Origin of the sequence: Nostoc sp., from assembly GCF_036917555.1 — a bacterium.
Lineage (GTDB): Bacteria > Cyanobacteriota > Cyanobacteriia > Cyanobacteriales > Nostocaceae > Nostoc.
The window spans coordinates 1-57,671 of the sequence record NZ_JBALDD010000092.1 but is presented as its reverse complement, the minus strand read 5'-3'; the positions used below and the strand labels follow the sequence as shown (position 1 = coordinate 57,671).

Here is a 57,671-nt window from a genome sequence, read left to right as displayed (position 1 = left end):
ATTAATATTTATTTATGTTTTTCTAATGCTCATGTTCAGACACATCCCAGTTGAGTAGTAATAAAAATGGTTGTAGGATAGGTATTTAAACTCTGCAAAAATGATCGGCGATAAGTTTATTTCTCACCATTTACTTTCAAAAAAGTAACTGAAATAGTTTATTTATGGTTATTAACTTCTGACCTTACAGCAATTTTCATGTATTTGAACCACATCTGTCGTAAGGGCACAGCAATGCTCATTGGTGTCAACTTAACGTGAAACCCGCTTGGTGAGAACGTTTTGCCCTTACCCCCAGCCCCTCTCACGCATGGGAGAGGGGAGCCAGAGATTTAATTCTCCTTCACCCAAGGGAGAAGGGGTTAGAGGATGAGGGCGTGAGGTGATGTGTAAAACACCTGCCCAATATAGTTTTCAGTTTAAGTTGACACGTATGAGTAATGCTGTGCCCCTACCGCGTCGTCTATTTACCTGAAAATAGCTGTAAGAAACTAGCAGAGATTAATAACAGCGATGCCTACGGCGGCAAGCTACACTCACTAATTGTAAAATTCTGCCAAAAATTACCCTTGATAACTTTCATTATTGGGTATCCATTGCAGATTTACCTAATCAAACCCGTCGATACTGAATATTGAGAGGGACAGTTTATTGGACATCTTCAATATCGACAAAGACAAATTAGCAAAAGAAAAACAACGCTTCTGGCAACCGAATGAATTTACTATCTACTTTGACAATGCAGGCTTTCATGTCTCTGTCTGTATCGAAGAGAAGCGTTTACAGATTGTTAATACATCACATACAGCTACACGATCGCTCCCTATTGGCAGGAACTACAAACTGCACTGCAAAGAAAGGCTGGATTGATAGCAGGTATTTACATTACCAAAGATACCAAGCCAGGGACGCTCCCCTTCTTTGCTGTAGAGGATGGCGCGATCGCAACTACAATAAACATTCCCCCGGATACCGACCTAGAATATAGCGCCGCCTTCAATCTCTTTTCGCCGAACAACGTTTTATTCTATGACGGGTATTTGGGGATTTTGCAAGCGGATGAACGCTACCTTTGGATAATCAACGAATCAGACAACGAGTAAACATCCAGCCGATGTGGACGGAGGTTTGCAACGCACTTAAAGCCATGCCACCAGGTGTTTATGAAGATCCGCTTTATCCCAATGCCCCTTTTCGCACGATGATGATTGGTAAAGATGGGCTAGAAAGCCGGGTGAAAGCACCACCTAAGTCTGCGGTGTTGTTTCAATACAAATGTGAGTTATCAGATATTAGCCGTGTGGCCATTCTTCCCCTTGGCGATCGCTGTGCCGTCCGCATGATGCTATATAAAATGGAGTATGACGGCCCCGCCTTTCTGTTTGATTTAACGCGTACCACTAATATTGCAGATGTTGCGGATGCGCTCGAACAGGGTTTTGATGATATGTGGAACCCTGCTTATTTGCACTACAGTCCCGATGCAGGCAGAATTTACCAGTGGTCAGGTTTATCCTTTGCCCATAAAGTAGAGGAGACAGACGACCCCACGAGCGATATGTCTCCCGTCCATGAACCGAATGGGCGTTCGGTACACGGCACGCTCTGAAAGGTTTTGGTACGCACTGCGGCATTGTGACAAAGTGCTTTTTGTCCGTACAGGAATTAGCGATCGCGGTGGTGTGATAGATTTAGTCAACAAGCTGCAAAAACAATGCCAGGGAAAGCCATTTCATCTCTTGCTTCTTTCTCCCCAAAGCGATGATGAGTTTTTAGACCTTCCCAATGTGCTGCATTACAATGTCGAGTTTAATCCCGATCGCATGTATGACGATTTGGGACATTGGATGTACTGCACAGAAGTGATGGGGGGAATTCTAGAATTTCTTGGTGTATCCAGCAAAAACCTCTTCTGGTATCCGGCCAAACTTCCAAAGGGGTAGGAAACTAGGTAGGAACGATGCCTGCGGCGGGCTACGCCAACACATTTGTTATTTCGGCGAACTCATTTGTTATTTTGGCGAACTCATTTGTTATTTCGGCGAACTCATTTGTTATTTCGGTGAACTCATTTGTTATTTCGGCGAACTCATTTGTTATTTCGGTGAACGCATTTGTTATTTCGGTGAACGCATTTGTTATTTCGGTGAACGCATTTGTTATTTCAGCGAACTCATTTGTTATTTCAGCGAACTCATTTGTTATTTCGGCGACTTGTTGTTTGAGTTTTTCAATTTACCGTGAGTTGGTTATAACGCAATACGCTTGGGTTAGCCCCAAAAACCATAAACTGCGTAGGTTGGGTGGAGGAACGAAACCCAACATTTTCACAGGTTTGTTGGGTTTCACTACGTTCCGCTCAACCTACGATTATCCTTAACTAAAAACCAAGGAGCGCCTTCTGAACTTCCTCTGGTGAAACTTCAACTAATTCGACAGCAAGAACTCTTTTCTCTGCGGAACTTTGTTCAACCATGCCACCAACAGCTTCAAAAAGCCTAAAAGACAAATATGCATTATGCTGACCTTCTGTCATGGAAACCGTACCTCCTTCGAGAACACCATAATTGCCTGTCTTGATATTTTTATAGTAAGGTTTGTGTCCTATTGTACTCACACGTTTAAGAAAGATTTTTTAGATGGATTTTAGTTCAATCTGATTCACTATTGTGCTTCCTGGAAAGCCTGAATTGCTAGTCCCTGCTGATCTACGGACAGGTAGTTAATAGATGTCAATAAAGCAGTCTCTAGCAAATTCTCTGCATACGTACTTTGATTGACTCCTCCCCATATTGGATTAAAGGTGAACTGCCCCTTGTTGTACGCGTCAAGAAAATGCCGATAGCTGGAAACAGCCCCTTGATAATTACCTGCTTCAATACATGTGCTGCTTATGGAAAGAAAAGCTTTTCCATAGTCGGGAAATTTCTGGACAATTTCTTCATATTGGTTGATCGCTTCTTGAAACCTACCGAGCCTCTTAAGCGTGACAGCACGATTGTTGTAGTACATTGGATTGGCGTCATCAAGAGTGATAGCTTGATCATAAAGAGACAGAGCATTTTCAAACATGCCCATTTTAGCGCTTACATTACCTTCGTTGAAAAAGAGTTCGGCTTTAGCTTGATCTGTGTAGCTTTTCATAGTTCACACTCCCTAGCTTGAGATTTGTGTTTAGCTACCAGATAGTATTCCCAAAAATCTTGTACGGTATAACATTCCCAATCACTCCAGATAAACCGCAACACCCAACAGATAACTTTTAGCTAGTTGCGTATTGCGATTTACTATGCAGACGATTGCATTGCTTGAGTGGCTGTGAAATGATCTGCCGATTACTTACAGCTTGCTTTTGTCGCAAATCATCACAAATTGCTTGTAAATCGTAGTTGAAAGCCTTTGCATGTTCTTCTCGAATTTTATAAATCTCTTCAAAAATTTCATCTTTCCACATATCTACTCTCCCATTAGTTCGTAGGGTGTATAAAGGGTCGGCAACTCATATCCGGCATCAAGACTGATTTGGGCTAGCTTTTTCTGGATTTGAGCATTGGCAATATGCTTACAGTTTTGCGTTAACGATCGCTATCAACAAAATAGCTCAACCACTGTTGACTTGGTCACTTTCCCCATCGCGTTGCGTGGTAATCTTCAACTATCAGAATTTGAGTTGGCACTTTATAAACAGCCAATCGCTCTTTTGCCCAACTCCTGTTTGTAACTTTATAGATACTACAACCAACGTTGTTTTTTAGCATAGACAATACTGCCAATCACAATTAATACCATCATGCCGATCACCGCAGGATAAGCCCAAGGTTGTTCTAATTCCGGCATATATTTGAAATTCATACCATAGAAGCCAGACATAAAAGTGATTGGTAAAAATATGGTTGAAAGGATAGTCAGGCGATTAATTCGTTCACCTGTTTTACTAGCAATATTATCACGTTGAATTTCCATTAATTCTGACATCCAGGCTCTTATAGCTTGATATTCTTGCCAGAGTTTATCAACGTGATGAACCAATTCTTGATTGAATAGTTCTTTTACTGGCTGGCCGATCCATTGGAAATCTTCATTATCCATAATCGCCATAAGTAACTTGATGCTTTGAAAATTACGGCGTCCAGAACGAGTAGATTGCCTCATTGTGGCAATTTTTTGGTAAGTTGATTCATCACCAGAATTGTCTAAAACTTCATCTTCTAAATCATCAAGTTTTCTAGAAATATAGGTAAATACAGTTTCGTAATTATTTAAAATATCTTTAAATATGAGATAAAAAAGATAGTCAATTCCCAATTTCTGAATATCTAGAGTTCGCTTTTGGAGATTATTAGCTAAAATACTTAAGATTTTTAGTTCGGTGATTTCAAAAGTTATGATAAAATTATTTCCAACCACAATATTGCCACGTACAACCTCAAACTCATTATTTTTTATTTGAGAACTTAGGATTTCATAGCTGTCAAATAAACAATCTTCTATGTCTTCATCAATTCCTACAGGGGAATGGTTGAAAATCATGTTAACACGAGATGGATTGAGTCCAAAGTGCTTGATAATCCTGGCTGTTCCGGTGCGATCGCGGAAGTGAATACAGCGCAACCAAATATTGTGAGAACTATCAATTCTTTTCAGTACCGTATCGACATCTCTATGGGTGAATATTTCCAGGTTATCTGGATAAAAAGTCAGGAGAATTAGCATATAACAATCCTAATTGAGTCGTGAAAAAACACGGAGACTCATATTGAGCAATAATTTATTTGACTACAACGACATATAAAATGTCAAAGCCTATAATTTATAACGCTAAGTAGTAAGCTCTAAAGAGCTTACTACCAACTCTCAAAGCTAGTTTGATAAAGTACTAATCGTAAATTTGTAAAATAAAACACATTTAAATAGCACAATCGCTCTCTAAGAGTTTTGACTGTTGACAGTCAACACTATATTGAGTGGTAGCTCAATTTTTTTCTATTTTCCCAGATTTCGGGCGAGTAGTTGGCGCTGGCGCTGACTTATTTTGCAGAATTGCAATTTCCCGCCGTGCATCTTGATAACTATCTTGTTCGCCTTGCTGTTGGAATAGTCTTGCAGCTTTTTTGAAGTCTGCGATCGCACCCAGTTTATTTTTCTGCTTGGTACGAATCACACCCCGGTTATAATAAGCTAAGGCGTTGTTAGCATTAATTGCGATCGCTTGTGAATAATCCTGGTTTGCAGCTTTTTTATTTCCCAGTTCAAGATAAGCGTTACCACGGTTGTTGTAAGCTGCTACATTATTAGTATCTAGTTTTAGCGCTGCGGTGTAATCTTCAATAGCGCCTTTATAATCTCCAAAAGAAAAGCGGTGAATACCTCTGTGAATATAAGCGGCAATAAATTTAGGATCTATCTGTAAAATAGTGTTGTAATCTTCAGTAGCTTCTACTTGATTTCCCAGATCGCTGTAAATATCGCCACGATTCAGATAAGCTTCTATGTATTTGGGATTGATGTTGATTGCATCTGTGTAATTTTTAATTGCTTCATCTTTTTGTTTATTAATAGATTGAGTTAAACCCCTTTGATAAAAAGCTTTAGCATCGCTAGGATTAATCTTAATTACTTTATCAAAATCTTGGATTGCTTCGAGTCTTTGTTTGAGGCGGCGGTGGAGAATACCTCGTTGCAAGTAAGCTTCAGTATACTGAGGTTTGAGAGCGATCGCTTTGCTAAAATCTCCAATTGCACCTTTATTATCCTTCGATTGAGCACGAGCTAATCCTCGTCCATAGTAAGGGTATGCATCTTTAGAATTTAACTTAATTGCTTGAGTATAATCTGCGATCGCTTCTTTGTATTTGCCTAATTCCGAAAAAGCAAATCCTCGGTCAAAATAGGCATTAGCATCTTCAGGATTCAGTAAAATAGCTTGGCTAGAATCTGTTTGCGCTTGCTCGTAATCTCCTAATCGATAATAAGCATCGCCTCGCCGATTATAAGCTAAAGCGTTTCGCGGATCTAATTTAATAGCCTGATTGAAATCTTCAACTGCTCCTTCATAATTTCCTGATTCATATTTATTTACTCCCTCTTGGTATAATGTCTGTTGGGCATCACTTACAAGTTTTGGCGATCTCAATTGCCACGCTGCAACACTAAGGGTAATACAGCCAGCTATCCCCGCTAGAACTAGTAATAATTTTTTCTGATGTTGTTTTTGTCGATCGTCATCAACATTTATTAACTTTTTCAGGTCGTCTAAAACTTCGGTTGCATACTGGTAGCGCTTACGATAGTCAAAACGCACCATTTTATTAATAATTTTTGCTAATTTTCTGTTAACTTTTAGATTTTTATCGCGCCAAACTATTTCACCTATCAGCTTATTTTTATGACTTTGTAAATTAGATATTTCATTTACAGGTAAACCTTTCAGTGCTGCGATCGCAATTATACCTAAAGCATATATATCACTGTTATATTTGAGGTTGCCGTTAATTTGCTCTATAGGCATATACTCAGAATTTTCAACAGTATTATTGATCGCTTCATTAAAAGTACCCAAATTAACCAAAACTAACTTTTTATCTGATTCCCGGCGAATAATATTTGCTGGTTTAATATTCCGATGAATTACACCATAGCTATGTACAACGACCAAAGTTTCTAATATCTCTGACAAAAGATTAATTACTTGGTCTTCTTTGAGAAGTTGTCCCTGAATGATTTCGTCAGTTAAAGGATTACCGGGTATAAATTCTTGAACTAGATAAAATTCTTCCTTTTCTTCAAAAGAAGCAATGAGCTTTTGAATTTTTTCGTGTTCTTGTCCGAGTTTTTCTAAAGTTGCTGCCTTATTCGTAAATAAGCGGCGTAGGATTGTTAAAGCTTGAGGATTGCTATTAGGAAGAGATAACTGCTTTACTATAAATTCTTTACCATTAAGATTAACATCTTCAACTAGATAGGTTTTCTCTTTTTCCCCATCATTGAGAACTTTTAGTATTTGATAATGTCCATCTAGTAAATGACTATTCATCAATATAAATAGAGTCTGATAAATTGTTCGATTATAGCTTACGTATTATTACTACTGATTTTAAAATATAAATATTTATTTATTAAGCAACTTCAAATGAGATCGATGCATAGGTTGCTACGGTGTGTATATTTCAAAGTCCCTCTTCCAAGCTTGGGAGAGGGATTTAGGGTGAGGGCTATTTGATTCAGATTTTATACTGGCACAAAAAACTTCTCGCTACCAGCTAGTTCAAAGGCTGCATGAATGGCTTGCAAAGCTTTAACACCTTGCTCTTGCGCCACAACACAACTAATTTTGATTTCTGAAGTGGCAATCATTTGAATATTGATTTGTTGTTGGGCTAAAGCTTCAAACATTTTAGCAGCAACACCTGGTTGTCCCAGCATCCCTGCACCGACAATACTCACCTTAGCGATCGCACTATCTAAAACAACTTCATCCCATCCTAATTCTGCTGCTACTTGGGTGAGCATTTCTCTGGCATTTTCCCCGTCTATCCGCGAGACTGTAAAGGCAATATCTCGTCTGGGAACACCATCAATCACCCGGCAGCGCTGAGATTGGATAATCATATCAACACTGATATTATGCTGCGCTAATAATCCAAACAACTTCGCCGCCATTCCTGGACGATCTGGCAATTGGCGAATAGCAAGACGCGCTTGATTCAAATCGAGAGCAACGCCGCGAACGGGAAAAGATGAAGAAGACAAAGCAGACAGGGGAGAGTGGGGAGACAAGGGAGAAGTTTTTTCAATGATTCTTCCTTGTCCCCCTTGTCCCCTTGTCCCCTTGTCCCCTACTTTGATCTCAAAGGCGGTACAGAGTGCTGTGACGGCGCGATCGCATTCGGCTGCATCGACTACACAACTTACTTTCACTTCGCTGGTGGAAATCATTTGAATATTCACGCCTGCTTCAGCTAAGGTAGCGAACATCTTTGCAGCTACACCAGGACGGCCAATCATTCCTGCACCTGCAATGCTGACTTTGGCAATGTTATGTTCTACCATTACTTCGGCTTCTTCCAACTTGGGGTTAGATTGACTCCTCAGTGCTGGGGCGATCGCTGTTGCTACTGCTTCTGCCCGTCTTAATACTGGTCTTGTCACTGTAAAGGCAATGTCATTACTGTTACCTTCATGAACTGACTGAATAATCAAATCTACGTCTACTCTTTGCCGAGAAATTTCGCCAAATAATCTGGCTGCAATGCCTGGTTTGTCGGGTACACGCAACAAAGCGACCTTTGCTTGGTCAGTGTCAAATTCTACAGCATCTACTGGACGGGCAATTTCTAGATTGATTAGCGATCGCCCTTGGGGTTTGGCTGATGTCACCCAAGTACCTGGTTGATCTGTCCAGCTAGACCTAACTACAAGGGGAACACCATAGTTACGGGCAATTTCCACAGCACGGGGATGCAGCACTTTTGCGCCCAAGCTAGCTAATTCCAACATTTCATCGCAGCTGATGGCATCCATCAACTGGGCTTCGGCAACTAAGCGGGGGTCTGTAGTGAGAATCCCTGGAACGTCTGTATAAATTTCGCAAAAATTCGCTTTTAATGCGGCTGCGATCGCCACTGCTGAGGTGTCGGAACCACCACGACCCAAAGTCGTAATTTCCATCTCTCCGACGCTGGATATACCTTGGAAGCCAGCTACTACAACTACTTTACCTGCATTTATGTGGCGAGTTAGGCGAGTAGTTTCAATATGCAAAATCCGAGCGCGGCTGTGTTCAGCCTCAGTAACAATTCCTACCTGAGCGCCAGTCATGGAAATTGCAGGTTGTCCGAGTTCCTGCAAAGCCATACTGAGTAAGGCAATGGTTACTTGTTCGCCAGTAGAAAGCAGCATATCCATTTCCCGGCGATTAGGATTTGGAGAAATTTCAGTAGCTAGTTTGACGAGTCCATCGGTGGTTTTGCCCATTGCCGAAACCACTACGACAATAGAGTTTCCAGCTTTAACAGTTTTATAAACACGCTGTGCAACAGCTTGAATACGTTCCACTGAACCGACAGATGTACCACCGTATTTCTGAACTATGAGCGCCATAACTTTTTATTTAATCAATTGTGCCTGCTTTTATCAACGCTTCCACCTGGTAAGGAAGCTTTCAAGGCTTATCAGTTATATAGTTTACTAAATATTGCGTCGAATACCCTATAATAATTGATTATTCAAAAACTACATCTTCGTAGAGTGCTGCCATTGTTTCCTCAAAATCCACGCTGTTGAGTCGAAATGATTGATGTTCTGCTGTGTAGGATTGTAAAACCCACAACCCTTGCTCATTGCGTCGAAAACACTCAACTCGCTGACGTTTTGTATTAATTAAAACATATTCTTGCAGACTTTCCAGGGTTTGATAATCGGCGAATTTGTCGCCCCGGTCAAAGGCTTCAGTAGAATTAGATAAAACTTCGACAATTAAACAGGGAAATCTTTTATAACCTGGCGTTTCTTGATCTCGTCGATCGCAAGTAACCATCACATCGGGATAATAAAAGCGATTCAGAGATTCAATTCTGGCTTTCATGTCAGTGATGTAAACACGCCTTCCAGAGCCGCGCAGATGATTACGGAGGAGAGATGCCAGATTAAGAGCAATGGTAACGTGTAGATCGAGCGCTCCAGGCATTGCGTAGATGTAGCCGTCTATATATTCATGCTTGATATTGCTCTGTTCCTCTATTTGGAGGTATTCTTCAACGGTGACGTAGTTTTGTTGGGGCGAGGCTATCATGGTTGAAACTTTAAGGTTTGAGTGATACTGATTTCTAGGGTAGCGTTTGCTGTGGATTGGAGTTGGTTTTTGAGAGAGATTTGGGAGAGATAATTTTATGTTAGGTCTAGATAGAATTACATTTGACCCTAGCATTATGGGTGGACAAGCTTGCATTCGTGGGATGCGAATTCCGGTTTCTTTATTAGTCAATTTGGTAGCTAATGGAAAACCTGTAGAAGAAATTTTAGAAGAATATCCTGATTTAGAAGCAGAGGATATTCGTCAATCTTTACTTTATGCAGCGTGGTTGACTCAAGAACGGGTTTATCCATTCAAAATTGCTTAACCAGTAAAATGAAGTTTTTGGTAGATATGGGAATTTCACTACGTACTGTATCTTGGTTGCGTAGCGATGGTTATGATGTTGTGCATTTACGTGATGAAGGTTTGCAAAGACTACCAGATAATGAAATTTTAATTAAAGCCTGTACAGAAGGGAGAATTTTATTAACTATAGATTTAGATTTTGCTCAACTTTTAGCTGTGAGTGGAGATAGTTTACCCAGTGTTATTTTGTTTAGATTAGGAAATGACAACTATGATGCAATTAATGAACGTTTGATAAATGTTTTGAGTGAATGTCAAGAATATTTAGAGGTAGGAGCAATTGTTTCTGTAAGTAATGAAACTTTCCGGGTGAGGCGATTGCCTATATAAGTAAGAAGTAGATTCCAATTTTAGGCGATCGCTTGTAAATTTACACTTTTTTTCTAGAGCATTAACCTTGATAACACTATAATTCAAGGCTTTGAGGCGAGATAATACAGTTATGAACTCCATTTAGGGTAAACCAATGCAACTAGAAGATTATTTTGACTTTTTATCAGCCGATGATATTCGCCTGAAAGGACACCGCATTGGTATTGACAATGTACTTGATTATTACTTTGAAGGATATACGCCGGAAGAAATTGCTGCTAATCTACCTAGTTTGAGTTTGGAGCAAATTCACGCTACTATTACTTACTATCTCCATAATCGCGCCGATATCGAAGCTTATCTGTCACGTCTGGCAATATGGCGCGAACAGCGTTACCAAGAATCAGTTGCAAATCCTTCATCTTTGGTACAGCGCCTCAGAATCTTAAAAACTCAAAGAAATGAACGTCAGGTAAGTGCTTAGTGAAGGTTCGTTTTTTGCTCGATGAAAATTTGTCACCGCGTCTGAAAGTAGCTGTTCTTCGTCTTAACCCTGCGATAGATATTTTACGTGTGGGTGAAAGTAATGCACCAACATTAGGAACTTTAGATCCTGATGTGTTGGGTTATCTACAATTATCTCAACGGCTGTTAATGACAGATAACCGCGCTAGTATGCCGGCTCATTTAGAAGCACATTGGGCAGCAGGTGGACATATTTGGGGCTTATTCTGGTTGCGTCTGAGAATACCAATAGGGCAATTAGCACAAGAACTATTGCTAGTTTGGGAGACTACTGAGGCACAAGAATGGATAGATCAGTTGGAATGGATTCCTTTTTAAGCGATCGCCTGTAGATTACACTTCTTTTATAGAGCGATGTGTCCGACGGGCTACGCTTACGCAAGCTTTCGGCTCAATATATATCAAAATGAATGCGTGAATTACTCAAATGAGAAAGCAAACTGGGGTTTGAGAAAATAAAAGCTGCTTTTGCTTGCGGAAAACACTAAAATGAGAAAGCAAAAGCTCCTTTTGAGAAAGTCAAAGCTTCTTTTGCTTGCGGAAAACACCAAAATGAGAAAGTCAAAGCTGCTTTTGAGAAAGTCAAAGCTGCTTTTGCTTGCGGAAAACACCAAAATGAGAAAGTCAAAGCTGCTTTTGAGAAAGTCAAAGCTGCTTTTGAGTAAATCAAAGCTCATTTTGAGTAAGTCGAATGGCATTTTTACTTAATTCAATATGAATTTTAGTCTAGGCGATCGCACTTTTCAGTTTTATCACGGTACGCTTTGCACAAAACTAGCTTATTCTGGATTTTGGGAGAGGCGATCGCGAATATATGCTAAATTATCACGAGAAGTAACAGTCTTGGGATGATCCATCCCTAACCGTCGCTCACAAATATTCAAAGCCTGGATGTAAAGGGGTTCGGCTTCGCTGTATCTGCCTTGGGATTTATAGAGTCCTGCTAGGTTGTAGAGGCTAACAGCGACAGATGGATGTTCTTCTCCCAGCAACTTGCGCTTGAGTGCCAAGGCTTGGCTGTAAAGGGTTTCGGCTTCGCTGCATCTTCCTTGGAAGTTATAGAGTCCTGCTAGGTTGTTGAGGCTAGCAGCGACAGATGGATGTTCTTCTCCTAGCAGTTTGCGGCAGAGTGCTAAAGCTTGGACGTAAAGAGGTTCGGCTTCGCTGTATCTGCCTTGGGATTCATAGAGTGCTGCTAGGTTATTAAGACTAGCAGCGACATCTGGATGTTCTTCTCCCAGCAGTTTGCGCCTGAGTGCTAAAGCTTGGACATAAAGAGGTTCGGCTTCGCTGTATCTGCCTTGGGATTCATAAAGTGCTGCTAGGTTATTAAGACTAGCAGCGACATCTGGATGTTCTTCTCCCAGCAGCTTGCGCCTGAGTGCTAAAGCTTGGACGTAAAGAGGTTCGGCTTCGCTGTATCTGCCTTGGGATTCATAGAGTGCTGCTAGGTTGTTGAGACTAGCAGCGACATCTGGATGTTCTTCTCCCAGCAGCTTGCGCCTGAGTGCTAAAGCTTGCATGGATAAAGGTTCGGCTTCTCTGTATTTGCCTTGGGAGTTGTAGAGTGTTGCTAGGTTGTTGAGACTAGTAGCGACATCTGGATGTTCTTCTCCCAGCAACTTGCGCCTGAGTGCTAAAGCTTGGACATAAAGAGGTTCGGCTTCGCTGTATCTACCTTGGGAGTTGTAGAGTGTTGCTAGGTTGTTGAGACTAGTAGCAACATCTGGATGTTCTTCTCCCAGCAGTTTACGCCTGAGTGCTAAAGCTTGGACATAAAGAGGTTCGGCTTCGCTGTATCTGCCTTGGGATTCGTAGAGTCCTGCTAGGTTGTTGAGAGTAGTAGCGAAATCTGGATGTTTTTTTCCCAGCCGCTTGCGCCTGAGTGTTAAAGCTTGGATTAAAAGGGATTCAGCTTCGCTGTATCTGCCTTGGGATTTGTAGAGTCCTGCTAGGTTGTTGAGGCTGCTGGCGACAGATGGATGTTTTTTTCCCAACCGCTTGCGGTTGAGTGCTAAAGCTTGGATGTAAATAGGTTCGGCTTTGCTGTATCTGCCTTGGGATTTGTAGAGTCCTGCTAGGTTGTTGAGACTAGCAGCGAAATCTGGATGTTGCTCACCCAACCGTTTTTTTGTGACTTCTATACACTGCTCATACCAGAGTTCTGCCTGATCATATAATCCCTGACCATCGTAAAAATTAGCGTTACCAGTAAATACCCAAAATAAATTTTCATCGCTGACCCATTGAATTAGATTATTCGCTACTTCGGCTATATGAGGTATGGTGATGGAGACGGCGGTGATTTGCTCAAGGGTGGGTGTTTTAGGAATCCCTTTGGCGATTGCTACCATTTCCTTACAAAGCGATCGCATAAATTTCTCTGCATCATCTAACCCTCTAAACTTGTATTGGAAAAACTCCCGCAACAGTGGATGCAGTTGATAGATTCCCTGACCTTTGCGCTGGAGTAAATGTAGATTTACTAAGCTATCGTCTCTGATTTTCTCTAAATTTTCTACATTTTTCTCTACAGACTTGCTCTCAAGCTTAAATCGTATGTTACATATCCAGTTGAGGCTTAACAATAGACATCTCCAGAAACTAAGTTGCAGCCTAGACACTGTAAAGCTTCCACCAGAGGATATGTCTAATAAGGCCAGTAGACGTGGGATTTTATTTTTATTTTTACCCAAGTTCTCCATTACACACTCTTCCACCAAATTCCAGGGTATTGGTGCGGCGGCAAATAAACTCAATAAACAACCTAATTGCTTCTCGTCATCCTCTAATTCTTGCCAACTCAACTCAAAGGCTGCTAACACACCTCGTTGTGCTGTCATGTCGGCTTCTGGTTCATTAAGAGCAGCTTGTTCTAATCGCTTGTTCTCCAACCGCCGCAACATTTCTGCTAAAGATAAATCCTGTTTCCGCGCCAAATATCGCCCAACTAATTCCACGCCCAAAGGTAAATATCCCAGCCATTCACACAACTGATTTGCTAAAGCTAATTCTTTTTCAATTCGCCCCGGTGTTTCTTTGAGTAAATACTTTAATAACTCCAGCGCCGCCTCTGGTTGCAGCACATCCAAAGATAACTGTGCAATGCGTCCCAAGTTCTGGCGCGTAGTTATCAACACTTTAAACCGAGAAGGTAGCGACTGTAAGTAAGGTTTGACTTGCTCGTAGTCACTTACATCATCCAAAACTAGCAGCACATCACCTTCACGCCAACGCCGCCAACAATATTGCACTTGGGCGAGTAAATCAAAATCTTCTGGCGGCTTTAAATCCAGCTGCGTTCTCGCAAACTGCACAACTTGAATGCCCACATCTCCAGTTTTTGCCAGCAACCAGCAAAGCCCACCGTTATATGTTTCGCGGCGCTGGATGGCATATTGCAGGGCAAGTTCTGTTTTACCAACTCCACCCATCCCAGCGATCGCAGCAATGGCAACTTGTTTATTATCCTGCAAAAGTTGGTGAAGATTTTTCAATTCTTCCTCACGTCCGACAAATTCCACCACCCCACTCAGGGGCAAATTTTGCGGTATTCCAGTAGAAAGTATCGATTCTTCTTGGGGCGACTTTAGTCAGAAGTTGAAGGTGTTACCAGAAATGGTATTAGTTCCACCTTTAATATTTATCCCCTGCCAATTTTCAATAATAGTGTTCGTCAGTTGAGGTTGTGCCTCATTGGCTACAGCTTCCACAGCTTGAGCAATTTCAGGATCTTTCTTCGCCGCTTCCTCTACTTGCTGTCCAACAAGATAAGCTTGACTGTAATCTAAAGGTTGTGTTTTAGCCTGTTCGATAGCCTTCGCCGTGCTAGGTTCCTTGCGTTTGAGCAGAACTAACAATTTTTCGCCTTCATCCCAAGCCTTTTCGCTAATGATTTCACCAGTTTTTTCAAATGCTTTGGTGATTACCAAAGTTGCGATCGCAGCAGCTGTCAATGATACTGGCTCCATAAGTTTCCCAAAGTATACGAGGTTTTACTTATAGTTCTCAGTTTAACAGTTTCTAAAAAATAACAGAAAAAATCATGAAACTTTGTTTAGCAATCGCCTCAGCAAAAATTATGAATTTTCACCGCTATTTGTAAAGATATCGCCTTTAAAATTAGCACTATTTATCGATTTTACTTACTTGAAATTCTTAGATAACCAACTTCTTGAAGAAGTTGGGGATTTATTTAATGTTCATCCTCAAAATGGACTTGATAGTTGATTCATTTTCGGAAGTTTTCGGATCTAAATCTAATTTCATAAAGTCCTAGTAAGCCTGCTGCTACTAGCAAAGGTAAGAAATAATAGACTCCCCGATAAGCTAACATTGAACCCAAAACTGCCGCCGCCGAAATTTTTGAGGAAAGAATCAGCAAAATTATAGTTTCAAATACTCCCAAACCACCGGGGACATTACTAACCACACCTGCAAACATCGCTAATAAATAAATTCCCAAAAAGTCTAGATATGACAAAGATATATTGCTAGGAAGTAAAGCATAAAGAACTGCCGCCGCCAGAATCCAGTCAAAACTAGAAATTGCTATTTGAGCCAGAGATATTTTAATAGAAGGAAATCGAAATTCATGTTCACGAATTATTAATGGTTGTTTAATAAAAATACTTCCTAGTAAATAAACCACAACTAATAGCAGAAAAATCACACCGATGGGACGCACAGTAGCAAAAGGTAAATGTAATTGAGTGGGAATCTTCAGGGGGTTGATGAGGAATAATAAACCTGCAACGGCAAACATCCCCAACCAAAAAGTAAAATTGGCGAAAGCAATTACTTGAGCGATCGCAATTGCTGAAACTCCCCAATTAGCATAAAATCGATAACGGATAGCACTGCCAGTCAGTAAGGCAAAACCGATGGTATTACTAAATGCAGAGCTAATAAAGTTAGTGAAAGCTATCTTATTCCAATTTAAAGAACGATTAATGTAGTTAAAACCTAAGATATCGTACCCAATCATCACTAGATAGCCCAAAGCTGTCAGCCAAATTGCCCAACTTAAGCGACTTTTGGGAATAGCAGCTAGAGAATTGAGGATATCACGATAATTATACTCATGCAATTCGTGAGCGATCGCCCACAGGGAAAGCACCAGCAGCAACAAGCCAAACAAAGAACTAAAATTGAGTCGCAGCTTTTTAAGCATCATGAAGAAACTTATCTTAACTCTTGACTTTTAATTTACAACCAGTCGTAAAGTTTCCATCCTGTTGACACAGCGTTGACATATCATTTGCATAAGCTTTTGAAGGCAAGCATCAACTACGCAATAATGCCCTGTTTAACCAATGCCCTTCAAAGATGAACTACAAACAATCTAAAATTTTCTTGTTATTTTCAGTATTAACCTTAGTTGGCTGTAATTTCTCCCAAACTGTCGTCGCAAAACCATCGCAACAGCAGGATTTACAAACAACGCCTTCCGTTCTTCCAACCCAGCGCAATACTAGCAACTCAGCGACTCTCCTAACCTATAAAATTGAAACCTACGATAGTAAAGTAATGGGTGCAAGTCGCACTTATGGCGTTTCTTTACCTCCTGGCTATGAGCAAAACTTAAAACAAAGGTATCCTGTAATCTTTCTCCTCCACGGTGGACATGGTGATCCCAGTAGTTGGTTTATTCAGAGTAAGGGAGAAGCTCTCAAGACTGTAGAACAACTTTATACTACAGGTAAGTTGCCACCCAGCATCATCATTACACCAGATGGTAACGACAAGCGTGGCTCTAGTCCCTACCGAGATCCGGAATATATCGATGGCCCTAACGGGAAAGTCTCTACAGCCGTAGGCGATGAGTTAGTAAAAGTTGTGCAAAGCCGTTATCGTACATTAACTAATCCAGATTTTTGGGCGATAGGTGGTCTATCTTCTGGTGGTTGGGGAGCAATCAATGTCGGATTACACAATGTCGAGCATTTCTCAATTTTATTTAGTCATAGTGGCTATTTTAAAGATAAAAGTGGCGCAGCAAATAGCCCAATATCTTATATTAAAACCATTCCCACACAAGCTCAAAAAAGGTTGAAGATTTACTTAGATTCAGGTACATCAGATATTGATGAAATTGGCGAAGCAGAGCGATTTAGTAAAGTCCTAAATAAACTGAAAATTTATAATTCATTTCGTCAGTTTCCTGGCAGTCACACTTGGCAATATTGGCGGAAACATTTAGCAAACTCATTGACATTTGTCGGCGAACAATTTCGAGCTTCAGAAACAGCAAATATGACTGAGAAAAATTTAAGTATTAATCATAAAAAAACGCTCAAAAAAATTAATCCCTAGTAGAAATAATACTATTCTGCCAAGCCGTTGATATTTAAACATTAATGTAAAAAAAATACTGCCATTTTTCAGTAAATTAATTCTAGTAAGTCCTAGTAAAGGTGATTTTTTTTACACTAAAAGAATATGAAGATTTATAAATTGTTAATTAGCTTGGTAGGAGCGATCGCACTTCTTACTACTGCTGGTTATTATTATGTATTCATCTTAGGTGCGCCACAACTAGACCCACCCAAAAAAGCGGCAAATACTGGGCTAAAGTTTCAATTAGCAACCTTCAACTCCCAAGTGATGGGTGCAGTCCGTAACTACGGCGTGATTTTGCCCCCTACTTATAGCAAAAATCCCCAAAAGCGCTACCCTCTGATATTTTTACTACACGGTGGTCATGATGATGCTCGTGCTTATGCTGATAAATACGCACTCTTAAACGTATTGCATGAACTTTATCAAAGTGGAAAATTACCGCCATCGATTGTGATTACACCTGATGGTAATGATAATCGCGGTTCTAGTCCTTTATACGACCCCGATTACTTTGATGGGCCGAATGGCAAAGTGGGAACTTTGATTGGTTCAGAATTAGTACAAGTTGTCAAGTCGCGCTATCGCACTTTGGAAGAACCCCAATTTTGGGCGCTAGGAGGTATATCTTCTGGAGGATGGGGTGCATTTAATATCGGATTACGCTATCTCAACAACTTTCAGATTTTGTTTAGCCATAGCGGTTACTTTACTGATGACAGCGATTCACAAAATAGTCCTCAACAAATTGTGCAACAGCTAACAGTTCAAGATAGGAAGCGATTGCGTGTTTACCTAGATGCTGGTTTGAACGATACTAATTTGCTAGCTTCTACCAAAGCCTTCAACGAAACCTTAAATAAATTAGGCATTGCTCACGTATTTTATGCATTTCCTGGAGGTCATGGTTTATCTGGTGCTAATGTAGGCTGGAACTACTTTCATAAACATCTTAAAGATTCACTCTCCTATGTCGGAGAACAGTTTAAAAAGTTAGGAGTTAGGAGTTAAGAGTTAAAAATTGAAAACTCCTAACTTCTAACTCCTCACTCCTAACTACTAATGAAAAATGACAAATAATTTAAAAACTCAGATTGGACTTTGGAGTGCAGCTTTCCTAACAGGTTTAGTCGGAGTAGTAAATTTATTATCAGCAGTGACACCTAACCTGTACGGGCGGACTCACTGGTTAAAGGAACTTTTACCATTTGAAATTCGTGCCAGTGGTCATATATTTGCAGCATTAACTGGGTTTATTTTATTAACACTTGCTACTAATTTATTACGCCGGAAAAGAATAGCCTGGTTACTAACCATTGCTTTACTAATAATTTCTATTTGCAGCCACTTGCTGAAGGGACTGGACTATGAAGAAAGTCTACTCTCTGGAGTTTTATTGGTGCAATTAATCTTGATGCGCCATTTTTTTACGGCGCAATCAGACCGTCCTTCCATCGCACGGGGAGTTAGAGTGCTGATAGGCGCTTTATTATTTACTCTCGCATACGGAACCATTGGATTTTACTTGTTAGACGGCAAATTTTCAGAGAACTTTAATTGGCGAGAAGCGATAGTTCAGACTTTGGCGATGTTCTTCACTGAGGATAATTGGGGACTGCAACCAAAGAGTCGATTTGGAGAATTTTTTGCTAATTCTATCTATATTATTGCCGCAGGTACTATTACTTATGCAATAGTAATGCTGTTGCAACCTGTGTTTTGGCAGAATCTAGCAACTACAAATGAGCGACAAAGAGCTAAAGAAATTGTCGAGCAATATGGATGTTCTTCTTTAGCAGCGCTTACACTCTTAAATGATAAAAGTTATTATTTCAGTCCTTCGGGTAATAGTGTAATTGCTTATGTTCCCAAAGGACGGGGTGCGATCGCATTAGGAGATCCCATCGGCCCCACTGAAGACCGCAAAGAGACAATTATTGCTTTCTGGCAGTTTTGTCAGCGCAACGACTGGTATCCTGGCTTTTACCAAACTATGCCCGATGATGTTGAGCTTTACAAGTCATTGGGGTTTAAGGTACTCAAGATTGGAGAGGAAGCGATCGTTGACTTAAAAAGTTTTACGTTACAAGGTAAAGCTGGTAAAAACTTTAGACCATCAATCAGTCGTTTAACTAAACTAGGATACCAAATCGACTTTTACCAACCACCCATCGCCAATGATTTATTGCATCGCCTCAAACCTGTAAGTGATGAATGGTTGAAAATGGTACAAGGTTCAGAAAAACAATTTTCTTTAGGTTGGTTTGACGAAGCTTACCTGCGAGAGTGCGAGATTGCTGTGGTGCATAATCCTGAAGGTCAGATTAGCGCCTTTGCCAACATTATCCGGGAGTACCAACTTAACGAAGCGACTATTGACATGATGCGACATCGCTCATCTCTTGAAAATGGCACAATGGACTTTCTATTTATTTCCCTGCTCCAGCATTTTAAAGAGTGTGGTTACGACAGCTTTAATTTCGGCCTTTCTGCACTTGCTGGAGTTGGAGAAAATCCTGAATCGCGCCGTTTGGAAAAAGTATTGCACTATCTTTACGACCATTTGAATCGCTTTTACAACTTCAAGGGACTGCACGCCTACAAAGACAAGTTCCGCCCTCGTTGGGAACCGCGTTATTTAGTTTACCCCAGTTTAGCCACCTTACCAGATGTAGTTGTAGCATTGATTCGCGCAGATTCAGGCGATCGCCTCTTCGATTATTTAAAACCCGGAGCCTAAATGTAGACTCAAAACAAAGTCACTCAAGGGTGCAAAGCTTAGAAAGCATATATTCTGACGTTATTCAGCAACACCATACCACCTCATTGCACAGCAATATCTACCAGCGGCTACGCCTACACAACTTTTCCTTTATATGATACAATTGTACTATAAAATTAGGCAAGGCTGTTCTTCGCGTTGCCTAAGTTCCTAGTGAATAGACTGAAACAAACTTTGCGCTCCTCTGCGTTATACTCTGCGCTTTTCTGCGTTTAAACTTAAACCCTCAATTGCCTACTAACTTACCATTAAATTTTGTACGGTTATAACAGCTTATTTTGGAATATCAATAAACTTCAATAACCGTTGCTATAAAAGATTCTTAACCTTTATTTGGAAGGTGGCAATATGACAAAGAATCAGATTTCTCTGGTAGAACTAATCCAGATTTTTGCAGAATATCGCAACAATCTTATCGTCAACATCAAACGCCTACAAGAAGATTATCAAAGAACAGGTATTAAACGTATTAGAGGTGTTAGAAACGAAAATGGAGAACTGCTCCAACCTTGGTTGATAACAGAATATATGGATGACACTGACTATGTTGGTATGGGCGAGTTTCAGTTTAACCACAATACTGCTACTATCAATATGCTTGTCAAACGTAGAGTTAAACTTGCTCAATTTGAAGACCAAACTCTTACCATTGAAGTAGCAGGTTTATTAGTAAATGACCTCAATACCTTTAATAATTATACGATTGTAAGTGACGGCAAAATCAACGTGAATTCATTACAAGTCAAAATTAGCAGCAAAAAAGTCTTTGACTTACTCAAAGAAAAAGGCATACTGGATGCAGAAAAATTTGACTTCCAATCAGAACATACGATTCAGTTAGAGAACTTGCCACTTATAGCTGCTAATAGTAGTTACAGCAGTATTCATGGACTATTTAATGAACTAGCAGAAATTAAAGTACTGATTAGTATTATTTGTGCTCACTTGAAAAAAGAGTCAGATATATTTATCGAGACGCAGTTAGATGAGTTTAAAAAGCACTATCTATCTAAGAATATTTACATCAATTTTCCTACAATCAATGAATACACTGATATCAACCAAGCTTTAGTCAATGGTACTATTGGCTCAAAAAGGAGCTATAAAATCGATATCGGCAGTCAAGATATTCTGAATTTGAGTAAGTTACCTTCTGCTAACAAGTTTCTCAATCGAATGTATCGTCTTTATGACAAAGAAACTGGAGAAATTATCATGAAGCCGAGTTTTGAGATGGTATTTGATGAGAATCTTGCTGTTAGGCACAGATTACTGTCATCACGTACCAAGATTACGAAAGTTGACGAATTGATGAAACCAATTTTTGATAATTTTCTTGGGCTTGAGCAAAATGGCATTGTTGGAGGTATTCTTAAGAAAGTTGGCGCTGATAATTTGGCGCAGTTATTGCAGGATAAACCAACTGGTAAGCAGATAAACAAAGAAGAAATAGTTACAGCTTTAACAGTGGCAAACAAAAAGTTAGAACAATATGCAGAAAATATCTACCAAGATAAAATATCTCCCTTAGTATTTTATATTGGTTCTACTGGACTATTGCCAGATCAAATGGAAGCCAAAGCCATGACTGCTGACGAAGCTGCTGCTAAATACCCAAATTTGCAATTTTCTAAAGATGAGCAAGAAGGTACTTTTTTTGCAGTTTGTGATAGTATTATCAGCATTTATACCAAAACTGAATATTACAGCAAAAAGGTGCCTATCCTAAATCAGTTGTGATCCAAAAAATCCCCGACTTATTTGAGAAGTCGGGGTTCTAAAAGCTTACGATTATCACAAATCAAATAGCATTACTACATAAATAACCTGAGATCAGGATAAGCTGAAACCTTGATTTGGTTGCTAGTTTTGACAGTGTGAAACCCTTATTCTTTCGCCCAAGGGATCAAATTTGAGTCCTTAACCCAAACTGATGTTAAATAATCTATTTTTGCTTATAAAGCTGCTGACTCTTCCCCAAGCGCTGACTGTATAACTAAATCAGCAATGCTACCAAGTCCGATCCCAAATTCTGGAATTATGAATATAAGCATCATCGCAAAGAGTCCGAATTGGGTATATTGCAGTGGCTTTAGCTTAGGAAAAATTTCACTGAAAACATGAAATCCATCAAGTGGTGGAATTGGCAAGAGATTAAACAGAAATAATGTCAAATTAATCCGAGCTGCTAAATAAAAAAAATCCTCACTCAAAATTTCTGAAAGATTCAGATTAGAAAGAAATTTCAACACCATAATAAATAGAACGCCTAAAGCCAGATTTGATAATGGCCCGGCTGCTGATACCAAAATGTTGCCTAGCTTACCAGAGCGAAACTTAGATGGGTTGACGGGCATTTGTCCCCAAGCTATACCCATAAGACAGAGAAAAATGATTGATTCTTTGCCCATGTGAACTACAGGATTCAGCGTTAGATGACCAGTCTGTTGTGGAGTGTTATCTCCCTGACTCATCGCAGCCCAGCCGTGAGCGAGTTCATGCAAAGTGATCGAAAATATGACAATGGCAACGATTCTAAAAAAATGAATCGGCTCTGTAATGAGTGTTTCGATAAACATACTTTACTAAATTTTGGTAATGCCCCATCTGTGGAATAACAAGCTATTGAGATAAATGTTATTAAAATATTTACTTAATCTGCTAGGGTGATTTTTGGTATATTTTATAAATCAAAATTTACTACTTTTATTAATCTCAGTTGATTTGATAACTTAAAAAAACATTTCATAACACTTGAAGGATTTTAAAACCTGGTAGTAACTACCTATTTATTTTATTTTTTAGTATATAAAAATTTAATTCCTGAGTTAGTGTTTTAAATAAACGTATAAAAAGCTACTTAAAATATAAGAAAATAACAAATCACTGAATAGATCGGCTTTATTTGTGTCTAATCTGCATCTATAGTTTTATGTTTCTTGACTCAAAACAGAGTTGCTATCGTCTTGTTATTTTGGTATATCATGCAAAGTTAATTTTATTACCTGATATAGCAATAGATTTACTAACAATCTTTAAGAAAATTACGCAGAAATCAGCTTCAATGAGACAATCTGACCTAATCTTCTCAACCTAAAAAAAGATATGAACGATCGCACAAAGGCTCTCCAGGCTCTCGCGGCTGAACGTTGGCGGGTATCCTTGATTCTCAGTGGAGCCATGATGTTTATTTACTTCGGCTTTATCCTATTAATCGCGTTCAATAAGCCCCTGCTGGGGTCATTAGTAGTTCCTGGCCTCAGCTGGGGAATTTTACTGGGGGCGCTGGTAATTGTCTCTGCATGGGTATTAATTTTTATCTACGTGCGTTGGGCAAATAGTAGTTATGACAACCAAATCGCAAGATTGACACGCAAATGAAGAGTGCTGAGTACTATTTGAATCACTCAGCACTCAGCACTGAGTAAGGTAAATTAGCTATTAGCAATTTCTAGTCCCAAATCCAAAATACTAAACCAAAAAAAGCATGAATAGTGTGTGGTTCGATCTGCCACTAGCGGCGGATATTACCAGTCTTGGTAAGTTTAACCCGTTGGCGATCGCTTTCTTTTTTCTGTTTGTTGTAAGTTCTCTAGGCATTACCTATTGGGCGGCGAAGCTCACCAAAAATACGGCACAGTTCTATACAGCTGGCGGTAATATCAGCGGTTTCCAAAATGGTTTGGCCCTAGCAGGAGACTTTATGAGTGCAGCTAGCTTTTTAGGTATCACTGGGCTGGTGGCACTCAACGGCTTTGACGGCTTAATTTATTCTATCGGCTTCTTGGTGGGCTGGCCGATTGTTATGTTTCTAATTGCCGAACCACTACGAAACTTAGGTAAATACACCTTTGCCGATGTAGTGGCTTATCGCTTGCAGCAAAAACCTGTACGTATCGCCTCTGCCATTGGAACGTTGGTAGTAATTAGCTTTTACTTAATTGCCCAGATGGTAGGTGCTGGTGAGCTAATCAAACTACTGTTTGGCTTTGATTATGAATTAGCTGTCGTCATCGTCGGTTGCGTGATGATGGCTTATGTGATTTTTGGTGGGATGATTGCCACCACTTGGGTACAAATTATCAAAGCAGTTCTGTTGCTCGGCGGAACTGTCTTACTAGCTATCTTGGTACTGGCACGATTTGGCTTTAACCCAATCACTCTTTTCGCTGCTGCATCCCAGAAGTATACAGGTGTATTAGCTCCAGGCAAACTGGTTTCCGATCCCTTTGATGCTATCTCTTTAGGGATGTCGTTGATGTTCGGCACTGCTGGACTACCACACATTCTAATGCGTTTCTACACAGTACCTGACGCTAAAGCAGCGCGGCTCTCTGTTACTTACGCCACAGCTATTATTGGCGTTTTTTATCTCCTTACCTTTATCCTGGGCTTTGGAGCGATGGTGCTAGTAGGTCAAGATGCCATCAAGCAAATTGGTACTGGTGGTAACATGGCTGCGCCGATGTTGGCAGAATTTCTCGGTGGTGATGCTTTCTTAGGTTTTATCGCCGCTGTTTCTTTTGCAACGATTTTGGCTGTTGTCGCTGGGTTGACACTCTCAGGTGCAGCTGCATTGTCCCATGATTTGTGGGTGAATGTGGTACGCTCTGGCCATGCTGACGAGTCAGAACAATTGAAGGTGGCTCGCGGTGCAACAATGCTTTTGGGGTTAGTGGCAATATTTCTGGGCATCTTGTTTAAAGGGCAAAACGTAGCTTATATGGTAGGTTTAGCATTTGCGATCGCTGCGAGTGCAAACTTCCCAGCCTTGCTCTTATCAATGCTTTGGCGACGCTTCACTACCAATGGTGCAGTTGCAAGTATGTTAGTAGGTACTGTCTCTTCTTTAGTGCTGATTTATTTGTCACCTACTATTCAAGTAACGATTCTTAAGCACGCTTCTGCACCCTTTCCCTTAAAAAATCCTGGATTAATCAGTATCCCACTGGCGTTTATTGTGGCGATTGTCGTTTCACTATTGAGTACTGAACAGCTGGCACAGGAAAAATTTGCAGAAGTTGAGGATCGCATTCACATTGGTTCTGGGATGTAATTTTGTCATTTGTCATTTGTCATTGGGCAGTAGACAAGGAAGAGGGGGGAGATAAGGAAGAAACTTGTTCAATAATTCACCCTTGTCCCCCTTGGCTCCCCTGCTCCCCTGCTCCCTGCCCCTCTGCTACTGTCCAAGTTCTTTAATGTTATTCATCACTTGTTGGTATAAGTCGTTGTTACCTTGACTTTGAAGAATGCTTGCTGCTTGTTGTAAGTCCTTGAGTGCCCCCTGTTTGTCTCCATTGGTGGCGCGGGCGTTTCCCCGGTTATTGTAGGCAGGGGCAAAGTTAGGATTGAAGCGAATGGCTTGATTGTAATCTGCGATCGCACCCTGGGGATCTCCATTGGCAGCACGGGCATTTCCTCGGTTATTATAAGCGATCGCATATTTGGGGTTAAGGAGAATCGCTTGATCGAGATCGTCTATTGCCCCTTTTTTGTCTCCATTGGTAGCGCGGGCATTTCCCCGGTTATTGTAGGCTTCGGCATAGTTGGGATTCAGGCGAATCGCTTCACTGTAATCTTTAATTGCTTCTCTGTTGTTTCCCAGTGAGGCGCGAGCATTTCCCAAGTTATTGTAGGCTTCAGCGTCGTTAGAGTTGATGCGGAGTGCTTGATTGTAATCTGCGATCGCTTTTTCCTTGTCTCCCAAATCAAAGTAGGCTAATCCTCGCGCATTGTAGGCAGCCCCATACTGAGAATTTTGACTAATTGCCTTACTATAAGAAGCGATCGCAGCTTGCAAGTCGCCGTTTAAATGTTGATTCTTTCCTTGAAGATAAAATTCCCCACCAATGGAAGTTGTAGCTGAACGACGGCTAGGTTGACTAACTCCTATTTCTGTTACCAATACATTGTCATTCTTACTACAAGAAACACTGCTAATTGCAGTCAATGTAGTAAAAATAGCTATGGTAAATAAAGTATTTACCCTTATTCGCTTTTGCCTAAATAAACGCCATCTCATAAGTTAATATAAACTGCCATAACACCTGAACATAATTAGTACCAAAATCTAGATTTTAATTCTTTAACTCAATAATTATTCTAACTTTTGATAGACGTTTCAAGTTAATTGACAAAGTTCCCTAATATTTTATATATTTATCAGAGAAGATAGGAGGAAAGAATTATTAAGTTTCAATATTTATTCTTCACAATAACTCTATAAATTCTGACATTTGTAGCCTGATAAACAATTTACTCATCCTCAGCTTCACTCTCTTGAGTTTTGGGAATTAGCCGCCAAGAGGTATTTTTGTCAATATCTACAGACAATTGTTCCAGATTTTGCCCTAAATCTTTTTGGAGTTTCTGAGTGAGTGTGATTGGAAAATCTAAATTAATACCTTGAGTTTGTGCTAGCTTTGCCAATTCTGTAAATGCAGCTTTGATTGTAGTCCGTTCATAACTAGTCAGCTTATAATCATAAGTTTCTGATATATTCTGAGCCTGCATAGCTTTTTTTATACGTTCTTGCAAATGCTCAAATTCTGAATTCAACAACTTCCATTGCTGCTCAACTTGCGAGTATCTAGTACTTAGTGATATTAAGTCTTCCGTTGCAGGTTCGGGGCTGGCTTGGGCTTGTAAGTCTAACAAGTTTAGGTGAATTTGAGCAAGATAAATGCAGTCTAGGTAAGCATACTCTATCTGTTCTTCAGTCAGAGGGCGTTTCCCCCAATCACTTTTTTGTTCTTGTTTATCGATATTATTAAAGCTACAAAGTGCTGTAGCTATTGTCTTGAGTTGGTAGTTGGGTAATGGCAAAAGATAGTAGGGAATTTTTTTGGCCATTTCCAAAGTGCAAGTAATATTTTTGGCTTTCTTGCTACCGAGAAATTTTAGATCGTAACTGGCGTTGTGAAAAACTTTTTCAATTGCAGAATTGATCATAATTTTATCAATAAATTCAGCTATAATAGTAGGCTGATCTAAGACATCTAAAAGATAGACGCGATCGCCACTCATATCTTGAGGATTATCTAATACCTGAATCACCGATAACCGGGGATTACGACTTTTATAGTCAGCAACTTCTGTATCTATCCATAGTGTTTTAGCGTTTGTATATTCAGCGACAATGGCACGAATTTCGCTAGCCGAAGTAAGGTAGGGCATTGGTTAATATTTCCTGATATTTAAGGCATTGTAAGTAAGCCATAGTTTTATAAAGTAACATTTTGTTGGTGAGTTTGCTGGCAGAGGATTGCAAAAACACTGAAGTTTGAAATTCGTCATAGATATCGCCAAATTGACTCAAATCTGATAACATCGAGTCACTACTGTGGAGTGGCATAGTCTACCATCGAAAGAGTTACTCAGTCAGCATCTACGTTAAATTTATAAAGAGCCACAGACTGTGTGTAAAGCCATCCTGGTTAGCAGCCGTCAGAAAAATTGAATTGGAATTTCTCAAAACTGAGCGCAAAATCTTAGCTTCAAAAAATCGTCCAAATTTCAATTTTCAGTAACCTGAGCTATTGCTTAAGCACTTTTGTTACTTCACTTTTAATTGTTTTTTTAATTTGCTCCTCACTATCACACACCTCAATTAACCGCTTCAAGTACTCAATTCGGAGATAAATAATGAAAAAACTAATTTTATTAGTAGTTAGTAGCATTTTGGTAGTTGGTACTTTTGGCTGCCAAGAGGCTCCTAAAACTGGTTCCGAAACTCCTAACACAACTAATGAAGCCGCTCAAGCACCAGCAAAACCAGCTTCAGAGACAAATCAAACTGCCAAAGTTCCAGAAACACGAACGACTCCTTTAGCAGCTAGTACAGGTACTAAAGTTAAAACTGATTCTGAAAAAACGGCAGCAACAAAAGCTAAGAGCGACTTAAAAACTGAAGTTAGCGCCAAGTTGAATAAAGGCTTACCAGGCAACAAGTTACAAGTTGAAAACAAACAGGGTGAAATTATTCTCAAAGGTACAGCCACTTCTGTTGAAGAACTCAAGAAAGCTGAAACCTTGGCTAAAGAAGTTCAAGGTGTGAAGACGGTGAAGGTAGAAGCAAAAGTTGATACTGTAAAAAAGCCATAAAAGAATAACTGAAGCTTTCAGTTAACATCGGTATGAAAGCCAAATAGAGACTTACACAGATGTAAGTCTCTGTTTTTTACTTACTTAAATAAAACTAAGGAATAGGTAGTTGATACCACTTGAGTAACTTTATATAGTGGTTCTCGGTTGAATACAGCAATTTTCATGTATTTGAACCACATCTGTCGTAAGGGCACAGCAATGCTGTGCCCCTACCACATGGTCTATTTACTTGAAAATAGCTGTAAGGTACAAAAACCCTACCCCCAACTCTCTAAGAGGATGTTTGAAATCCTATATTTTCATCTTTCAACTTCCATTGTTTGAACCTCGATAAATTCGCTCCATCTGCTCTGGAGAAAGGCGTTTCATTGGAAACCACTCAAATTCAGAAATAGACACTTTCTCATAAGGTTGAACATCATCCTGCTGGTTTTGAGGGGAACGCACTACTACATTGGTATTTGAAACTTGACCCCTGAACGAATCATCTATTTCTGATTCTGGAAGCTGAGTTTGAGGCAAAACATAAGCGTGCTTCTGGGGATCGTATGCGAAAACTTCTCCTGTTTCAATGTGATAAATCCAAGCATAAATGCTGAGTTCTCCCCGATAGAGCTTAGAGTGAATCACTGGATATGTCCGCAAATTCTCAATTTGAGTAAGAACATTTTCGGCAATCATAATCTCTAGCAGCTCTTCTCCGTCGTAGTCACTGTAGTGGTCTATAACTAGCCTTCGAGTTGCTTCTGCATATTTAAGCCAATCATGTACAAGCGGCATTTCATCGCTGAGATTGTGTAACTTCATTAATCCTTTCATTGCACCGCAATGAGAATGACCACAAATAATAATTTGGCGGACATCTAAAGCTTGAACAGCATATTCAATTGTCGCACCTTCACCGCCATTACTTGCCCCATACGGTGGGATGATGTTGCCTGCATTGCGAATGACAAATAATTCACCAACTTGAGCTTGTGTAATTAGATTTGGATCGAGACGCGAATCAGAACAGGTAATAAATAATACTCTGGGCTTTTGACCATGTGAAAGTTGCTCAAACAATTTTTGATGTGTTGAAAAATAGCTAGATTTGAATTCGCGCAGACCTGTAATTAATTTTTTCATTACTAAGTTATACAATTTTTGCGGGTTAAAAACCAAATCACAGAGAGCTGATTGATGTAGTAGAGAGGGATTTATTTCTACGTTTTGAGAATTGTAAAGATTACTATATTATAAATTAATTTGGTGCTTTTAATATCCTCTGCCATTTGGTTGAGTTGGTTTTTCCCTTGCTTTCCTCTGTTCTTTGGTAGGTGACATTACTGTGTGAAAACGCCTAGAGCCTGTTTTCAAACTCGTTATATCCTGAGATAGAAATGCGATCGCTTTGTTGTGACGATCAACTGAGGATTACAGATACAGAACAGATGAGTCAAACTATACCAACTGATTTCCCTTCACACTTAAACTATCTGGAGATTGTGTCCAGTTGAATACTTGTAATCAGGGTTGACTCAAAGATACACAAACGCAGAGATTTTTGAATTATAAGTAATTAGGCGGACATAATATTATCTGCCTGGGAAAATTTTGATGGTCAGTTTGCGACATCAAAATTTTCGCTGTACACTGAGCGATCACCTGTGGTAAGCCTTTTGGGTGAAGCTCGCAGGCTCACCGCAACGCATCTACTATAATTTCCATTTCTACCCCTTACCCTCTTGCGAATTCTTAATTAGTTGATACACTTGTTCTTCATTAGCCCAGGGAACCAGCGCCTATGGTGCACATCAAGCGCGTGGAACTTACGAACTTCAAATCCTTCGGTGGCAGTACTTCTGTCCCTTTGCTACCGGGGTGTACTGTCATATCTGGGCCAAATGGTTCGGGTAAGTCTAATATCTTAGATGCACTGCTCTTTTGCCTGGGACTCTCCAGTTCTAAGGGAATGCGAGCCGAACGCTTACCGGATTTGGTAAATAACACTCAAACGGCTAAAGGACGTGCTTCGATTGAGGCTAGCGTCACGGTGACATTTGATTTGTCGGATGAAATCTTACACAAAGATACAAAGGCACAAAGGGAGGAAGTAGAGGAAGTAGAGGAAGTAGAGGAAGTAGAGGAAGTAGAGGAGGTAGGGGAAGCAGGGGAAGCAGGGGAGGTAGGGGAAGAAAATCCAAAATCCAAAATCGTTCGACTGAGCGAAGCCGAAGTCCAAAATCGTTCGACTGAGCGAAGCCGAAGTCCAAAATCGGGAGAGTGGAGTGTTACTAGAAGGCTACGAGTCACTCACCAAGGGACTTACACATCGAATTACTATATTAATGGTGTACCTTGCACGTTGACAGAGTTGCATGGAGAACTAAGTAACCTCCGGGTTTATCCTGAAGGCTACAATGTGGTACTGCAAGGGGATGTCACCAGCATTATCTCGATGAATGCGCGGGAACGACGGGAAATTATTGATGAATTAGCAGGGGTGGCAGCGTTTGATCGTAAAATTATCCAAGCCAAATCAACTTTAGATGAGGTGAAGGAAAAGGAAGATAGCTGTCGGATTATTGAGACAGAATTAACTGCACAGCGCGATCGCCTTTCCCAAGATCGGGCTAAAGCTGAGAAATATCAAAAACTCCGCACGGAATTTCTGGCTAAACAATCTTGGGAAGCTGTTTTATCATGGCGATCCTTGCAAGCACAACAAGAAAAGTTAGTTCACGAAATTCAAACAGGCGATCGCAATTTTAGTGAACTCACTACCCAACTCACAAACCTAAATTCCCAAATCGTCCAAAAAACTGCTGAACTTGAACAACTCAATGCCCACGTGAAAGCATTGGGAGAAGAGGAACTTTTGGCGGTACAATCTACCCTCGCCACCCAAGAAGCAGAACGTAAACAACTCCAGCGTCAGCTAACGGAATTACAAACAGCAACGCAGGAAACTGCCAAACGTCTAGCTCAAACTCAGCAAGAGATTCAAAAACACCGTCATTCTTTAGAAGAAATTGCCAAAACACAGGTTGTAGAGGGGCAATCTATTGTCTATTGTCAGCAACAAAGGGATGAAACACAGCAAGCTTTAGAAACTTCCCGCGAAGCAGCAGCAGAAATCGCCTCGGCTTCAGAAGCGTGGGTGCAGCAACAAACAGCATTCAACCGTCAAATTGAAGCTTTACTACAGACTCTAGAACCTCAACGCACGGAACAAGCACAACTCAGGGAACGCAATAATCAGTTACAGCAGCTTATTCAAGAGCAAACTCAGTTAATTGAACGTGATGAACCGTTGTTAGCAGAAAAACAAACTGAGTGTAGTGGAGTTGAAACGGAATTTAACACCTCTAGCGAACCCATCCAAAATTTAGCCCAAAATCTCTCAGCCACAGAACAAGAACTGCAAATCCAACAGGAAACCCAAAAACGGTTACTTTCTGAACAACGAGAAAAACAACGTCAGTTGGATAAAATAGAGGCGCAAGCGCAAGCACAGCAAGAAGTCCAAGGAACCCAAGCCAGTAAAGTCATTTTACAATCGGGAATGCCTGGACTTTGTGGCTTAGTTGTGCAGTTAGGAAAGGTAGAACCTCGCCATCAGCTTGCTTTAGAAATGGCTGCTGGGGGACGCTTGGGACATATTGTGGTGGAAGATGATGGTGTAGCCGCAACAGGGATTGAATTGCTCAAACAGAAGCGGGCTGGGAGAGCGACTTTTTTACCGCTGAATAAAATTCATGCTCCCAAATTTACTCAAGATGCAACACTGCGTTTTGCTAGTGGCTTCGTTAACTATGCTGTTAACTTAGTCGATTGCGATCGCCGTTACAAAGATGTATTTAGCTATGTTTTCGGCAACACAGTGGTTTTTGCCAACCTGGAGGCGGCGCGGAAAAATTTAGGACTGTATCGCATCGTCACCTTAGACGGGGAACTTCTGGAAACCAGCGGTGCAATGACTGGTGGTAGTAACACCCAGCGTTCCTCCTTGCGGTTTGGGAATGCGGAAGCGGCGGAATCTGACGAGGCGATCGCTTTAAAAACTCGCTTGGTGGACATTGAGCGAATTTTAGAGCGTTGTACTGAAGCGATCGCTACTTTGTCAACCAAAACAAAAAAACTCACCCAAGAACTCACCGAAGCGCGTCAGGCGCGACGCGAACAGCAGTTGCAATTGGAGCAATTGCAGAAAGACATTAAGAGTTTAACAGCGCAATTAGAGGGGACGCGATCGCAACTCGCACAAAACAGCGAAAAGTTAGCCACTGCTCAATCCCGATTAGAAATTTTAGAGCGGGAATTACCTGGACAAGAAAATGAATTGCAACAATTGCGACACGCTTTAGCAGAGTTAGAAGCTTCCCAAACCCCCAGTGAATGGCAACAAATCCAGGCAACCATTAAAATCCAAGAGCAACAATTACAACAACGGGAGACGGCATTAAGGGAAGCTGAACAAAGATTAAAAAATTTAGAAAATCAGCAACAACGTTTGCAAGAAAAAATCCAAGAAGGGGAGACACGAATCACAGAATATGAAACCCAACAAATCTCTTGTAGAGACGCAATTCATCGTGTTTGCACACAAATCACAACGATAGATGAGCAAATCACCCAAACCCGCGCTAAACTCAGCCAAATGGAGCAGAATTTGGGCGAAGAGAAACAAAAACGTGACGCTACAGAACTGGAAGTGCGATCGCATCTTTTGCGACAACAACAATTGGAATGGGAAATCCAAAAACTCCAAGAAACCCAAGAGAAGCGGCGAGAGGAACTAATTGCATTGGAAACTCAATTGCGGGATGTGGGAGCAGAATTACCAAATCCGTTGCCGGAAGTTCCAGATCAGGTAGACTTGGAAGAATTGCAGAAAGAATTGCGATCGCTTACCAAACGCTTACAGGCAATGGAACCTGTAAATATGCTGGCGTTGGAAGAATACGAACGCACTCAAAACCGTCTCCAAGAACTCACGCAAAAATTAGAGACACTAGAAGGAGAACGCACCGAACTACTTTTACGGATTGAAAACTTTACCACGTTGCGGCAACTTGCCTTTAAAGAAGCTTTCGATGCTGTCAACGAAAACTTTCAATCAATTTTTGCCATTCTTTCAGACGGCGATGGCTTCTTGCAACTAGAAAATCCTGAAGATCCCTTTAGCAGCGGACTGAATTTAGTCGCACATCCCAAAGGTAAACCAGTACAGCGCCTAGCTTCCATGTCTGGGGGAGAAAAATCACTCACAGCCTTGAGCTTTATCTTTGCCCTGCAACGTTACCGTCCATCGCCATTTTACGCCTTTGACGAAGTAGATATGTTCCTAGATGGAGCAAACGTAGAGCGATTAGCTAGAATGATTAAACAACAGTCACAACAAGCGCAATTTATAGTTGTGAGTTTGCGTCGTCCGATGATAGAATCAGCCGAACGCACAATTGGCGTTACTCAAGCACGAGGAGCTTACACTCAAGTTTTGGGGATTAAGTTACAATCATCCAATACATCTGCTTGAGTTTTTGTTAATAATAGTGTATAGATAAACCACGTAATGTGTGACTTTCTCTCAAACCTAACCCCCAACCCCTTCCCTACCAGGAAAAGAGAGCAAAAATCAAAGCCTCTCGTTCACTGGGACAGAGGAATTGGAAGTGGAGTTACAAGAATAAGTTGCACATCGCGTTAAACCGGATTCGAGATCAGGACTCGGTATAGAATGACCTCCGAACAGATAATTAGGCGTTCCGACATATTAAATACCCAGGTGATTACCCGCGACAACGGCAAGCGGCTAGGCATCATCAGTCAAGTCTGGGTTGATATCGATCAAAGAGAGGTTGTGGCTCTTGGTTTGCGAGACAGCCTGATCTCCATTTCGGGCATACCGCGCTATATGTACCTCAACAACATCAGCCAGATTGGTGATGTCATCCTGGTTGATAACGAAGATGTCATTGAAGATATCGAAGTTGAATCTCTCAGTAATTTGATTAACTGGGAAGTAATTACAGAAACAGGTGAAGTATTAGGCAAAGTTCGCGGCTTCAAGTTCAACGGCGAAACTGGGAAGCTTGAATCTATAGTCATTGCTTCTTTAGGATTGCCCCAAATTCCCGATCAATTTGTGAGTACTTACGAGTTCTCAGTGGATGAAATTGTCAGCACTGGCCCCAATCGGTTGATTGTGTTTGAGGGAGCCGAAGAACGAGTAAATCAGTTGACAGTTGGTTTACTAGAGCGCCTGGGTATCGGCAAAGCACCGTGGGAGCGAGATATAGAAGAAGAATACGGCTATACTCCACCGCGTACAATTGCAGCACCCAATCAACTGCCTAGCGGAGTGCCATTGCAGCCACCCAGGCAAAAAGTTCGCGCCCCTGAACCAGTAGCGCAAGAAGAAGAATGGACTGAAGACTATGTGGAAGAAGAAAGGCCACAGCGTCAGGTAATGAAAGCGCGGCAGTATGAATCTATTCAATACGAAGAAGATGAGGAAGAAGATAACTGGAGCGAGGCAACAGGCAGCGACAGGTATCAACAACCGCAGCCGCTAAAATATGAAGCCCAGCCCTACAGCAAGCCTTATGTTGACGAATACGATGATTATGACGACGTAGAGGGCGATGCTTGGGAAGATGTGCCGAAGCCTGTGAATATTCCTAAAAAAGTCAAGGAAAGACAGCCAGAATACGAAGAGGAAGGCGGATATTAATTCGTAATTCGTAATGGGCTATGCCCCGCTGCGCTAACGTAATTCAATTAGAAAATTAGGAAGTATTTTAAGATTAATTCAGCCTTTTCCTTACTTAACAAGGAGAGGGCTAATTTTTTAGATATTTCTGATTTTAGCGAAGTTCGAGCCAGTTTTCTACTTTTAAATTAGGAACACGGGAAAATTCACGAATATTGGCGGTAACGAGAGTTAGACCAAGGGTTAAAGAATGGGCAGCAATTAATAAGTCATTAGCTCCAATCGGTTTACCTTGTTGTAAATCAGTGCGGATTTCTGCGTAATATTGCTCTGCAGGATGAGTTAGGGGTAGTATTGAAATACTATCCAAAATTATTTCAAGTTTTTCTATGAGCTTTTGGGAGTTCTTCTTTCTAGCTCCAAATCTTGATTCGCAAGCTACTATAATACTTGTATAAATTTTGTTTTCTCCGACATCTTGAATTTTTGAAAATACCACTCCTCTGGGGTTTTTAATTAGTTCGGAAATGATGTTTGTATCTAACAAGTATAAATAACTCATTTTGAAAACTCAATATCATCTAAGGGTAATAATCCTTTGTCCACGTCGGCAAAGTCTTCGTCCAGTGGTTCAAGGGTGGAAAGGGTTTCCAGAAGGGATTTTTTCTTGATGGGGGAAATGATGGCGAAGGGGATACCGTTTTGGGTAATAGTGAGGGGTTCGCCTGTTTTTTGGGCTTGGTTAAGTAGGGTTTGGATGGTTTCGGGGAGATCGGAAAGGGTGATTTGTGTCATGGTAGGTTCTGGGGTTAGCGGATGGGGACTTGGCGCACATCTATTTTACCTGTGACGGCGTTGGTAATGAGGGCGGTGCGATATTCAAAACAAGATTAAATCCGGGATTCCACACCCAGAACTGTCACACCGCAATTAAATGGATCTATCTAGTATTTATGAACTAATTAACTCTAGGATCAACGCTAAAACAGTTTGTAACTAATTAGTTAAGTGTTCAGAAACTCACTAAAAACTGCTAGCGTCAAACAAAGTAAAATATCGCTGTGGACTTTCGAGCTTGAAAACGCGTTCTAATTACTGGCAACTGCTACCTTATATCCGACTCCAGTGGCAAACTATCGCTAAGGGACTTATTGGGATTTTGGGATACGTGCTGGCGACATTAGTATTAATTAATCTCGCCGGTAAATTGGCAACTCCCTTTGCTCAAGGTAATGTAGTAGCGATCGCTCAAATAACTGGTAGTTGTGCTTTAGTATTTCTTGTCAGAGGCTTGTTTCAGTCTATACAAGATATGTACATGGCGAAAGCTGCTTTGAGAGTTGCTTTTCATCTCCGCCAGCAAGTCTACGCACATCTTCAAAAGTTAAATCTCAGCTATTTTGAAACGGCAAAAGCAGGTGATTTATCTTACCGCCTCACCGAAGATGTTGACCGCGTTGGCGAAGTAGTAAATAAAGTATTTCACGACTTTATCCCCTGCATTTTACAGTTGCTAGCAATTCCGATTTACATGATTTACCTGAATTGGCAACTGACATTAGCAACAGTGATAGTTGCACCACTAATGGGTATTTTAGTTGGCTGGTTTGGCGAACGGTTACGCAAGTATTCCTTAAAAAGTCAAAATCGCGTGTCGGGTTTATCAGCCATCCTCGCGGAAGTTTTCAACGGAATTCGTTTAGTACAGGCTTTTGCTGCCGAAAATTACGAAATTGCTCGCTTTGGACATGAAGCAGAACGCAGCCTCAAAGCAAAATACTCAGCCGAACGCCTGAAAGCGATTCAGATTCCCATTGTGGGATTTTTGGAAGCCTTAAGTGCGTTATCGTTACTGATTGTGGGAGCTTGGCAAATTTCCCAAGGTAACTTGACAGTGGCGAATTTTTTCAGTTATCTGGCGGCGGCGGCGCTGTTAATTGATCCCATTGGTCACACTACTAATAACTACAACGAATTTAAGCAGGGTGAAGCATCTGTTGACCGCGTTTTTGAATTGATGGCAATTCAGCCAACGGTGATCGAAAAGACAAATGCGATCGCTCTTTCTCCAGTCAATGGCAAAGTAGAATATCGTCATATTTCCTTCGCCTATAAACCAGGCGAACCTGTCTTAAAAGATATCAGTTTATTGGTATCGCCAGGTGAAGCGATCGCTCTTGTGGGTGCTTCTGGTGCTGGTAAAACCACATTTGTCAACCTCCTCCCGCGTTTTTACGATCCTGAAGTTGGTCAAATATTGATTGACGGTGTTGATATTCGAGATGTGAACCTGCATAGTCTGCGGCGACAAATAGGGATTGTTCCTCAAGAAACTATTATGTTTTCGGGGACGATTGCCCAAAATATCGCTTTTGGACAAGATATTTTTGAGATAAAAGCAGTTAAAGAGGCGGCGAAAATTGCTAATGCCCATCAATTTATTAGCCAACTACCAGAGGGTTATAAGACTTGGGTAGGCGAACGTGGGGTAAACTTATCAGGTGGACAGAGACAAAGAATTGCGATTGCTCGTGCTGTTTTGCTCAATCCCCAAATCTTGATTCTCGATGAGGCGACATCAGCATTAGATTCCGAGTCAGAAGCACTGGTACAGGAAGCGCTGGAAAGATTAATGGAGAAACGGACAGTGTTTATTATTGCTCACCGTTTATCGACAGTTAGGAGGTGCGATCGTATCTTAGTTCTCGAACAAGGACAAATTGTCGAATCGGGAACCCATGAAGAATTATTAGCCCTAGAGCATCGCTATGCGCGATTTTATGCCCAGCAGTTTAGTTAGCCGTAATCGCCTAATTTAAAAAAAATGATTATGTTTGATTAACTGGAGATAAATTAAATGGTACATTCTAATGCTATTGCTATCGTTGAAAATTTACTGTTTGATTTTGCTGCAACTCTAGCAGATCAAGATGAAAGAATCACGGGTTTAATAGCTCAGACAAATTGCTTTGGTTGGAGTCTTGAAAATTTTGATAATTTAAGAGCTTGGTTTCAAGGTCAAGGAAAGCTGGAGTTTGCTGTAACTTTATATTTAAGTGGAGAGCAAGACGAGGATAAACCTTGGTCAGGTTCTGAAATTAAAGCCGACATTGAAGGTAAAGCATCAACGCCAGAAAACAGCAATGTTTGGAAAATCACAGAGTACAGAATAATGAAAGCCGATACAGACTTGTAATACACCCCATGTAATATCTCTTAACCCGGTTTTCTGCGCGAATGCTACTCATACCCCATTTAGTCATGAAAACGCAGGGAAAGCCATCTAAATATTGACAAAGAGCAGGAGGTAGAGGGGCAAAGTAAAAAAATCATTTTCATTACAAGCCTTGCCCCTTATTAATTATCTCCTAGATTGAATTGCCTTGATTAACTCATAAAAAGGTTGCCAATTATCTTCTTGAGCAATTGATTCCCAAATAGATTCAATTACGGGTCTTAATAATGCCGTTTTTGGATTATTAACAGTTAGAGTTTGGGCAATTACATCAATGCGATCGCTATCAAAATCATTCAAGATTTTATGGTATAGTATGCACCAATCATCAAAAATTTCTGACGCACCCGTTACTGGTACAATATCTGAACTATTCATTACAAAACCTGGTTCATCTCGCCAATTAGATGAAAAAGTACGAGCCATCTCATAAAAGAATTGGTGATAACCAACTTGGCTCGCTTTCAAAAATTCAATCGTTAGATTCAAGAGTTCTTCAGCTTGTGGATGTAGCAACTCCACAAAACCCAACTTTTTCAACATCAAAGAACTGTATTCAGCTTGATAATATTTATCAAACCTGGTTAATCCAGTTTCCATATCACCTTTATCAATAATTGCCTTGAAAGGTTCCTGGAGCATTTCTAAATTCAACTGGCAAATAGTTGGTTGATGACTGTAACAGTAGCGTCCAGAATAGTCAAAATATGCAGCGATAAAGTAGGGGTTATAAGTAGGGATAAATCCATAAGGTCCATAATCAAAACTCTCTCCCGTAATCGACATATTGTCAGTATTGAGAACCCCATGACAAAAGCCAGCCGCCATCCACTGTGCTGCTAGTTCTGCAACCCGTTTAACTAATTCGGCGTAAAACAGGGCATATTTATCTTGTTCAGCACTTAAGTGTCGATAATACTGCTCAATTACGTGGTCTAACAGCTTCTTAGTTAAATCTGGACGCTGGAAATAGTGCAGTCGCTCAAAAGTACCAAATCGAATATGAGAACTGCTCATTCTAATCATCACAGATGAACGAGTAGGCGAAGGTTCATCGCCCCGCCAGAGTGGTAAACCTGTTTCAATCATGCTCAGACAGCGCGAAGTACGTACACCCAAGTAGTGCAGTGCTTCCGCAGCTAGAACTTCCCGCATCCCACCTTTGAGCGTGAGCATACCATCGCCACCACGGGAGTAGGGCGTTCTCCCAGAACCTTTAGTGCCAAAATCGTATAATTCGCCATCATTGGCGCGTACTTGCCCGTAGAGAAAGCCTCTACCATCACCCAACTGTCCGTTATATTCACCAAATTGATAGCCGTGGTAACGTAGAGCCAACAAGGGTTTGCGTCCCTGAAATTGACCAAAGGCTCTGATGAAATCTTCGTCTTTGACTACTTGGGGGTCTAGACCAAAACGGGGTAATAGTTCATCGTTACGCCAACGCAGAAAGTGTTGGGGAAATTCCGCCGCTGCAACCTCATCGTAGTAGTCACCGCCTAGAGATTCTAAGGCTGGTTCGTAGTTGAGGGTGAGAAAAGGATTGCTAGAATTTTTGTAGTTTGGAGTTTCAGCCAGAGTCATTACGAGCAAAGCTTAATTCATTCTTCCTTTAATACTACCTCTGGCTTCAGCATCATCAGCATAGACGCAAAAAGCGACCGATATCTAAATGCTATCAAAATCTGGAGTGCTTCAGGAGGCAGGAGTAACCCACCTTGAAAAACGTAGAATTGAAGTAAGAACGAAGCATTCTACGGCGGGCATCCCCTCTTCTGCCAAAAAGAGAGGCTATGCGAACGCGGAGCGTCTCGTAGAGAACGGAGAAGACCGCACTGACTCGTTTGTATTTTATGACACTTTCTGACCGATGCAATTCTTCTTTTTAAACTGGCTGACCCAACACTGCGTTCTTTTAGAAGAAATAAAGTTTTGCACATTAAAAAAATAAGACTGGCTCAACCGAAGTTTGGATAAAATCCGCCAGTCTTCCGAAACTTAACCTTAATTAAATAAACTGATTTTTTATTTTGTAATTGGTTGTGATGTTGGTCGAGTAATTCCTACTGAGTTTGATGTTGGTTGTGATGCCTGTGAAGATAGAATTTTTTTCACTTGCAGGTTATAAGTTTGCAAAATTGATTGAACCTGTTTCTGTTGATTTTGATTCAAATCCAAAGATTTTAAAACTATTCTGATTCTCTGACGGGATTGCAGTGCCGCTTTAAATTTAGTATCTTGGGACGGGTTTAATAGAGCCTCAATATTCTTATCTCTTTGCTGGCGAGCCACTTGGATTTGTAGGCGCTGTTGCTGTGTGAGTTTGATTGGCTGGTGTGATACAGTACTAGTCTGAGTTTTTAAGGCTGGTGTAGTGGCGGAATTTGGACCTGGTGCTGCCAAGACAACTCCGTTTAAGATGGTAGCAAAAGCGAAGATAGTAGAAAAGACAGATAAGCGCTTTATAGAATTAATGAGCATTTTAAAAAACTCCTCAATTATTTAAGAAAATTGGACACATCGGCTAAAGCTAACCTTAATAACTAAGCCTGGTAGTGAACAAATATTACTATTGCATTTGCTTGTGGAGTTGTTGTGTATTTATTATGAATTTGCTATGAATTTGTAGATGCTTATAACCAATGTATTAAATTCATTTTATCTAAATATTATTGAATTATAAATATATATAACTTATGCATTATTTATAACTTAAAATAAGTATTTCAGTGAATTTTTAGTATTGCTTATTTATAGAGATTGCCTAAATAACGTTGATAAATAGCAATTATAAATAAATGAGTTTATAAACAGTGATAGTGGGTAAATAAAATACATATTATTGACAATAATACTCAGCAGATTTTAAAATTTAGGTGCTTTCCAATGAGGATTTGTAAGACTTGTCAAAATATGATCTTCCCATTGCCCATTAATTAACAAATAGTCTCTAGCGTATCCTTCAACGACAAAACCGAGTCTTTTGAGTACATTACCACTGCGCCGATTGTGAGGCATATAATTAGCCATAACTCGGTGAAAATTTAACTCTTCAAATAGATATTGAGTTGCAGATTTTAACCCCTCTGTCATATAGCCTTTACCTTGTTTATTTTCAGCAAGGCTATATCCCACATAGCAAAAATGAGCTACTCCTCGGACAAAATTACTAAAATTGACTGTTCCAATAACTACAGTGGGATTTTTTTTGGTAAAAATAAATAGTTTTAATGATTGACCATTGATAAATTCCAGAAAACTATTCTCTATCTGATATTGCCAATATTCTTCAGTGAAAAAACCATCAGCCCAAAGAGGATAGAATGGAGTAAGATAAGTTTTGTTATCAATGAAGTATTTGAGAATTTGAGGTATATCTTCATGGATTGCTGCTCGTAATAATAGGTGATCGCTTGCAATTATTGGCAGTTCTGATATCATAAATTACCTAATCGGCGGGATATCTTCCCAAAACATTCTCTAAATTTTATAAATTCTCTCATAACCTGTGGTTTAGCAGCCAGGGCGAATAGAATTCGCACGCCAGTTACATAAGTCTTGCTAATGTCTAATACAACTCTTGGAGACGCTGGGCGTAGCTTGCTTCCATGTTCGCGGAGCGTGCCGTAGGCAAGTGGTACGACAAAGCTTTGTCACCATGCCAACAACAAAGCTAAGTACAAGTGCCCAATGCCCAACGCCCTTTACAACAGATAGGGTGAGTATTTTTGCTCTTAATCTGCCATTCAACCAAAATCTTGATAAGCTGATGTCTAATATCTAGAGCGGAAGGATTGAGAGCCAATGGGTGATAAAGCACAGTGTGCAGCATAACTTCGATAAAATCGCTTTGCCCAAACGCTGTACTGCAGGATATTCAACCAAAAGACAGCTCAAGATTTAACCCAGTCTACAAGAAGGATAGTGATGTGGTGGGAATACGCTACGATTGGCAGGAATTAGAGATTCGGGCGATATACAACACGCCATTGCTAGAGCTTATTTATCAAGCTGCTAGCGTGCATCGCCAATATCATGACCCAACAAAAATACAAGTCTGCAAACTCATATCGATTAAAACGGGAGGTTGTCCAGAAGATTGTAGCTATTGCGCCCAATCTTCCCGCTATAAAACAGAGGTAAAGGCGCAAGCACTTCTAGAAAAGGAAACGGTAGTTAACATCGCCCAGAAAGCTAAAGAAACTGGTGTTAGTCGCATTTGCATGGGTGCTGCTTGGCGGGAAGTGCGGGATAATTCACAATTTGAGGAAGTCCTGGAAATGGTCAAGGATGTGACTGCAATGGGTTTAGAAGTATGCTGCACTCTAGGTATGTTGACGGCAAATCAAGCCAGAAAATTGTCAGAAGCAGGACTTTATGCCTACAACCATAACTTAGATACCTCGCAGGAATATTACAGCACAATTATTACCACAAGGACATATAGCGATCGCTTGAACACAATTAAGAATATCCGTCAGACAAATGTTACTGTCTGTTCCGGCGGTATCCTGGGTTTGGGCGAAACTGTTGATGACCGGGTTGGGATGTTACAAACTTTGGCAAACTTACATCCCCATCCAGAGTCTGTGCCAATTAATATTCTTTCACAAGTACCGGGCACACCCTTAGAAAATCATCCTGATGTTCCCATTTGGGATATTGTGCGGATGATTGCCACAGCCAAAATTTTAATGCCAGCTTCAGATGTGCGTCTTAGTGCCGGTAGGGCGAGACTTTCTCAAGTTGAACAAGCTTTCTGCTTTATGGCAGGAGCCAATTCTATTTTTTCCAGCGACGACAACAAGATGTTGACAGTGACAACTCCCTGTCCAGATTACGATACTGACCGAGAAATGCTGAATTTACTTGGTTTGGGAATGCGTCCGCCTTCCCAAAGACAGGAGAAGGTAGCAAGTCCAGCTGTTGTAGGATAAATATCTGATTGTGGGATGGGTCTTTCGGCTATCCCACAATAAATAATTGGATATTTTTTACTTGAATTCCCTAAGCAGGTGTTAATAAAATCAACTGCTGTTGCAAAAGGGTTCTTACCACATCCAATCCCAGTTCTACATTTGTCAATATCTCTGCAACTGTGGAATTTTTATCACATCTTTGCATAAACTCAAGCTCTGCTACAGATAAATTAACTATCTGGTAATCGTAATTAAAGAAACATTGACTGGGAAATCCCTCAATACAAGGGTTAAGTTCGGGAATCGCTGCTAAGAGGGCATTATCCTCTGACCATTCAGCTTTGATTAAAGGAGGCCGACCGAGGAAAAACTCGTAATGAGTTACTTCTGGATCTAATAATTCTATCAGACGATAAAGCTGGCGATCGCTCAATTCTTTTGCCCGTTCTACTAACTCTGGTGCTTTGCCTAAAAGTCTCTCCAAATCCCAGAAACTCGGATTCGAGAAACCAATAAATTCCAATCCCGAAGCATCTATTAATTCAAACAGCGTCTCAATATTGTAGTCAATTTCTTGAGGATGAACGTACATATCAGCAAAGTATTCATCCTTGTTGTTTTCTAGTGACCAACGTTGTTTATCATATTTGACAATTCGGTTATTTTCTGGTAAAGAAGCGAAAATTTTTCGCCCGACTTGGACACCATCGCGGTAGTCGCCTTTTTTGTCACCTTGAATAAGTGCGATCGCTTTTTGCATGAGTTGAATTTCCCAGCGTCCCAACTCCCCATAGACAAAAATGTGCATCAAGCCGCCTGGAGCTAACTTTTTCGCCAAGGCTTGAATACCACGAATCGGATCGGGGGTATGATGCAAAACGCCAACACAGTTAATTAAATCAAACTCACCCGGTAACTGTTCCACATCAAACAAGCTGAGGTGATGAAATTCAACGCGGTTAGCCCCTGAACGCTGACAACGTTCTTTAGCTACAGCTAAAGCGCCTGTACTGAGGTCAATTCCCACAACAGAAGCTTGAGGATTGAGGTGAACCAGGTACTCTGTACCCACACCAGTACCGCAACCTGCATCTAAAATCCGAATATCTTGCCTTTGGGGTTTTTGACCCGTGCAGAAGTTATGAGCAGCTAGCCAATTCCAGCGCCAGTTGTAGCCTGGAGGTGGTTCATCCAACAGGGCTTCTGGCGGAAAGGGGTAGGTATTGTAGAGTTTGGCAACAGCAGCACTAACAGTTTGGGAATCGGACATGATGAGGAATAACGCAGCATTTCTGAGTTTAGCGGATAGTGGCTGATTAGAGCAAAGATTACTATTGCTTATTTACTGCTACTTCTCCAACAGCAAAGTCAGTAAATTCGCGTTTATAAGGAGCATGAAATCCTAATACAATATCTTTTTTAGGTACTCCAGCAGCAATGAATTCATTAGCGATACCGATTTCTATACCATCTCTTTGTATCCAAATCTTTTTGTCTTTGATATCAACATGAATGATAACTCCATAAATTCTCCGTTGTTCTTTCCAGCCAATATTTAAGACTTGATAATGATGGCGTTCTGCATCAAATAACAATTGAACCTCTGTGCCATTAGCTACGTCATTAGCGGAATGGTTACTTAAAATGTCTTGAATGATTTGAGAGTAATTTATTCCTTCCATAAAACAATGTCTTTCAGGTATACAGATAATTATGATCGCCATCAACCCATATATTTTAGATAGGGAAGTCGTTTCAGTAAAAACACTACTGTTTAAGTATCTATTAGCTAATAAACTTTAATTGTGATTTTGTATAAAAATTTACTTATCAAGGAGCATGGAATGGCTATAGGATTGCCTGAATTCTTTGAAAATCCAGAAAATCGTTGCCCTGTAATTCTTTTACTCGATACCTCTGGCTCTATGTCAGGTCAGCCTATCCAAGAGTTAAATCGAGGACTTGCTGCTTTCAAAGCAGATGTACTCAAAGATTCCCAAGCATCGCTGAGTGTGGAAGTGGCCATGATTACATTTGGCCCTATAGTTAAACTCACGCAAGACTTTGTGACGATTGACCAATTTACACCGCCTACATTGGAAGTAGATGGTTTAACCCCAATGGGTGGGGCGATTGAGTATGCTTTGGATTTTCTAGAAAACCGGAAACAGACTTATAAAGACAACGGTATTCTCTATTATCGCCCTTGGGTGTTTTTGATTACAGATGGAGCGCCATCGGACTCCTGTGAGTTAGCCGCGCAAAGATTGAGAGAAGCAGAAACACAAAGCCGACTGTTGTTTTTTGCAGTTGGTGTAGAGGGTGCTGATATGAATATCCTCAAACAAATTTCCCCACCTGAACGTCCACCAGTTATGCTAAATGGCTTAGATTTCCGTGATCTGTTTGTTTGGCTTTCTGCTTCGATGAAACGGGTTTCTAGTGGCAAAGTAGGACAGGCTGTAGCTTTACCGGCTGTGGGATGGGGTCAAATTACTACTTAGGGGAAATTTTGTGAATTGGAAAGTTGCTTGGGATTGTGCGATCGGAACAAGTCATCAAAAACAGGGGATACCTTGTCAAGATTATGGGGATTGTCTCATCTTTGATGATCATGTCATTGTAGGCGCGGTTGCTGATGGTGCTGGTAGTGCTAAACATTCTGATGTTGGTTCTAAATTGGCGGTAGAAACGGTTCTCAAATGCTTTTCGGAAATTAATAAATATCCTCATAAGCAAGCTTCTTCTCAACCACTTTCCAAAGAAGAAGCTGAGGAAGTTTTTGCTAAGATTGTGAGCGAAGTTATTACAAAATTACAGAAGCAAGCAGATGAAAAAGATTATTCTGTCAATGATTTAGCTTGTACTCTTTTGATTTTTGTGGCAAATTCTGACTGCGTTGCAGCTATGCAAATCGGTGATGGATTTATTGTAATGCGTTCCCAAGAGTCAGAATATAAACTGTTGTTTCAGCCAGATAAAGGTGAGTTTGCTAATGAAACAACTTTTATCACCTCAACAAATGCAGTAAAAAATATGCAGGTAGAGGTTATTTCCGAAAAACAAGAGTTTATTTGTGCTTCCACTGATGGACTGGAAAAAGTAGCAATTCGCTTGAGTGACTGGAAACCTTTCTCACCTTTCTTTAAACCTTTGGAGGAATACTTACACGAAACTGTTAATCCAAAGGATGATAAATATTTAACGGAATTCCTCAACTCTGAACGGCTAAATTCTCGTACTGACGATGATAAAACTTTACTTTTGTGCTTGTTTGATAGAGAGTAAAATTCGATGACAGTTCTCACCTGTGCTAGTACGGGAAAATCAATTACGCTGCTGGGTGAACCGATAGCTAATAGTGGTGAGGGTAAGGTTTGGCGAACTAATCACAATGGTTACTTAGCAAAAATTTACCACTCACAAACTCCTGAGCGTGTGCAAAAATTGGCGGTGATGATAGCGCACCGACCCAAAGAGCCAAACTCTCACCTCAATCATATTTCTTTTGCTTGGCCTAAGTCGGTATTGAAAGATGCTCAGGGTGATTGTGTGGGCTTTTTGATGCCAGAAATTAAAGAAGCAAAAGAACTTATTGATGTATACAACCCCAGCAAAAGAAAGGGTTTGAAACTTGATGTTGATTGGCGTTTTCTCCACACAACAGCGCTGAATATCGCTTCAATTATTGAAGCAATTCACATTTCTGGCTATGTTTTGGGTGACATCAAGCAGCAAAATATTCTTGTTAACGATCGCGCCTTACCTTCAATTATTGATACTGATTCTTTTCAGGTTCGGAATCCGGTAAATGGCAAGATTTATCGTTGTCCAGTTGGTTCACCAGATTATACACCACCGGAACTGATTGATAAAGATTTTTCTACTATCGATCAAACGGAAGTACACGATCGCTTCCGGTTAGCAGTCATTATCTATCAGTTGTTGTTTGGTGGTCAAACTCTTTTTACAGGAAAGTGGATAGGCGCGGGGGTAATTCCAGAAACTAATGAACTTATCCGTCAGGGTTTATGGCTGTATGCACCAAACAGTTTGATTCAACCTGTAGATAGGACAATTCCGCTTGAGATTGTTCACCCAGAGGTTCAGCGATGTTTTCTCAGATGTTTTAATGATGGTTATAAAAATTCTAACTTGCGCCCAACTGCTGGGGATTGGGTAAAGGCGCTGAGACTTGCTGTTAATGAGTTAACTATCTGTGGAAAGTTAGACAGCCACTATTACAGCCGAACTTATGGTAAGTGTTATTGGTGCGATCGCTCCACAAAACTTGGTACTGATATATTTCCTGGGTTTGTTAGACCAAAACAAGCTGCTGTTCTTGAATCAACATCAGAACCTAAAGCTTTTGCCGCAGATAAAATTATAGAAATAGTTCAGCAATCAGGTCAACAAATCAGTGTAATAGGTAGAGTAATAAATACACTCACTAAAATACATTTTGATCAATCAAGTTTTAAAAAATTAGTAATTAGTGTTGGTGATAACACAGGTGTTATAAAAGGGTATTTACCGTTCAGGATAGTAATTTTTGATGAGGGATTTAAAAAATTAAGTCAAGCTGTAGGAAGAAGCAGTATATACGATTTAATCCAGTGGTTTAATAGCCTAGATTATATAGAGATTACTGGTTTTGTAGAGGTTGTCAACAATTCTGGTGGTATCACTCCACAAATTATATTGAAAGACCCTAAGCAATTAAGGGTTATCACTCAAAATGAAGCTAACAAACTGCTTGGCTTATCTATAACTACATTTACTTCATCCGTAGTTAAGCAAACTCAATCTCAATTTTCGTAACCTAATCAGTATTTAAATTCATCTAGTCAGGTCTCGCAACTAGCAGCTTCAATACCTCAGACTCAACCTGCAAAAATTCAACTACCTAAAACAAAACTATCCGTAAACAAACCCAAGCTGAGAAAAATATTGCTAGTAAGTGCCATAGTGGTATTGATGGGAACTCAAATCTCTGGCTATGTGCGTTATGGTTTGTTTCCGACTAATCCAATATTTGTAATTGCGAGTTTATCTAGCAGTATCTCCCTAGAAAGAATACTCACCAGGCATTCCGACCGGGTTAATTCCGTAGCATTCAGCCCAGATGGCAAAACGCTCGCTAGTGGCGGTGATGACAAGACTATCAAACTGTGGAATGTTACTACAGGAAGGGAAATTCAAACCCTCCCAGGAGATTATAACTCTGTTAATTTCGTAGCATTCAGCCCAAGTGGTCAAATCCTTACTAGTTGTGGGAGTTATGACGGGACTATCAAAATTTGGCGGATACGCTAAAATGGAATGCCGATCAAGTCTAATAGATGAACATCCTAATATTACACATTTTTCTGCTTAGATTAAAAAGATATTTTCCCATGATTAACACTGATATTTACAGTGAACTGAGTGCGATTATTTTTAGCTATAAATAGATAAGTCAATTTACCTTAATAAAGTTTTATATTGATTATAACTGTTGACCTACTTATTACGTAACCTTTAGTTCGTAGTGAGTGCTGAAGCGCTCAAATTAGCTGACTACAAACCTTTAATTATTTACACTGGCTTACTTATCTATGGTTTAATTTTTATAAAATTCTATAAAAGCGATCGCTCCAATGATTTACAACCAATCAGAGTTTCATTTACGCTGTGAATGGGGTCTACAAGGAATTGCTCAACTCGCTCCCATCAGTGATGTAGTTGTGATAGTTGACGTTCTCTCTTTTTCTACCTGCGTGGAAATTGCCACCAACAACGGCGCAATAATTTTTCCCTACGCATATAGAGATGAATCAGCCATAGATTATGCCAACTCAGTACAAGCAGAATTAGCAAGTCATAGACAACGTTGGACTACAACTGGATATTCTCTCTCACCCAAATCGGTGGCTCAGATTCCTGCTGGAACTAGACTAGTTTTACCATCACCTAATGGTTCTTTTCTGACTTTACATACAGTAAATACACCAACTTTGGCTGGTTGCTTGCGAAATTGCCAAGCTGTGGCGCAGTTTGCTCAAAAGTATGGTGACAAAATCGCTGTGATTCCTGCCGGTGAGAGGTGGAAAAAAGATGGTAGCCTACGTCCTGCATTTGAAGATTTAATTGGTGCTGGAGCAATTCTCAGTTATTTAGATGGCAGTCTATCACCAGAAGCGGAAGTTGCTGTGAAAACATTTCAGGCTTTCCAGCAGAATTTACTGGGGTACTTGAAAAAATGCAGTTCGGGTAAAGAGTTGATTGAAAAAGGTTTTGAGTCAGATGTTGAACTGTCTGCCGCTTACAACGTAAGTGATTGCGTGCCTTTGTTTACTGATAATGTTTATATAAATTACAGGCTACAGGGTTGATTAAAATAATTCGTAATTCGTAATAAAAGACTATTAAATAAGTGGATTTAGACCCAGACTGAAAAAAAGCACCATGTATCAGCGTTTGCGTAGCGTCTCCTAGAGAAGAATTAAACTCAAAAATTACGAATTAATTAAATGTCGCACTGATTGATTTGACAATGTTTTGCATTATCTATAAACTCTTGCAACTTATTTAAAGGAATCATCTGCAATGATGACCCACCTTGCACCTCAGCAGTGATGTAAGCAAACTTTTGTCCACGATAAAATTGGTCACGCCCAACTTTGCTGACATAGCGAGACTTCTGGAAGTCATTGGCAATGTTGGAATTATAAATATTTTGTAACAGTTTCACTGCATTGACGTTTTTTATGGTGAACTTGAAGCGATCGCTACCACTAACGGTTATGCCTTCTTTAGTCACTGTCCCATTTTCAGAAGTGACATCAGCATAAAAGTATAAATTTCCTTTTGTACCCTCGTAGCCGTGGGCTTCGCTGTTGTATCTCAGAGTTGGTAGTAAAGGTCTAGTCTTTGCCCACTTCACAACGGTGCTGATATTTTGTACTGGAAGCGCATTTGCCGGAGTGACAGCCAAAATAACTGCGATCGCAGATAGGGTCGCATTGAATAAATAGTTAAATTTACAACTTTTGTTCATAGTATTTTTCCTGTATGTAAATACTGACTATTTGCAGATTAAACTCCTACAACTTAAGAATTACTTCCTGTGCGGTGTCAATTGCGAATATGAGTTATTTAGTCGCAAAAACAACTTAACATCGACTAATAACCGCTGCCCAGTGACTAAGTACAACATTTATTAATTCGTAGTAAATTCTCTGCGTGCCTCTGCGCCCCTACCCTGTAGGAAGGCGAAGCGCCTATGCGTTTAAATAAATAAAATAAATCAGTAGACAGTTCCCGACCTACTACTTAGTTACAAAACTTAGACTTTATCTCAGACAAATTAGAGTATGCACTTTTAAGACTGGAGACATTTAAGATACAGGTTGTACATACTTCTTAATAAATCCGCCTTGAGAACGCAAAACGTTCTAATCTAAAAGCTAACTAAGTTAATTTACTGGCAGTTTTGCAGGCAATACTCTCAAGCTCGTATAGCATAAACACAGCGATGTGTCAAGCCTAAAAACAATCCAGACTTAACATATAAACGCTTATGATGGGAGTTTTACAAATCCGATGAGTGTTAAGGCGAGTGGTGGAACCTCGGTTGCGCGTCCGCAACTATATCAAACCCTACCTGTATCCACAATTACCCAAGCGGAGCAGCAAGACCGCTTCTTGGGAAATGGTGAACTAGATGAACTGGCAAGCTATTTTGCGTCTGGTGCAAAGCGTCTAGAAATTTCTCAGACGTTGACAGACAATGCTGAGATTATTGTGTCTCGGGCTGCCAACCGGATTTTTGTTGGTGGTTCGCCAATGGCTTTTTTAGAAAAGCCTAGAGCGATAGAAATAGTACCTGTTAGTGCTGGTGCTAACGTTCAGCAAGGGATACAACTGGGAACTGTAACCTACGTTGAAAGTCGTGGTGGGTTCCTAGAAAATTTACGATCAATATTTAACTCATCTCCCAGTGGCCCGACACCTCCAGGTTTCAGACCAATTAACATTGCTCGATATGGGCCAAGCAACATGGCCAAGAGCTTGCGGGATTTATCCTGGTTCTTGCGCTACGCTAGTTATGCGATCATTGCTGGCGACCCCAACATCATAGCGGTGAATACAAGGGGTTTGCGGGAAATCATTGAAAATGCCTGCTCTGGTGAAGCAACGCTAGTAGCTTTGCAGGAAATCAAAGCCGGGTCACTTTCATTTTTCCGCAACGATGCTGAGGCTACAGAGATTGTGTCTCAGTACATGGATGTTTTGTTAACAGAATTCAAAGCAGCCACACCCTCAAATAAACTGCGCCAACGCCCTTCTAGTGACCAGCAAGGGTTAGAATTGCCGCAAATTTACTTTAACGCGGCAGAACGGCGTCCCAAGTTTGTGATGAAGACTGGGTTATCAAGTAGCGAAAAAAATGAGGTAATCAAGGCTACATATCGGCAAATTTTTGAGCGCGACATTACCCGTGCTTATAGCTTATCCATATCTGACCTGGAATCCAAGGTTAAGAATGGTGACATCTCTGTGAAAGAGTTTGTCCGTCGTTTAGCTAAATCTCCTCTTTACCAAAAACAGTTTTACCAGCCTTTTATTAACAGCCGAGTCATTGAGCTAGCTTTCCGTCACATTCTAGGACGGGGGCCAAGTAGCCGCGAAGAAGTACAAAAATACTTCTCGATTATTTCTGACGGTGGTCTACCAGCCTTAGTAGATGCCTTAGTAGATTCTGCTGAATACAGCGACTATTTTGGTGAAGAAACAGTACCTTACCTGCGGGGTCTGGGTCAAGAAGCACAAGAATGTCGCAACTGGGGGCCGCAGCAAGACCTGTTTAACTACAGTGCGCCTTTCCGCAAGATACCTCAGTTCATCACCACATTTGCGGCTTACGAGCAACCGCTACCAGATCAACATCCTTACGGTTCTGGTAACGACCCCTTGGAAATTCAGTTTGGGGCGATTTTCCCGAAAGAAACTCGCAACCCCAGTACCAGTCCGGCTCCTTTTAGCAAAGATACCAAACGCATCCTGATTCACCAAGGAGCAGGGATTAATAACCAAAATAGTAATCCCAGAGCGCGGGGTGAAGCTCCTGGTACCCTTGGCCCCAAGGTGTTCAAATTAGACCAACTGCCTGGTACTAGAGGTAAAAAGGCTGCCAAAAATTCTAGCGTCAGATTCTCCGAAAGCTCGACGCAAGCAGTGATTAGAGCTGCTTACCTGCAAGTTTTCGGTCGCGATGTCTACGAAGGTCAGCGCCCGAAGGTATTAGAAATCAAGCTGGAAAATGGCGACATCTCGGTGCGGGAATTTATCCGTGCTTTGGCTAAGTCGGATGTATTCCGCAACCTGTACTGGTCATCGCTGTATGTTTGTAAAGCGATCGAGTACATTCACCGTCGCTTGTTAGGTCGTCCGACTTATGGTCGTCAAGAAATCAACAAGTACTTTGATATTGCTGCTAAACAGGGCTTTTACGCGGTGGTTGATGCCATTATTAACAGCGTAGAATACAGCGAAGCCTTTGGTGAAGATACAATTCCTTACGAACGGTATCTGACTCCTGGTGGTGTATCAGGGCGACAATTACGCGTTGGTAGCATTCGTGATGATATTGCCGCGAAAGTCCAGAAGGAAGTAACACCAAGCTTTGTGACACTGGGTACTGTAACAGAAAACCGGTCAGAACCAGATATTCAGTTCCGCATTAACCAAGGTGTCAGCAAGCAACGGGAACAGACTAAAATCTTCAAGCTGGTGGCCAATACCAGTGACAAAGTTGCAGTCAAAACTTTGATTAGCGCTGCCTATCGTCAGATTTTTGAGCGGGATATTGCACCCTATATCGCCAAAAACGAATTTACCAAATGGGAAAGCAAGCTGGGGAATGGCGAAATTAGTGTGAAGGAATTTATTGAAGGTTTGGGTTACTCTAACCTCTACCTGAAAGAGTTCTACACACCTTACCCCAACACCAAAGTGATAGAGTTAGGAACCAAACACTTTTTGGGACGTGCGCCACTAGACCAAGCAGAAATCCGTAAGTATAACCAGATTTTGGCTACTCAAGGTATTCGTGCCTTTATTGGTGCTTTGGTAGATAGTGTGGAATATAACCAGGTATTTGGTGAAGATACGGTGCCTTACCGTCGCTTCCCGACCCTCCCAGCGGCAAACTTCCCGAATACAGAGAAGCTGTACAACCAGCTTACCAAGCAAAACGATGACGTGGTTGTACCAAGCTTTAAGCCAGTACAAGCCCGTGTCGGAGTTAGTAACGATACACCGCTTTCGATACAGGCGATCGCAGATATCGCATCACAAACAAATGGTCAGCCATCCTTTGCTGAACTGGGTCGTTCCTACAACGATGCTAGCGGACAAACCGTGGAAATGGGTGTGCGTAAACATGCACGCATTTACCGTCTAACAGAAAATACCAACCAAGACGAAAAACAACAGGCAATCAACGCCATTTATCGTCAAGTCTTGGATGTATTTAGCGGTGAAGTGCCTGATAATTTCCGTCGCACTGACCTAGATAGCAAACTCCAAAATGGTGAAATTTCCGTCCGCGAGTTTGTGCGTGAACTAGCTAGTTCCCAAATCTATCGCCAGCGCTTCTTATCACCTTATCCTCACACCAAGGTCATTGAGTTCCTCTTCCGTCATCTGTTGGGGCGTACACCCGCAACTCAGGAAGAAATTGGCCAATATAACAAGCTGTTAGTCGATAGTGGTTTGTCAGCTGCTGTAGAAGCAATAGTCGAAAGTCCAGAATATAACCGCTACTTCGGTGAAGATGTTGTACCTTACAACCGCTTCCCATCTTTGCCAGTAGGTAACTACCTCGGCAGTGTAGCGGTTGATTAAGGAGTAGGGACTAGGGAATTAGGGAATAGGATACAGATTATTTTCTGTTGCCAGTCCCCTGTAACCTTTCCCCTGTCCCCTTCTTAACCTTTCGTAATACCGCTCTCAGATTGCAGTTAGAACAGCAAATTCTGAAAAGCAATATTACAAAGTATTAAGAGCAGTCATAAATGCTCAACAGAATGCCGGAAAATGTTTTGCGGAAGGTAACTGAGTTTGAAAGCTTGTGTACTTATGTTGACTCAAGCAAACTCGTAATTTATTAGCCGTAGCAGTTGTAAAACTGTTGTATCTAAAAGAACGAGAAAACAAACTCAGTAAACCAAACTCAAAGTCGCACCAGTTTAATCAAATCCTGGTTTCATTCGTATTGGAGGAATCCATTAATGAGTATCGTCACGAAAGCTATCGTGAATGCTGATGCAGAAGCTCGCTACCTCAGCCCTGGTGAGTTAGATCGGATCAAGTCCTTTGTTACAAGTGGTGAGCGCCGGGTGCGGATTGCTCAAGTTTTGTCAGAAAATCGCGAACGGCTCGTTAAGCAAGCTGGCGATCAACTGTTCCAAAAGCGTCCTGATGTTGTGTCTCCTGGTGGTAACGCTTACGGTCAAGAATTGACTGCTACTTGTCTGCGTGACCTAGATTATTACCTCCGCCTCGTTACCTACGGTATCGTTGCTGGTGATGTCACCCCCATCGAAGAAATTGGTGTTATTGGTGCCCGTGAACTGTACAAGTCCTTGGGAACTCCTATCGATGGTGTTGCTGAAGGTATCCGTGGGCTGAAGAATGGCTCTACATCATTGCTCTCTGGTGATGACGCTAGTGAAGCTGCTGGCTACTTCGACTACCTAGTTGGTGCCCTTCTAGGATAGGGTAAAGCTGTTTACCTACTTAAACAGAAGTATTGCAATACGGTTGGAAATAAGGAATTAACAACATGGCTCAAGACGCAATTACCGCTGTCATTAACTCCGCAGACGTTCAAGGTAAATACCTTGACTCTTCTGCTTTAGAAAAGCTAAAAGTTTACTTCTCTACTGGCGAACTACGGGTACGTGCTGCTAGCACCATCAGCGCTAACGCTGCTGCGATCGTCAAAGAAGCTGTAGCAAAATCTTTGCTATACTCTGACATCACCCGTCCCGGCGGCAACATGTACACCACCCGCCGCTATGCTGCTTGCATCCGTGATTTGGATTATTACCTCCGCTACGCTACCTACGCTTTGTTGGCTGGAGATCCTTCCATCCTAGATGAGCGTGTGCTCAATGGCTTGAAGGAAACATACAACTCCTTGGGCGTTCCCGTTGGTGCTACCGTGCAAGCTATCCAAGCAATCAAAGAAGTAGCTGCCAGCTTGGTAGGTTCCGAAGCTGGTAAGGAAGTCGGTGTTTACTTAGACTATATCTCTTCTGGCTTAAGCTAAGAACTAGTTTGCGCTTAAGAATTTAGGTGCGGCTTTATTAAGGTCTGGAAATCAGCCGTGAGTGCTAGAACGTTATATTGCTTATCTTGGTAAATTATCAGTGATGAGTGTTGGTGGTCTAGTATTGATGTTTGATTTCCAGCCTTTGAATGATTAAAAGATTTGCACTCAAGATTTTGAGATAAAAAAGTTTTCACAAGGTATACAGGAGATTTTCAAAATATGTCCCGTTTGTTTAAAATTACTGCTTTAGTTCCTAGCCAAACCCGAATTCGTACCCAACGCGAACTGCAAAATACTTATTTCACTAAGCTAGTTCCTTATGAAAACTGGTTCCGCGAACAGCAACGTATTCAAAAAGCAGGCGGTAAAATCATCAAGGTAGAACTGGCAACTGGTAGGCAAGGCGCTAATACTGGCTTGTCGTAATTCTGTAAATAGAATATTATTTTAGGGAATTGGTAAGAGGTCGAGAAAGACCTCTTTTTTGTTGAGAATTGATACTACAAAAAACCTGGTAATTAAGTCATATAGAAACAAGGTACTCTTAATCAAGCTTATTAACCTTCTTAAAGTACTTCTTCCACTCAGCATCTAGGGCAGCTTTGTACTGAAAACCTAGTTCTTGGCCACTTCCGTACCTAACAAGATTGACCCCCTGCATACTTGATAATTGTAGTAGATAGCTATCTTCTAAAAGACTATCAAGACTCACAACCTCATCAAGCCTTATTGATACAGTAGGGCAGTTTCCAAAGAAATGTTGAGTATAAGCATCAGAGTAATTATGATATTGAGAAAGTTTATTCAAGCGATGTTCAGCATATTCAGTCTTGATTACTTCTCCTACCGCAATGAAACCACGTTTCCCCTTTCCAGTTTTTTTCAAGTAGGCTTTATCTCCAACCTCAATTGACTTGACCTTACCTGCACTCCAAGTAATATAGTCCTCTCCTTCTTTTTTAATGTACTCAAGTGCTTCTTCAATATAGCTAGGAATATTAACATCAATATCTGGATTTGCTAAGAAAATACGTGTTGACATAATTATGCTGCACCTAGATTAGTACAAGGGTTATCAATTTCTATGAAAAGTATATAATTAACTTTTATAATATATATATCTTTTGTATACTCCCGTATATGTACTATGTTTCAGATAAATTAGGACTTACGCAAAAACCCTCTGAACTGAAACAGCAAAGAGTACAACTACGGAGCGCGCTACAAATCAAGGAGAATTTGGCTGAAATTGCTGAGGCTCAGTCCAAAAAATTGGAAAAATCCCTCCAAGAGCTACAACAAACTCAAGCTCAATTAGTCCAAGCTGAGAAAATGTCTAGTCTGGGGCAGTTAGTTGCAGGAGTCGCTCACGAAATAAACAATCCTGTTAATTTTATTTACGGAAATTTGAAATATGCAAAGGATTATACGCAGTGTTTGCTGAATCTTGTGTATCTTTACCAACAATTTTATACCAAACCTGTGTCAGAAATTCAAGAATATATTAAAGAAATTGAGTTAGATTTTTTACTAAATGATTTGCCCAAAATCCTAAATTCGATGGAAGTAGGAGCCGAACCGATCTTTGAAATTGTCTTGTCTCTGCGGAATTTCTCTCGTCTTGATGAAGCGGAGAAGAAAAGAGTTAATATTCACCAGGGATTGGATAGTACTTTGCTGATTTTACAAAGTCGCTTCAAAGATAGTGTCGATCGTCCTGGGATCAAAGTAGTGAAAAATTATGGAGATTTACCTTTAGTAGATTGCTACGCTGGCCAACTCAATCAAGTATTCATGAATATTATCAGTAATACAATCGATGCGCTCGATAACTATGATAGTAGACGCGCGATCGCTGAAATTAATGCTAATCCTAATATAATTACAATTACTACGGAAATCATCGAAACAAACTGTGTGATCCGAATTGCTGATAATGGTTCAGGAATAACAGAAGCAGTTAAGGAACAACTATTTGATCCATTTTTCACAACTAAGCCAGTTGGTAAGGGTACAGGATTAGGTTTATCAATTAGCTATCAGATTGTAGTTGAAAAACATGGGGGAACACTACGATGTGTATCAGAACCTGGGCAAGAAACTGAGTTCTGGATTGAAATTCCTCTATCTATGAACAAACAAGTAGTTAATTACGTGAAATCATTAAGTTTAATTAAATCAGGACTTACGCAACTGTCACAAGCGAGGGCGCGGCGCAGCCGTGCCAAGCGCCAAACAACTAGACAATAAACATAGGAATATCCGGACGTTT

52 protein-coding genes and 4 pseudogenes are annotated in these 57,671 nt (G+C 40.7%); 31 read left to right on the top strand and 25 right to left on the bottom strand.

The window, feature by feature from the left end; genetic code table 11:
- Positions 1-651 precede the first annotated feature (651 nt).
- The 5 genes from V7K60_RS34105 to V7K60_RS34085 are packed head-to-tail and all read left to right on the top strand — an operon-like array spanning position 652 to position 2,380.
- Complete coding sequence (locus V7K60_RS34105) at positions 652-870, top strand: hypothetical protein (protein WP_334932548.1); 219 nt, start codon at positions 652-654, stop codon at positions 868-870.
- A complete protein-coding gene (locus tag V7K60_RS34100; RefSeq protein ID WP_334932546.1) occupies positions 867-1,103 on the top strand; it encodes a hypothetical protein in 237 nt (78 codons plus the stop codon). The genes V7K60_RS34105 and V7K60_RS34100 overlap by 4 nt, the downstream gene beginning before the upstream one ends.
- Positions 1,073-1,609 (top strand): hypothetical protein, encoded by a 537-nt coding sequence (locus V7K60_RS34095; protein ID WP_334932544.1) that lies wholly within the window; start codon positions 1,073-1,075, stop codon positions 1,607-1,609. The genes V7K60_RS34100 and V7K60_RS34095 overlap by 31 nt, the downstream gene beginning before the upstream one ends.
- Positions 1,610-1,643: 34 nt before the next feature.
- Positions 1,644-1,943, top strand: coding sequence for a hypothetical protein (locus tag V7K60_RS34090; protein ID WP_334932543.1), 300 nt, complete (start codon positions 1,644-1,646; stop codon positions 1,941-1,943).
- A gap of 17 nt (positions 1,944-1,960) precedes the next feature.
- A complete protein-coding gene (locus V7K60_RS34085) occupies positions 1,961-2,380 on the top strand; it encodes a hypothetical protein (protein WP_334932541.1) in 420 nt (139 codons plus the stop codon).
- Here V7K60_RS34085 and V7K60_RS34080 read toward each other — a convergent pair whose 3' ends face one another.
- From V7K60_RS34080 to V7K60_RS34045, 8 genes and pseudogenes are all read right to left on the bottom strand, one after another.
- Positions 2,381-2,617, bottom strand: coding sequence for a hypothetical protein (locus tag V7K60_RS34080; protein ID WP_334932539.1), 237 nt, complete (start codon positions 2,615-2,617; stop codon positions 2,381-2,383).
- A gap of 47 nt (positions 2,618-2,664) precedes the next feature.
- Positions 2,665-3,144: a tetratricopeptide repeat protein gene (locus V7K60_RS34075; RefSeq protein ID WP_334932537.1), complete on the bottom strand. Its 480-nt coding sequence runs from the start codon at positions 3,142-3,144 to the stop codon at positions 2,665-2,667.
- Between the two features lie 118 nt (positions 3,145-3,262).
- The gene (locus tag V7K60_RS34070) at positions 3,263-3,454 is read right to left on the bottom strand and encodes a hypothetical protein (RefSeq protein WP_334932535.1); all 192 of its coding nucleotides are present in this window, start codon (positions 3,452-3,454) and stop codon (positions 3,263-3,265) included.
- A 2-nt stretch (positions 3,455-3,456) separates the two neighbouring features.
- Positions 3,457-3,579 (bottom strand): annotated as a pseudogene (locus V7K60_RS34065) (type II toxin-antitoxin system VapC family toxin); the annotation flags it as partial.
- A 153-nt stretch (positions 3,580-3,732) separates the two neighbouring features.
- On the bottom strand, positions 3,733-4,713 hold the full coding sequence (locus V7K60_RS34060; protein ID WP_334932533.1) for a magnesium transporter CorA family protein: 981 nt from the start codon (positions 4,711-4,713) through the stop codon (positions 3,733-3,735).
- A 259-nt stretch (positions 4,714-4,972) separates the two neighbouring features.
- Positions 4,973-7,033, bottom strand: coding sequence for a tetratricopeptide repeat protein (locus tag V7K60_RS34055; RefSeq protein WP_334932531.1), 2,061 nt, complete (start codon positions 7,031-7,033; stop codon positions 4,973-4,975).
- A 194-nt stretch (positions 7,034-7,227) separates the two neighbouring features.
- Positions 7,228-9,099 (bottom strand): aspartate kinase, encoded by a 1,872-nt coding sequence (locus V7K60_RS34050; RefSeq protein WP_334932529.1) that lies wholly within the window; start codon positions 9,097-9,099, stop codon positions 7,228-7,230.
- A 121-nt stretch (positions 9,100-9,220) separates the two neighbouring features.
- Positions 9,221-9,790, bottom strand: a complete 570-nt coding sequence (locus tag V7K60_RS34045) for a Uma2 family endonuclease (protein ID WP_334932527.1) — start codon at positions 9,788-9,790, stop codon at positions 9,221-9,223.
- A 97-nt stretch (positions 9,791-9,887) separates the two neighbouring features.
- Between V7K60_RS34045 and V7K60_RS34040 the strand changes: the two genes are divergently transcribed.
- From V7K60_RS34040 to V7K60_RS34025, 4 genes are all read left to right on the top strand, one after another.
- A complete protein-coding gene (locus V7K60_RS34040; RefSeq protein ID WP_334932525.1) occupies positions 9,888-10,118 on the top strand; it encodes a DUF433 domain-containing protein in 231 nt (76 codons plus the stop codon).
- An 8-nt stretch (positions 10,119-10,126) separates the two neighbouring features.
- Positions 10,127-10,489: a DUF5615 family PIN-like protein gene (locus tag V7K60_RS34035; RefSeq protein WP_334932523.1), complete on the top strand. Its 363-nt coding sequence runs from the start codon at positions 10,127-10,129 to the stop codon at positions 10,487-10,489.
- 136 nt (positions 10,490-10,625) lie between these two features.
- Positions 10,626-10,955, top strand: coding sequence for a DUF433 domain-containing protein (locus V7K60_RS34030; RefSeq protein WP_334932521.1), 330 nt, complete (start codon positions 10,626-10,628; stop codon positions 10,953-10,955).
- Entirely contained in the window at positions 10,955-11,314 is a 360-nt protein-coding gene (locus V7K60_RS34025; protein WP_334932519.1) for a DUF5615 family PIN-like protein, read from the top strand. Before V7K60_RS34030 ends, V7K60_RS34025 begins: the two co-directional genes overlap by 1 nt.
- A gap of 461 nt (positions 11,315-11,775) precedes the next feature.
- Here V7K60_RS34025 and V7K60_RS34020 read toward each other — a convergent pair whose 3' ends face one another.
- From V7K60_RS34020 to V7K60_RS34010, 3 genes are all read right to left on the bottom strand, one after another.
- Positions 11,776-14,538 carry a tetratricopeptide repeat protein gene (locus tag V7K60_RS34020; RefSeq protein ID WP_334932517.1) on the bottom strand — a complete coding sequence of 921 codons (2,763 nt, stop codon included), beginning with the start codon at positions 14,536-14,538 and terminating at the stop codon, positions 11,776-11,778.
- A gap of 51 nt (positions 14,539-14,589) precedes the next feature.
- Positions 14,590-14,967: a hypothetical protein gene (locus V7K60_RS34015; protein ID WP_334932515.1), complete on the bottom strand. Its 378-nt coding sequence runs from the start codon at positions 14,965-14,967 to the stop codon at positions 14,590-14,592.
- 260 nt (positions 14,968-15,227) lie between these two features.
- Complete coding sequence (locus tag V7K60_RS34010; protein ID WP_334932731.1) at positions 15,228-16,169, bottom strand: lysylphosphatidylglycerol synthase domain-containing protein; 942 nt, start codon at positions 16,167-16,169, stop codon at positions 15,228-15,230.
- A 155-nt stretch (positions 16,170-16,324) separates the two neighbouring features.
- On the opposite strand from V7K60_RS34010, the gene V7K60_RS34005 reads away from it, so the two are divergent.
- The 4 genes from V7K60_RS34005 to V7K60_RS33990 all read left to right on the top strand — a co-directional run bounded on the left by V7K60_RS34005 (position 16,325) and on the right by V7K60_RS33990 (position 21,857).
- Positions 16,325-17,311 carry an alpha/beta hydrolase gene (locus V7K60_RS34005; protein WP_334932513.1) on the top strand — a complete coding sequence of 329 codons (987 nt, stop codon included), beginning with the start codon at positions 16,325-16,327 and terminating at the stop codon, positions 17,309-17,311.
- 126 nt (positions 17,312-17,437) lie between these two features.
- Entirely contained in the window at positions 17,438-18,346 is a 909-nt protein-coding gene (locus V7K60_RS34000; protein WP_334932511.1) for an alpha/beta hydrolase, read from the top strand.
- A gap of 58 nt (positions 18,347-18,404) precedes the next feature.
- The gene (locus tag V7K60_RS33995; protein ID WP_334932509.1) at positions 18,405-20,075 is read left to right on the top strand and encodes a phosphatidylglycerol lysyltransferase domain-containing protein; all 1,671 of its coding nucleotides are present in this window, start codon (positions 18,405-18,407) and stop codon (positions 20,073-20,075) included.
- A 390-nt stretch (positions 20,076-20,465) separates the two neighbouring features.
- Positions 20,466-21,857: a hypothetical protein gene (locus V7K60_RS33990; RefSeq protein ID WP_334932507.1), complete on the top strand. Its 1,392-nt coding sequence runs from the start codon at positions 20,466-20,468 to the stop codon at positions 21,855-21,857.
- A gap of 215 nt (positions 21,858-22,072) precedes the next feature.
- Here the strand turns inward: V7K60_RS33990 and V7K60_RS33985 are convergent, their stop codons facing one another.
- Positions 22,073-22,696, bottom strand: a complete 624-nt coding sequence (locus V7K60_RS33985) for a site-2 protease family protein (protein ID WP_334932505.1) — start codon at positions 22,694-22,696, stop codon at positions 22,073-22,075.
- Between the two features lie 526 nt (positions 22,697-23,222).
- Between V7K60_RS33985 and V7K60_RS33980 the strand changes: the two genes are divergently transcribed.
- Together V7K60_RS33980 and V7K60_RS33975 are read left to right on the top strand one after the other, a co-directional pair.
- Entirely contained in the window at positions 23,223-23,498 is a 276-nt protein-coding gene (locus V7K60_RS33980) for a DUF485 domain-containing protein (protein ID WP_334932503.1), read from the top strand.
- A 106-nt stretch (positions 23,499-23,604) separates the two neighbouring features.
- Entirely contained in the window at positions 23,605-25,173 is a 1,569-nt protein-coding gene (locus V7K60_RS33975) for a sodium:solute symporter family transporter (RefSeq protein ID WP_334932501.1), read from the top strand.
- A gap of 126 nt (positions 25,174-25,299) precedes the next feature.
- Here V7K60_RS33975 and V7K60_RS33970 read toward each other — a convergent pair whose 3' ends face one another.
- The 3 genes from V7K60_RS33970 to V7K60_RS33960 form a co-directional block, all read right to left on the bottom strand.
- Positions 25,300-26,142, bottom strand: coding sequence for a tetratricopeptide repeat protein (locus V7K60_RS33970; RefSeq protein ID WP_334932499.1), 843 nt, complete (start codon positions 26,140-26,142; stop codon positions 25,300-25,302).
- Positions 26,143-26,375: 233 nt separating this feature from the next.
- Positions 26,376-27,296: a ribonuclease D gene (locus tag V7K60_RS33965; RefSeq protein WP_334932497.1), complete on the bottom strand. Its 921-nt coding sequence runs from the start codon at positions 27,294-27,296 to the stop codon at positions 26,376-26,378.
- The gene (locus V7K60_RS33960) at positions 27,274-27,474 is read right to left on the bottom strand and encodes a hypothetical protein (RefSeq protein WP_334932495.1); all 201 of its coding nucleotides are present in this window, start codon (positions 27,472-27,474) and stop codon (positions 27,274-27,276) included. The genes V7K60_RS33965 and V7K60_RS33960 overlap by 23 nt, the downstream gene beginning before the upstream one ends.
- Before the next feature lie 290 nt (positions 27,475-27,764).
- Between V7K60_RS33960 and V7K60_RS33955 the strand changes: the two genes are divergently transcribed.
- The gene (locus V7K60_RS33955) at positions 27,765-28,223 is read left to right on the top strand and encodes a BON domain-containing protein (RefSeq protein ID WP_334932493.1); all 459 of its coding nucleotides are present in this window, start codon (positions 27,765-27,767) and stop codon (positions 28,221-28,223) included.
- Between the two features lie 309 nt (positions 28,224-28,532).
- Here V7K60_RS33955 and V7K60_RS33950 read toward each other — a convergent pair whose 3' ends face one another.
- The gene (locus V7K60_RS33950; RefSeq protein WP_334932491.1) at positions 28,533-29,354 is read right to left on the bottom strand and encodes a carbonic anhydrase; all 822 of its coding nucleotides are present in this window, start codon (positions 29,352-29,354) and stop codon (positions 28,533-28,535) included.
- A 658-nt stretch (positions 29,355-30,012) separates the two neighbouring features.
- Here V7K60_RS33950 and smc point away from each other — a divergent pair.
- Positions 30,013-33,747 (top strand): chromosome segregation protein SMC, encoded by a 3,735-nt coding sequence (gene smc, locus V7K60_RS33945; protein ID WP_334932489.1) that lies wholly within the window; start codon positions 30,013-30,015, stop codon positions 33,745-33,747.
- A 201-nt stretch (positions 33,748-33,948) separates the two neighbouring features.
- A complete protein-coding gene (locus tag V7K60_RS33940) occupies positions 33,949-34,944 on the top strand; it encodes a PRC-barrel domain-containing protein (protein ID WP_334932487.1) in 996 nt (331 codons plus the stop codon).
- 133 nt (positions 34,945-35,077) lie between these two features.
- Here the strand turns inward: V7K60_RS33940 and V7K60_RS33935 are convergent, their stop codons facing one another.
- Both V7K60_RS33935 and V7K60_RS33930 read right to left on the bottom strand, forming a co-directional pair.
- Positions 35,078-35,485: a type II toxin-antitoxin system VapC family toxin gene (locus V7K60_RS33935; RefSeq protein WP_442944511.1), complete on the bottom strand. Its 408-nt coding sequence runs from the start codon at positions 35,483-35,485 to the stop codon at positions 35,078-35,080.
- The gene (locus V7K60_RS33930) at positions 35,482-35,718 is read right to left on the bottom strand and encodes a type II toxin-antitoxin system Phd/YefM family antitoxin (RefSeq protein WP_292826873.1); all 237 of its coding nucleotides are present in this window, start codon (positions 35,716-35,718) and stop codon (positions 35,482-35,484) included. Before V7K60_RS33930 ends, V7K60_RS33935 begins: the two co-directional genes overlap by 4 nt.
- A gap of 280 nt (positions 35,719-35,998) precedes the next feature.
- Between V7K60_RS33930 and V7K60_RS33925 the strand changes: the two genes are divergently transcribed.
- Positions 35,999-37,723 carry an ABC transporter ATP-binding protein gene (locus V7K60_RS33925; protein ID WP_334932483.1) on the top strand — a complete coding sequence of 575 codons (1,725 nt, stop codon included), beginning with the start codon at positions 35,999-36,001 and terminating at the stop codon, positions 37,721-37,723.
- Between the two features lie 57 nt (positions 37,724-37,780).
- A complete protein-coding gene (locus V7K60_RS33920) occupies positions 37,781-38,119 on the top strand; it encodes a hypothetical protein (RefSeq protein WP_334932481.1) in 339 nt (112 codons plus the stop codon).
- A 165-nt stretch (positions 38,120-38,284) separates the two neighbouring features.
- On the opposite strand, the gene V7K60_RS33915 is transcribed toward V7K60_RS33920, so the two are convergent.
- The 3 genes from V7K60_RS33915 to V7K60_RS33905 all read right to left on the bottom strand — a co-directional run bounded on the left by V7K60_RS33915 (position 38,285) and on the right by V7K60_RS33905 (position 41,599).
- Positions 38,285-39,742 carry a protein adenylyltransferase SelO gene (locus tag V7K60_RS33915; protein WP_334932480.1) on the bottom strand — a complete coding sequence of 486 codons (1,458 nt, stop codon included), beginning with the start codon at positions 39,740-39,742 and terminating at the stop codon, positions 38,285-38,287.
- Positions 39,743-40,183: 441 nt separating this feature from the next.
- The gene (locus tag V7K60_RS33910; protein ID WP_334932478.1) at positions 40,184-40,639 is read right to left on the bottom strand and encodes a hypothetical protein; all 456 of its coding nucleotides are present in this window, start codon (positions 40,637-40,639) and stop codon (positions 40,184-40,186) included.
- A 384-nt stretch (positions 40,640-41,023) separates the two neighbouring features.
- On the bottom strand, positions 41,024-41,599 hold the full coding sequence (locus V7K60_RS33905) for a GNAT family N-acetyltransferase (protein WP_334932476.1): 576 nt from the start codon (positions 41,597-41,599) through the stop codon (positions 41,024-41,026).
- Between the two features lie 488 nt (positions 41,600-42,087).
- Here V7K60_RS33905 and bioB point away from each other — a divergent pair, with 488 nt between their 5' ends.
- Positions 42,088-43,095, top strand: coding sequence for a biotin synthase BioB (gene bioB, locus V7K60_RS33900; protein ID WP_334932474.1), 1,008 nt, complete (start codon positions 42,088-42,090; stop codon positions 43,093-43,095).
- 70 nt (positions 43,096-43,165) lie between these two features.
- Here bioB and V7K60_RS33895 read toward each other — a convergent pair whose 3' ends face one another.
- Together V7K60_RS33895 and V7K60_RS33890 are read right to left on the bottom strand one after the other, a co-directional pair.
- Positions 43,166-44,347, bottom strand: a complete 1,182-nt coding sequence (locus V7K60_RS33895; RefSeq protein WP_334932472.1) for a class I SAM-dependent methyltransferase — start codon at positions 44,345-44,347, stop codon at positions 43,166-43,168.
- Between the two features lie 61 nt (positions 44,348-44,408).
- Positions 44,409-44,759: a XisI protein gene (locus V7K60_RS33890; RefSeq protein ID WP_334932470.1), complete on the bottom strand. Its 351-nt coding sequence runs from the start codon at positions 44,757-44,759 to the stop codon at positions 44,409-44,411.
- Between the two features lie 162 nt (positions 44,760-44,921).
- On the opposite strand from V7K60_RS33890, the gene V7K60_RS33885 reads away from it, so the two are divergent.
- The 5 genes and pseudogenes from V7K60_RS33885 (at position 44,922) to V7K60_RS33865 (ending at position 49,451) form a co-directional block, all read left to right on the top strand.
- A complete protein-coding gene (locus V7K60_RS33885) occupies positions 44,922-45,581 on the top strand; it encodes a vWA domain-containing protein (RefSeq protein WP_334932468.1) in 660 nt (219 codons plus the stop codon).
- A 10-nt stretch (positions 45,582-45,591) separates the two neighbouring features.
- On the top strand, positions 45,592-46,365 hold the full coding sequence (locus tag V7K60_RS33880; RefSeq protein ID WP_334932466.1) for a PP2C family serine/threonine-protein phosphatase: 774 nt from the start codon (positions 45,592-45,594) through the stop codon (positions 46,363-46,365).
- 6 nt (positions 46,366-46,371) lie between these two features.
- Positions 46,372-47,898: a helix-hairpin-helix domain-containing protein gene (locus tag V7K60_RS33875; RefSeq protein WP_334932465.1), complete on the top strand. Its 1,527-nt coding sequence runs from the start codon at positions 46,372-46,374 to the stop codon at positions 47,896-47,898.
- A gap of 252 nt (positions 47,899-48,150) precedes the next feature.
- Positions 48,151-48,393 (top strand): annotated as a pseudogene (locus V7K60_RS33870) (WD40 repeat domain-containing protein); the annotation flags it as partial.
- Between the two features lie 323 nt (positions 48,394-48,716).
- Positions 48,717-49,451, top strand: coding sequence for a 2-phosphosulfolactate phosphatase (locus V7K60_RS33865; RefSeq protein WP_334932461.1), 735 nt, complete (start codon positions 48,717-48,719; stop codon positions 49,449-49,451).
- Between the two features lie 134 nt (positions 49,452-49,585).
- On the opposite strand, the gene V7K60_RS33860 is transcribed toward V7K60_RS33865, so the two are convergent.
- Positions 49,586-50,116 (bottom strand): hypothetical protein, encoded by a 531-nt coding sequence (locus V7K60_RS33860; protein ID WP_334932459.1) that lies wholly within the window; start codon positions 50,114-50,116, stop codon positions 49,586-49,588.
- A 545-nt stretch (positions 50,117-50,661) separates the two neighbouring features.
- Between V7K60_RS33860 and V7K60_RS33855 the strand changes: the two are divergent.
- The 4 genes and pseudogenes from V7K60_RS33855 to V7K60_RS33840 form a co-directional block, all read left to right on the top strand.
- A pseudogene (locus tag V7K60_RS33855) lies at positions 50,662-53,955 on the top strand (phycobilisome rod-core linker polypeptide); the annotation flags it as partial.
- A gap of 398 nt (positions 53,956-54,353) precedes the next feature.
- A complete protein-coding gene (apcA, locus tag V7K60_RS33850) occupies positions 54,354-54,842 on the top strand; it encodes an allophycocyanin subunit alpha (RefSeq protein ID WP_334932457.1) in 489 nt (162 codons plus the stop codon).
- 65 nt (positions 54,843-54,907) lie between these two features.
- Complete coding sequence (gene apcB, locus V7K60_RS33845; protein WP_292784844.1) at positions 54,908-55,396, top strand: allophycocyanin subunit beta; 489 nt, start codon at positions 54,908-54,910, stop codon at positions 55,394-55,396.
- A 222-nt stretch (positions 55,397-55,618) separates the two neighbouring features.
- Positions 55,619-55,825 (top strand): phycobilisome linker polypeptide, encoded by a 207-nt coding sequence (locus V7K60_RS33840; protein WP_334932454.1) that lies wholly within the window; start codon positions 55,619-55,621, stop codon positions 55,823-55,825.
- A gap of 118 nt (positions 55,826-55,943) precedes the next feature.
- Here V7K60_RS33840 and V7K60_RS33835 read toward each other — a convergent pair whose 3' ends face one another.
- Positions 55,944-56,441 (bottom strand): hypothetical protein, encoded by a 498-nt coding sequence (locus V7K60_RS33835; RefSeq protein ID WP_334932452.1) that lies wholly within the window; start codon positions 56,439-56,441, stop codon positions 55,944-55,946.
- A gap of 140 nt (positions 56,442-56,581) precedes the next feature.
- On the opposite strand from V7K60_RS33835, the pseudogene V7K60_RS33830 reads away from it, so the two are divergent.
- Positions 56,582-57,649 (top strand): annotated as a pseudogene (locus tag V7K60_RS33830) (sensor histidine kinase); the annotation flags it as partial.
- Positions 57,650-57,671 lie beyond the last annotated feature (22 nt).

Coding starts and splice junctions, on each gene's coding strand:
- V7K60_RS34085 (WP_334932541.1), top strand. CDS start 1,961: ATGCCTGCGGCGGGCTACGCCAACACATTTGTTATTTCGGCGAACTCA.
- V7K60_RS34075 (WP_334932537.1), bottom strand. CDS start 3,144: ATGAAAAGCTACACAGATCAAGCTAAAGCCGAACTCTTTTTCAACGAA.
- V7K60_RS34070 (WP_334932535.1), bottom strand. CDS start 3,454: ATGTGGAAAGATGAAATTTTTGAAGAGATTTATAAAATTCGAGAAGAA.
- V7K60_RS34060 (WP_334932533.1), bottom strand. CDS start 4,713: ATGCTAATTCTCCTGACTTTTTATCCAGATAACCTGGAAATATTCACC.
- V7K60_RS34055 (WP_334932531.1), bottom strand. CDS start 7,033: ATGAATAGTCATTTACTAGATGGACATTATCAAATACTAAAAGTTCTC.
- V7K60_RS34050 (WP_334932529.1), bottom strand. CDS start 9,099: ATGGCGCTCATAGTTCAGAAATACGGTGGTACATCTGTCGGTTCAGTG.
- V7K60_RS34045 (WP_334932527.1), bottom strand. CDS start 9,790: ATGATAGCCTCGCCCCAACAAAACTACGTCACCGTTGAAGAATACCTC.
- V7K60_RS34040 (WP_334932525.1), top strand. CDS start 9,888: ATGTTAGGTCTAGATAGAATTACATTTGACCCTAGCATTATGGGTGGA.
- V7K60_RS34035 (WP_334932523.1), top strand. CDS start 10,127: ATGAAGTTTTTGGTAGATATGGGAATTTCACTACGTACTGTATCTTGG.
- V7K60_RS34030 (WP_334932521.1), top strand. CDS start 10,626: ATGCAACTAGAAGATTATTTTGACTTTTTATCAGCCGATGATATTCGC.
- V7K60_RS34015 (WP_334932515.1), bottom strand. CDS start 14,967: ATGGAGCCAGTATCATTGACAGCTGCTGCGATCGCAACTTTGGTAATC.
- V7K60_RS34010 (WP_334932731.1), bottom strand. CDS start 16,169: ATGCTTAAAAAGCTGCGACTCAATTTTAGTTCTTTGTTTGGCTTGTTG.
- V7K60_RS34005 (WP_334932513.1), top strand. CDS start 16,325: ATGAACTACAAACAATCTAAAATTTTCTTGTTATTTTCAGTATTAACC.
- V7K60_RS34000 (WP_334932511.1), top strand. CDS start 17,438: ATGAAGATTTATAAATTGTTAATTAGCTTGGTAGGAGCGATCGCACTT.
- V7K60_RS33995 (WP_334932509.1), top strand. CDS start 18,405: ATGACAAATAATTTAAAAACTCAGATTGGACTTTGGAGTGCAGCTTTC.
- V7K60_RS33990 (WP_334932507.1), top strand. CDS start 20,466: ATGACAAAGAATCAGATTTCTCTGGTAGAACTAATCCAGATTTTTGCA.
- V7K60_RS33985 (WP_334932505.1), bottom strand. CDS start 22,696: ATGTTTATCGAAACACTCATTACAGAGCCGATTCATTTTTTTAGAATC.
- V7K60_RS33980 (WP_334932503.1), top strand. CDS start 23,223: ATGAACGATCGCACAAAGGCTCTCCAGGCTCTCGCGGCTGAACGTTGG.
- V7K60_RS33975 (WP_334932501.1), top strand. CDS start 23,605: ATGAATAGTGTGTGGTTCGATCTGCCACTAGCGGCGGATATTACCAGT.
- V7K60_RS33970 (WP_334932499.1), bottom strand. CDS start 26,142: ATGAGATGGCGTTTATTTAGGCAAAAGCGAATAAGGGTAAATACTTTA.
- V7K60_RS33965 (WP_334932497.1), bottom strand. CDS start 27,296: ATGCCCTACCTTACTTCGGCTAGCGAAATTCGTGCCATTGTCGCTGAA.
- V7K60_RS33960 (WP_334932495.1), bottom strand. CDS start 27,474: ATGCCACTCCACAGTAGTGACTCGATGTTATCAGATTTGAGTCAATTT.
- V7K60_RS33955 (WP_334932493.1), top strand. CDS start 27,765: ATGAAAAAACTAATTTTATTAGTAGTTAGTAGCATTTTGGTAGTTGGT.
- V7K60_RS33950 (WP_334932491.1), bottom strand. CDS start 29,354: ATGAAAAAATTAATTACAGGTCTGCGCGAATTCAAATCTAGCTATTTT.
- smc (WP_334932489.1), top strand. CDS start 30,013: ATGGTGCACATCAAGCGCGTGGAACTTACGAACTTCAAATCCTTCGGT.
- V7K60_RS33940 (WP_334932487.1), top strand. CDS start 33,949: ATGACCTCCGAACAGATAATTAGGCGTTCCGACATATTAAATACCCAG.
- V7K60_RS33935 (WP_442944511.1), bottom strand. CDS start 35,485: ATGAGTTATTTATACTTGTTAGATACAAACATCATTTCCGAACTAATT.
- V7K60_RS33930 (WP_292826873.1), bottom strand. CDS start 35,718: ATGACACAAATCACCCTTTCCGATCTCCCCGAAACCATCCAAACCCTA.
- V7K60_RS33920 (WP_334932481.1), top strand. CDS start 37,781: ATGGTACATTCTAATGCTATTGCTATCGTTGAAAATTTACTGTTTGAT.
- V7K60_RS33915 (WP_334932480.1), bottom strand. CDS start 39,742: ATGACTCTGGCTGAAACTCCAAACTACAAAAATTCTAGCAATCCTTTT.
- V7K60_RS33910 (WP_334932478.1), bottom strand. CDS start 40,639: ATGCTCATTAATTCTATAAAGCGCTTATCTGTCTTTTCTACTATCTTC.
- V7K60_RS33905 (WP_334932476.1), bottom strand. CDS start 41,599: ATGATATCAGAACTGCCAATAATTGCAAGCGATCACCTATTATTACGA.
- V7K60_RS33895 (WP_334932472.1), bottom strand. CDS start 44,347: ATGTCCGATTCCCAAACTGTTAGTGCTGCTGTTGCCAAACTCTACAAT.
- V7K60_RS33890 (WP_334932470.1), bottom strand. CDS start 44,759: ATGGAAGGAATAAATTACTCTCAAATCATTCAAGACATTTTAAGTAAC.
- V7K60_RS33885 (WP_334932468.1), top strand. CDS start 44,922: ATGGCTATAGGATTGCCTGAATTCTTTGAAAATCCAGAAAATCGTTGC.
- V7K60_RS33875 (WP_334932465.1), top strand. CDS start 46,372: ATGACAGTTCTCACCTGTGCTAGTACGGGAAAATCAATTACGCTGCTG.
- V7K60_RS33865 (WP_334932461.1), top strand. CDS start 48,717: ATGATTTACAACCAATCAGAGTTTCATTTACGCTGTGAATGGGGTCTA.
- V7K60_RS33860 (WP_334932459.1), bottom strand. CDS start 50,116: ATGAACAAAAGTTGTAAATTTAACTATTTATTCAATGCGACCCTATCT.
- apcA (WP_334932457.1), top strand. CDS start 54,354: ATGAGTATCGTCACGAAAGCTATCGTGAATGCTGATGCAGAAGCTCGC.
- apcB (WP_292784844.1), top strand. CDS start 54,908: ATGGCTCAAGACGCAATTACCGCTGTCATTAACTCCGCAGACGTTCAA.
- V7K60_RS33840 (WP_334932454.1), top strand. CDS start 55,619: ATGTCCCGTTTGTTTAAAATTACTGCTTTAGTTCCTAGCCAAACCCGA.
- V7K60_RS33835 (WP_334932452.1), bottom strand. CDS start 56,441: ATGTCAACACGTATTTTCTTAGCAAATCCAGATATTGATGTTAATATT.